The following is a 48,383-nucleotide window of genomic DNA, read 5'->3' on the forward strand; positions in this document are numbered from 1 at the left end:
GTCTCTCGCGTGTATTTGTTCCTCCGGCCCCACAACTCCCACCCCCACCCCGGGGGGCCCGGGGGCGTGGGGCCCGCGGCCCCACCGGTCGTTCGTGCGGCGTCCGTCAGCAGCCGAGCAGGCGGCTGCCGAGGTAGCCCTGGATCTGGTCCAGGGAGACGCGCTCCTGCTTCATGGTGTCGCGCTCGCGCACGGTCACCGCGTTGTCGTCCAGGGTGTCGAAGTCGACGGTGACGCAGAACGGCGTACCGATCTCGTCCTGGCGGCGGTAGCGGCGGCCGATGGCGCCCGCGTCGTCGAACTCGATGTTCCAGTTCTTGCGCAGGTCGGCGGCCAGGCCCTTGGCCTTCGGCGACAGCTGCGCGTTGCGGGACAGCGGCAGGACGGCGACCTTGATCGGGGACAGGCGCGGGTCGAGGCGCATCACGGTGCGCTTCTCCATGACGCCCTTGGCGTTGGGGGCCTCGTCCTCGTTGTAGGCGTCGAGCATGAAGGCGAGCATGGCGCGGTTCACACCGGCCGCCGGCTCGATGACGAACGGGGTGTAGCGCTCACCGGCCTCCTGGTCGAAGAAGGTGAGGTCCTGGCCGGAGGCCGCGGAGTGCGCCTTGAGGTCGTAGTCGGTGCGGTTGGCGACGCCCTCGAGCTCGGAGAACTCGCTGCCACCGAAGTTGAAGCGGTACTCGATGTCGGCGGTGCGCTTCGAGTAGTGGGACAGCTTCTCCTTCGGGTGCTCGTACCAGCGGATGTTCTCCTCACGGATGCCGAGGTCGCGGTACCAGTTCCACCGCTCCTGCATCCAGTACTCCTGCCACTGCTCGTCCTCGCCGGGCTTGACGAAGAACTCCATCTCCATCTGCTCGAACTCGCGGGTGCGGAAGATGAAGTTGCCCGGCGTGATCTCGTTGCGGAAGGACTTGCCCATCTGCGCGATGCCGAAGGGCGGCTTCTTGCGCGAGGTGACCTGGACCTGGGCGAACTGCGTGAAGATGCCCTGCGCGGTCTCGGGGCGCAGGTACGCCTTGGAGCCGGTGTCCTGGGTCGGGCCGAGGTGGGTCTCCAGCATGCCGGAGAACTGCTTGGGCTCGGTGAACTGGCCCTTCACACCACAGTTGGGGCAGTTGATGTCGGCCAGGCCGTTCTCGGGGAGGCGGCCGTGCTTGGCCTCGTACGCCTCTTCGAGGTGGTCGGCGCGGTGGCGCTTGTGGCAGGAGGTGCACTCGGTCAGCGGGTCCGAGAAAGTGGCGACGTGGCCGGAGGCCACCCAGACCTCGGGGGCCAGGATCACGGACGAGTCGAGACCGACGACGTCCTCACGCCCGGTGACCATCGCCTTCCACCACTGGCGCTTGATGTTCTCCTTGAGCTCGACACCGAGCGGGCCGTAGTCCCAGGCAGCCCTGGAGCCGCCGTAGATCTCACTGCACGGGAAAACGAAGCCACGGCGCTTGCTCAGGCTGACGATGGTTTCGATCTTGTCGGCGGCCACGGTGCTCTCTTCATTACGAGGACGAACGGCGAAGTCTTTAGGTTACCGGCGCCCGCACCCCCGCTTTCAAATCGGTTCCCCTTCCACGCCCGCCCGCCCGGCCCTCCCACCTGGGTTTTTGACAATCGTTTCCATCTTTGATGAAAATGGATGTCATGAACGTACGACGCCTCATACCCGCCGCCGCCCTCGCCGGCGCCGTCGCCCTCGGCGCCACGGCCCTGACCTCCTGCTCCGGAGCGGGTGCCGCCGGCGGCGAGGACGGCAAACTCGGCGTGACGGCGTCGTTCTACCCCCTCCAGTTCGTCGCCGAGCAGATCGGCAAGGAGCACGTGAAGGTCGACGGCCTGACCAAGCCGGGGGTCGAACCGCACGATCTGGAGATCACTCCCAAGCAGACCGCGCAGCTCGGCGAGGCCGACGTGGTCCTCTACCTCAAGAACCTGCAGCCCGCCGTCGACAAGGCCGTCGCCCAGTCCGGCGTGAAGAACATCGTCGACGCAGCCACCCTCACCGAGCTGGAGGCCCACGGCGCCTCCGACCACGACCACGCCGCCGAGGAGGCCCACGCCGAGGGCGAGGGCCACGACCACAGCCAGGGCGAGGGCGGCACCGACCCCCACGTCTGGCTCGACCCGGTCAAGTACGCGGAGATCGTCAAGGGCGTCGGCGCGGCCCTGGAGAAGGCCGACCCCGGCCACGCGGCGGACTACAAGAAGAACACCGACGAACTGGTCGGCAAGCTGGCGGCGTTGGACACCGAGTTCAAGGACGGCCTGAAGAACACGGCCTCCAGGACCTTCATCACCACCCACTCCGCCTTCGGATACCTCGCCGAGCGCTACGGCCTCGACCAGGAGGGCATCTCCGGCGTCGACCCCGAGTCCGAGCCGAGCCCGGCCCGGATGAAGGATCTTCAGGCGGTCGCGAAGAAGGACAATGTCACCACCGTGTTCTTCGAGACGCTGGCCAGCGACAAGACGGCCAAGACCCTCGCCACGGACACCGGCCTGAAGACCGACGTCCTCGACCCGCTCGAGGGCATCACCGACACGTCCCAGGGCGCCGACTACTTCGAGGTCATGCGGTCCAACCTGAAGAACCTCCAGAAGGCACTCGGAGCCAAGTGATTACAGCAGCAACGGAGGCGCGAGCCATGCAGTCCCCGCCCCGACCGGCCGACGACCGGCCCGTCATATCCCTGCGCGGGGCCAAGGCCTCGCTCGGCTCGCGCCCCGTGCTGCGCGGAATCGACCTCACCGTCCGGCGCGGCGAGGTCGTCGCCCTGCTCGGAGCCAACGGCTCCGGCAAGTCCACGGCCGTCCGCGCCGTGGTCGGCCAGGTCCCGCTGAGCGACGGCTCCCTCAGCCTCTTCGGCACCGACTTCAAGCGCTTCCGCGACTGGTCGCGCGTCGGGTACGTCCCGCAGCGCACCACCGCCGCCGGCGGCGTCCCGGCCACCGTCCGCGAGGTCGTCTCCTCCGGCCGGCTCGCCCGCTCCCGCTTCGGGCTCCTACGCAAGGCCGACAAGGCCGCCATAGAGCACGCCCTGGCCCTGGTCGGCATGGACTCGCACGCCGACGTCTCGGTGGACGCCCTCTCGGGCGGCCAGCACCAGCGCGTCCTCATAGCCCGGGCGCTCGCCGTCGAACCCGAACTGCTGATCATGGACGAGCCGATGGCGGGCGTGGACCTCGCCAACCAGGAGGTCCTGGCGAGCGCCCTGCGCGCGCAGGTCGCCGCCGGCTCCACCGTCCTGCTCGTCCTGCACGAGCTGGGCCCGCTGGAGCCCCTGATCGACCGCGCCGTCGTGCTGCGCGACGGCTGCGTCGTCCACGACGGCCCGCCGCCGGAGGCCGTGGGCCAGCACGCCCTGCCGGGTCACGACCACGTACACCCCCACGCGGCGCACGACGCCGAGCCCCTGCGGACGGGACTGCTGAGCTGATGGACATTCTCGACTACGCCTTCATGCAGCGAGCGCTGATCGCGGCCGCCCTGGTCGGCATCACGGCCCCCGCCATCGGCACGTACCTCGTCCAGCGCCGCCAGGCGCTCATGGGCGACGGCCTCGGCCACGTCGCCATGACCGGTGTCGCTCTCGGTTTCGTCCTCCAGACCAGCCCGGTCTGGATGGCGACCCTCGTCGCCGTCGTCGGCGCCGTCGGCATGGAGCTGATCCGCGCCCGCGGCAGGACCAGCGGGGACGTCGCCCTCGCCATGCTCTTCTACGGAGGCCTGGCCGGCGGTGTGATGATCATCAACCTCGGCGGCGGCCAGACGGCCAGCCTCCTGGGCTCCATGTTCGGCTCGATCACCACGGTCGCCACCGAGGACGTCACCGCGATGGCGATCCTCGCCGCGTTCGTCCTCGCCGTCGCGGTCGGTCTGCGCAGGCAGCTCTTCGCCGTCTGCCAGGACGAGGAGTTCGCCCGGGTCACCGGGCTGCCCGTACGCGCCCTGAACCTGCTGATCGCGGTCACCGCCGCGGTCACCGTCACCGTCGCCATGCGCATCGTCGGCCTGCTGCTGGTCAGCGCGATGCTGGTGATCCCGGTCGCCGCCGCCCAGCGGCTCACCCGCAGCTTCGCCACCACCCTGGGCCTGGCCATGGCCATCAGCGTCACCGTCTCCCTGACCGGCACGGCGGCCACCTACTACATCAACGTGCCCTCGGGCGCGACGATCGTGCTGCTCGCGATCGGCGTCTTCGTGGTGCTGACCGCCCTCTCCGCTCCCCTGGCCCGCCGCCGGGCCAAAGCCGCCCCGGCGGTCGAAGAGGTCTGCACGCGCGACGATGTGAAGGTCTAGCGGGCTGGCACAATGGCCGCAGGCCTATACGAGGAGGAACCGGTGGCGACTGCGCCTGGCGAGATGAATACCGCGCCAGTACGAGGACGATCCACCCGCCAGCGGGCCGCAGTGGCTGCGGCGCTGGACGAGGTGGACGAGTTCCGCAGCGCCCAGGAACTCCACGACATGCTCAAGCACCGTGGTGACTCCGTGGGCCTGACCACCGTCTACCGCACCCTTCAGTCCCTCGCGGACGCCGGAGAGGTCGACGTCCTGCGCACCAGCGACGGCGAGTCCGTGTACCGCCGCTGCTCCACCGGCGATCACCACCACCACCTGGTCTGCCGCAAGTGCGGCAAGGCCGTCGAGGTGGAGGGTCCGGCCGTGGAGAAGTGGGCGGAGTCCATCGCGGCCGAGCACGGCTACGTGAACGTCGCCCACACGGTGGAGATCTTCGGCACCTGCGCCGACTGCGCGGCCGCCCTCTAGATCCGGTTCAGGTTCCGGTCCAGGATCGCCCGGATCCGGTCCGCGTCCGCAGGGTCGGCGAGGCCCCGCTTCGGCAGCACCATCACCGTGAGCGCCTGCCTGTCGGCCGAGAACACCGCGAAGTGGGCCGGCGTCTCCGCGTAGTGCGCCAGCGCGGTCCACCGGTGGTGCGTGGAGGTCCCCGACCCGGTGACCGCCACCCCGTCGCCGTCGACGACCGCCCGGCAGTCGCCCGCCGCGTCGAGCACGCCCCGGTGCGCCCGGGCCATGATCCGGTGCCCGGAGAACACGAAGACCCAGCTGAAGACGACGAGCGCGAGCAGCCCGGCCGACACGGGCTCCGGCCCGCCGTCCTGCCAGATCAGCGCCGCGGCGAGCACCGGGCCCAGCAGGCCGAGGAGGAACCACGGCCGTCGCTGGCGACGCCCGGCCGGGGTCCGGTTGCGCAACCTCAGCGCCTCGGCCATGTCCACCACCGTCGGCCGGTAGCGGAGCTCGATCGCCTGCCCGCCCCCTGCCGCCTCGTGTATCCGGTACAGCTGATCCCCACCCGTATCGTCCATGGGCAGGGATCCTAGGCCGGAGCCCGTCAGCCCGCCGCGCCGGGTGCCTCCGGCTGGTTGGGGACGGCGCCGCCGAAGCGGCGGTCTCGCTGGGCGTACTCCAGGCACGCCGCCCAGAGGTTGCGCCGGTCGAAGTCCGGCCACAGCACGTCCTGGAAGACCATTTCGGCGTACGCGCTCTGCCAGATCAGGTAGTTGGAGGTGCGCTGCTCGCCGCTCGGGCGCAGGAACAGGTCCACGTCCGGCATGTCCGGGTAGTAGATGTACTTGGCGAAGGTCTTCTCGTTGACCTTCGACGGGTCGAGCCTGCCCGCCGCCACGTCCCGGGCGATGGCCTGCGCCGCGTCGGCGATCTCCGCGCGGCCGCCGTAGTTCACGCAGAAGTACAGGGTCATGGCGTCGTTGTCGACGGTCTGCTCCTGCGCCACCTGCAGCTCCTGGACGACCGACTTCCACATCTTCGGCATGCGGCCGACCCAGCGGATGCGGATGCCGAGCTCGTTCATCTCGTCGCGGCGCCGCCGGATGACGTCGCGGTTGAAGTTCATCAGGAAGCGGACCTCGTCGGGCGAGCGCTTCCAGTTCTCCGTCGAGAAGGCGTACAGGGACAGGTTCTTGACGCCCATCTCCAGGCAGCCCTTGAGCACGTCGAGCACGACGCCCTCGCCGACCTTGTGCCCTTCGGTGCGGGGCAGGCCGCGCTCCTTGGCCCAGCGGCCGTTGCCGTCCATGACGACGGCGACGTGGTTCGGGACCAGCTCGCCGGGGATCTTCGGCGGGACCGCACCGGAGGGGTGCGGCTCGGGAACCTTGTACTCCCGGCGAGAGCGTCCCAGAATCCCGCGTCGTGCCATGTGCCCAGCTCCTATTTCTCGACGTATCGCAGGGAGCGTAGCCCGCGCTCCAGATGCCAGTGCAAATAGGCGGAGACCAGCCCGCTGCCCTCCCGCACGTGACGCGCCTCACACGCGTCGGCATGCCCCCAGTCGCCCGTCAGCAGGGCGCTGAGCAGGGCGATGGCCTCCGACGAGGGTACGACGCTGCCGGGCACCCGGCAGTCCCCGCATATGACCCCGCCCGCGGCGACGGAGAAGTGCCGGTTGGGGCCGTGGATCCCGCACTTCGCGCAGTCCTCGAAGCTGGGTGCGTAGCCGTTGACGGCGAGCGAGCGCAGCAGGAAGGCGTCCAGGATGAGGTGCGGTTCGTGTTCGCCGCGCGAGAGCGTGCGCAGGGCTCCGACGAGCAGCAGGTACTGCTGTACGGAGGGCTCTCCCTCGTTCTCGGTGAACCGCTCGGCGGTCTCCAGCATGGCGGTGCCGGCGGTGTAGCGGGCGTAGTCGGTGACGATGCCGTTGCCGTACGGGGCGATGATCTCGGTCTGGGTGCAGAGCGGCAGGCTGCGGCCCACCAGTTCGCTGCCGCGGGCGAAGAACTGCACGTCGGCGTGGGAGAAAGGTTCCAGCCGGGCGCCGAACTTGGACTTGGTGCGCCGCACCCCGCGGGCGACCGCCCGTACCCGTCCGTGGCCCCGGGTCAGCAGCGTGATGATGCGGTCCGCCTCACCCAGCTTCTGGGTGCGCAGCACGATGCCGTCGTCGCGGAACAGACTCATGCGCCCATTGTCCCGTACGGGGACCCGCCCGGAGACAGCGACGACCCCTCGCCCGGACGTCGGTCCGGGCGAGGGGTCAGCACCCCTTGGGAGGATCAGGGAGCGGACGGGGACGGCGTGGGGTCGGCGTCGTCCGCCTTCTCGGCCGAGGCGGCGGGGGCGGCGGAGGCCGCGGCCTGGGCCGGTACCGCTGCAGGGACCTCGGGGGCCTCGGCGGCCGTGGCGTCGGAGCCGGGCGCGGTGTCGACCTCGGCCTCGGCGAGGGCCTGGGCTCCCGCCTCCGGGGCGTCGTGGGCGTTGTCCTCGGCCAGGCCGTTGAAGATGAGGTTGAGCACGATGGCGGCCGTGGCGCCGAGGGTGACACCGCTGTTGAGCAGCGAGGACAGGTCCGCGTCCATGTGCTTGGTGAAGAAGACCGGGACGGTCGCCGGGAGCAGGGCGAAGGCGAGGGAGACGCCGACGATCAGGGCGTTCTTCTCTTCCTTGAGGTCCACCTTGCCCAGGGTCTGGATGCCGGCCAGGGCGACCATGGCGAACATGACGGTCGCGGCGCCGCCGAGGACGCCGTGCGGTACGGCGGCGACGATCGCGGCGGCCTTGGGCAGCAGACCGAGGACGATCATGAAGACGCCCGCGGCGACGACCACGAAGCGGCTCTTCACCTTCGTCATCCGCACCAGGCCGACGTTCTCGGCGAAGGCCACGTACGGGAAGGAGTTGAGGACACCGCCGAGGGCGGTGGCGGCGCCGTCGGCACGCAGGGCGCGGGCCACGGTCTCGCTGTCGACCTCCTTGCCGACGATGTCGCCGACCGCGTAGGTGTCACCGGTCGTCTCCACCATGGTGATCAGCATGACGATGAGCATCAGGACGATCGGGAACCACTCGAACTTCGGGACGCCGAAGTGGAAGGGGGTAGTGACGCCGATCCAGTCGGACTTGCCCACGTCGCCGAACTTCGCGTCGCCGAGGAGGAAGGCGACCCCGGTGCCGACGACCAGGCCGAGGAGGATCGCGATGCTGGAGAGGAACGGCTTGCCGATCTTCATCAGGATGAGGATGAAGAGCATCGTGCCGCCGGCGTAGGCGAAGTTCTCGGGCTCGCCGAAGTCGGGGCTGCCGAGGCCGCCGGCGGCGTCGTTGAGGCCGACCGGGATCAGGACGATGCCCAGGACGGTGATCACCGTGCCGGTGACGACCGGCGGGAAGAGCCGCATCACCGTCCGGAACGCCTTGGCGGGCAGCCAGGCGAAGGCGAAGGTGGCGATGCCGGCGGTGATGACCGCGCCGTAGATGACCAGCAGGGCGGCCGTTCCGCCGCCCGCTCCGAGGCCGATGGCGATCATCGGTGACACGGCGGTGAAGGTCACGCCCTGGATCAGCGGCAGTCGCGCGCCGATCCGGCCGATGCCCCAGGCCTGGATGATCGACGCGATGCCGCAGGTGAAGAGGTCCGCGTTGATCAGGTAGACCAGCTGTTCAGGGCTCAGCTTGAGTGCGCTGCCCACGATGATCGGGACGATCACCGCGCCGGCGTAGAAGGCGAGTAGGTGCTGGAAGCCGTACAGCGCGAGCTTGGGGAGGGGGAGCACCTCGTCGACCGGGTGCGTGCTCTGCTTTCCGCCAGTGGAAAGCCGGGCGGCGACACGTGCCATCTCAGCCTTGCCCTTCAAGGTAGGTAAGTGAGAGGAGATCTGGTTATCCCTGGGCGAAGTGGGTCGTTATCCCGTTGGTTCGCCAGGGTTTTCAGTACGTTCACGTGGGTCGAAGTCCCGCTGTGCGGGGCGGCGGCTTCTCGGCGTGTGACCGGAATTGAACGCCTGTGGGAGGCCTCACAGATATCGTCGACTTCTACAAACTGTTGACCTCACCGGGCACCAGATCTGTAGATTTCTCCAGTGGTGGAGAATCCGGCGCAGGGGTATGAGCCGGGCCTTCCGAAGGAAGGTGATCCGGCTCTGCGAGTGCAAACCACACTGGCTGCGAGCTGCCACGACGCGCTTTGCGGCCCTTCGGTGGAGCAAAAGAGAAGGGCCCCTTCCGGCGCCCCTGAAGGCGGCCGGAACGGGCCCGGAGTCGTCGACTCCGCTGTTCACAAAGTGTTCACCAGGCGAGATTTCGGCCCCCACGAGGCCGGATCGTTACGTCCGACCGACTCGTTCCGGACGGTTCCGGGGCGGCTCCGGCTCCCTTCAGGGCGCGCGCACCGCCGACAGCAGCCGGGTCACCTCGTCCGCGCCGATCCGCAGCGCCGACCCCACGGTGGCCAGCACCTCGCGCTCGGCCGGGATGTACGGGCCGTCCGCGAGGGCGATCCGCGCGCCCTGGAGCAGGATCGACTCCCGGCCCGGGCCGGCCAGGTGCGGGGCGAGCGGCTCCAGGGCCTCGTGGAGCTCTATCGACAGCGCGGCCCCGCAGCACTCCGGGATGTCGTACAGCCCGAGCCGGCCCTCGTCCGTGGACAGCGCCTCCACGAGGGACTCCAGCTGCTCCTCGGTGCAGTCCTGGAAGCCCGCGGCCCGTACGGCGCACACGGCCGCCTCCAGCGCGCTGCGCGAGGCGGTCCCGCCGGCCGTGAGCACGGCCAGCGCCACGGTGTGCACGGCGTCGCGCAGGAGCGCGGTGAACCGGGTGGTGGTGAGGTGGTCCAGGACGCCGGTGCCGAAGCGCGCGCGGCAGCCCTGGCACTCGACCACGGGCCCCGCCTGCCCGCGCGGCAGCAGCGGCACCCCGAGGACGGTGAACCGGCGGCGGCCGGTGCGCCTGCGGTAGTTGCGGTCCCCACCGCAGTCCGGGCAGAAGAACTCCCCGTCACCCACGGTGCTCCAGGTGGTACGGATGCCCCAGACCGTCAGCTTCCGGCCGTCCCCACCCCGAACTGGCAGCACGTCGCACCTCCGTGGTCGTCCGGCAGCATCGCCGGGTTGGCGTGATGTTAGCCACATCGGTGAGGATGCGTCAGTCGTGCGACAAGACAACATGTCCCCCGCCCGGGAGTTGGCCGATCTGCACCCCCGGTTCCGCTCAGGGGCTGCCGCATGAACGAGCAGTCGTGTCTGGTGACGGGGCCGCGAGCGGCATCGGCCGGGCCACCGCCGTGCTGATGGCACCCTCCGGTGCCAGGTGACCGGGGCCGATATCAACGGCCCCGGGGTCGAGGCGCCGCGTACGGATCTGGCCGCCGAGGGCCACACGATCACCGCGGTGCGCGGTGACGTCTCCGATCCGGACGACAACCGGACGATGGCCGCCGCCGCCGTGGAGCCTACGGGGCGCCTCGACGTCGCCGTGGCGAACGCCGGGGTACTCCCTCTTTCGGACGTACGGGAGACCACCGCGCGGGCCTGGGACCACGTCATGGCCATCGGGCCTGTGGACGGCGGCTACCTGGCCCGCTGACGCGCCCCGCGGCCCGGGGGACGACGGAGCCCCGTTCCTCCGGCCGGAGGAGCGGGGCTCACGTACGAGTGGTCAGCGCCCCGCGCGGTTGACGGCGGAGATGACCGCCTTCAGGGAGGCGCGGGTGGTGTTGGCGTCGATGCCGATGCCCCACAGGACACGGCCGTCGATCGCGCACTCGATGTAGGAGGCGGCCACGGCGGACGCGCCCTCGCTCATGGTGTGCTCGGTGTAGTCCAGCAGGCGGGCGTCGACGCCGATGCCGGCCAGCGCGTCGAAGAAGGCCGAGATCGGACCGTTGCCGGTGCCGTTCAGGACCGTCTCCACGCCGTCCACGACCGCCTCGACGGTCAGCGTGTCCGTGCCGTCCTTGTCGGTGGCCGTCGAGCCGGAGCGCAGCTGGATGCGGCCCCACGGGTTCTCCGGGTTGGGCAGGTACTCGTCGCAGAACACGTCCCAGATCGCCTTGGGCGTGACCTCGCCGCCCTCGGCGTCCGTCTTGGCCTGGATGATCCGGGAGAACTCGATCTGCATGCGGCGCGGCAGGTCCAGCTTGTGGTCGTTCTTCAGGACGTACGCGATGCCGCCCTTGCCGGACTGCGAGTTGACCCGGATGACCGCCTCGTAGGAGCGACCGACGTCCTTGGGGTCGATGGGCAGGTAGGGGACCGCCCACTCGATGTCGTCGACGGTCTTGCCCTGGGCGGCCGCGTCGGCCTCCATGGCGTCGAAGCCCTTCTTGATGGCGTCCTGGTGGGAGCCGGAGAAGGCGGTGTAGACCAGGTCGCCCGCGTAGGGGTGGCGCGGGTGGACCGGCATCTGGTTGCAGTACTCGCTGGTGCGGCGGATCTCGTCGATCTGCGAAAAGTCGATCTGCGGGTCGATGCCCTGGGAGAACAGGTTCATGCCCAGCGTGATCAGGTCGACGTTGCCGGTGCGCTCACCCTGCCCGAACAGGCAGCCCTCGATGCGGTCGGCGCCGGCCATCAGGGCCAGCTCGGCGGCGGCGACGGCGGTGCCGCGGTCGTTGTGCGGGTGGACCGAGATGCAGATGTGCTCGCGACGGGTCAGGTTGCGGGCCATCCACTCGAAGCGGTCCGCGTGGGTGGACGGCGTCGAACGCTCCACGGTGGCGGGCAGGTTCAGGATGATCTCGCGGCCCTCGGCCGGCTGCCAGACGTCACAGACGGCCTCGCAGACCTCCAGGGCGAAATCCAGCTCGGTGTCGGTGAAGATCTCCGGACTGTACTGGTAGCCGAAGGTGGTCTCCGGGCCCAGCAGCTTCTCCGCGTACTCCATGACCAGGCGGGTGCCGTCGACGGCGATCTGCTTGATCTGCTCCTTGGAGCCGCGGAAGACGACCCGGCGGAAGGTCGGCGCGGTCGCGTTGTACAGGTGCACGGTGGCGCGCTTGGCGCCGACCAGGGACTCGACGGTCCGCTCGATCAGGTCCTCGCGGGCCTGGGTCAGTACGGAGATGGTCACGTCGTCCGGGATCGCGCCCTCTTCGATGATGGAGCGCACGAAGGCGAAGTCGGTCTCGCCGGAGGACGGGAAGCCGACCTCGATCTCCTTGTAGCCCATGCGCACCAGCAGGTCGAACATCTCGCGCTTGCGGGCCGGGGTCATCGGGTCGATCAGCGACTGGTTGCCGTCCCGCAGGTCGGTGGACAGCCAGCGGGGGGCCTTGGTGACGCGGGCATCGGGCCAGGTGCGGTCCGGGATGTCCACCTGCTCGTACGAGCCGTACTTGTGGATCGGCATCCCGGAGGGCTTCTGGGAGTGGGTCGCGTTCGTGATGGGCGTGGGGCGACCGACAAAAGGCTGCTGGCTCATGGCGTTGGGCTCCTCGCGTGTCCGCGGTAGTTCGCTGGGACGGCCGACGGCGGTCGTAAAAACCGCAACACCAAACTCCGCGGGGAGGGGGCCGGCCTACGACTACAGACCCTCGCCGCGGCAGCTAAGGAGAAGCAGCCCGAAACGCATGATGGGCCGAGCCTAGCCGAGCTGCGCCGTAACGCGAGGACCTGTTTCAGTATGCAAGACCCGAGCGTCCGATTTGCACCAAATGTGAGCCAAGCCTCGTTCGCTGGGTTCAGGTCGGGGCGATCCCCCGAAAAACCCCTCGGAGCGGCCGTGCGATCACACCAGGCACGTTTCTGCAGCGGGGGACGTGACACAACCGAATGAATCATGGTTGCACCTAGTGACACCGAGGTGACACGGTGCCACATTGCCGGGCATGGATGCCTCCCACACTCAGCGCTTCCCCGTCTTCTGCACGGTCGTGCCGCCGCACCTCCTCGACAAGGCCGCACTGTCCGGCAACACCCGGCGCGCCGACCTCGCCCAGCGCACCCTCGAACGCGACTCCCTGCTGCGCACCCGGCGCCGCGTCACCGCCGTGCGCGGGATCGTGCCCACGCTCGCCGCGCCCGCCGGCGACGACCCTCAGCGGACGATCTTCGACGCCCAGCACCGCACGCAGCTCCCCGGGACGAAGGTCCGCGAGGAGGGCGACCCGCTGAGCAAGGACGCAACCGTGAACCGCGCCTACGCGGGACTCGGGGCGACGTACGAGCTGTTCCTGAAGGGCTTCGGGCGCCGCTCGATCGACGATTCCGGACTCCCGCTGGAAGCCAGCGTCCACTACGGCGAGGACTACAACAACGCCTTCTGGGACGGCCGGCAGATGGTCTTCGGCGACGGGGACGGGGACCTCTTCCTCGATTTCACCGTGTCGGTGGACGTCATCGGGCACGAGTTGACGCACGGCGTCACCCAGTACACGGCGAACCTGCGCTACCGCGGCCAGTCGGGCGCCCTGAACGAGTCCATGTCGGACGTCTTCGGCTCCCTGATCAAGCAGTACTCGCTGGAGCAGACGGCCGAGGAGGCCGACTGGCTGATCGGCGCCGGCCTGCTCGGCCCCGACGTGACCGGGGTCGCGTTGCGCTCGATGAAGGCGCCGGGCACGGCGTACGACGACGACGAGCTCGGCAAGGACCCGCAGCCGGCCACCATGGACGACTACGTGAACACCCACAGCGACAACGGCGGCGTCCACATCAACTCGGGCATCCCCAACCACGCCTTCTACATCGCGGCGACCGAGCTCGGCGGCAAGGCCTGGGAGCGGGCCGGACAGATCTGGTACGACACCCTGACCGGCGGGGACCTCACCCCGAAGGCGGACTTCGCGGACTTCGCCCGGCTCTCGACGGCGGCCGCCGCCACCCGGTACGGGGACGGCGGGGCGGAGCACCAGGCCCTTCAGAAGGCGTGGTCGGCCGTGGGCGTCCCGCTGGCGGGGTAGAGGGCTCCCATGCGGATTCAGGTGGTGAGGACGGGCGGCTTCGCGGGAATCGAGCGCCGGGCCGAGGTGGACACCTCGGGCCTGGCGGACGAGGAGGAATGGAAGGCCCTGGCCCAGCTCGCCCTGCGGCCCGGTCCGCCGGGCGACCCGGCGGACCGGGTGCGGGACGGCTTCTCGTACCGGATCACGGTGGACGGGCGGACGGTCTCCTGCGCCGAGCCGCGCCTGTCGGAGGCCCAGCGGGCGCTGATCTCACGGGTCCTGAAAGAAGGTGCCTGAGGGACGCCCTTGCGCTTGGATGACCGGATGACCAATCACATGATCGATCCGATGCTGTCCGAGCTGGAGCGGTACTACGACGCGGTGCCGCGGGTGGGCGGGGCCCGGGCCGAGGACTTCGGGCCGCTGACCCTGTTCGTCCAGGAGGGCTCGGGCTGGCCGTTCTACGCGCGGCCCGCGCTCGGCGGCTCCGACGCGAGCGCCGCCGACGTGCAGCGGGTGCTCGCCCGCCAGCGCGAACTCGGCGTGCCCGAGGCCTTCGAGTGGGTCGCCGAGACCAGCCCCGCGCTGCGCCCCGCCGTGGAGGCGGCGGGGCTCCATGTCCACGCGCACCCGCTGATGGTGCTGGAGGCCGGCGAAGAGCTGCCCCCGCATCCGGAGGTGCGGCTGCTCGACGCCGAGGACCCCCTGCTGGCCGCCGCGGTGGCGGTCCCTGGGCTGGCCTTCGCCGCCCCGGGGACCGCCGTGGGCAAGGCCGGCCCGGCAGAGCTGGCGGCTGCGGCGGCGGACCCGGCGGTGGAGCCGCACCGGGCGAACGTCTCGGCGAAGCTCGCCGCGGGCACCTCGGGGATGGCCGCGGCGGTGCGGGACGGCGTGGTCCTGTGCTCGGGCATGTTCAACCCGGTCGGCGACGTCGCCGAGGTGGTGGGCGTCGGCACCCTCCCGTCGGCCCGCCGCCAGGGCCTGGCCCTCGGGGTCACCGCGGCCCTCGTCGCGCAGGCCCGCGAGCGGGGCGCCCGTACGGTCTTCCTCTCGGCCGGCGACGAGGACGTGGCCCGGATCTATGCCCGCGCCGGCTTCCGCCGGGTGGCCACGGCCCTGATTGCCGAGCCGCCGGCGGAGCCCGCGGCGTGAGCGACCGGTTCCGGCTGCCGCGGGGGCGGCCGGCACCGTTCTGACCGCACGGCCCTGTTTGCCGGGTTGGCAACAAGGTTTGCCAGTCGGGGTGGGGCGGGCGCAGCATCGGTGGCACGAGACGCCGAGCGGAAGAGGCCCCCATGTCGAAGCACGACCACCACGCGCACCAGCACGCGCACGCGAACACGCCGGAGAACGAGAACGGCCCGGTCGCCGGCGGCGAGGAGTTCTGGGACGAGCGCTACAGCGAGAGCGCCCGCATCTGGAGCGGCAATCCGAACGCCCTCCTGGTCCGTGAGACCCAGGACCTCGCCCCCGGCCGGGCCCTCGACCTCGGCTGCGGAGAGGGCGCCGACACCGTCTGGCTGGCCCGCCGCGGGTGGCGGGTCACCGCCACCGACATCTCGAAGGTGGCTCTCGCCCGCGCGGCCGAGCACGCCGACGAGGCCGGGGTCGCCGACCTCGTCGACTGGCAGCGGCACGACTTCGCGCAGTCCTTCCCCGAGGGGGAGTTCGACCTCGTCTCGGCGTGCTTCCTGCACAGCTACGGCGAGTTCCCGCGCGAGCGGATCCTGCGCAGGGCCGCCGCCGCGGTGGCCCCCGGCGGGACCCTCCTCGTGGTGGGCCATGCGGGAGGGCCGTCGTGGAACCCGGACGTCCACGCGGACATGCACTTCCCGACCCCGGAGGAGGTCCTCGCGCAGCTGGAGCTGCCGGAGGGCGGCTGGGAGGTCCTGACCGCGGCGGAGCACGTCCAGCCCATGACCGACCCCGAGGGCCGGCCCGGGACCCGCCCCGACAACGTGCTGACGGTCCGGCGCCTTGCCTAAGGGCTGTCCGTAATCCCCGGTGGATCAGCGCGCGGCGTTCAGATGCGGTGCATCGCAAGGCGGAGGAGCGTGCCGATACTGGGCGTATCGGGCGTTCCGACAACGCGGCGAGGTGCCGTGGCTGTCGTCGTGCGCCCGCCGGGGATCACGGGACAGCCCTTAGGGGGCGCCTTGTCGATCAGGCCGTATCACGCGAGCCCGGCATGATCGGCGAGGCACCCGCTGGAGCGTGTCCGCCGGTCAGAAGCCGAGCTTGCGGAGCTGCTTGGGGTCCCGCTGCCAGTCCTTGGCGACCTTCACGTGGAGGTCGAGGAAGACGGGGGTCCCGAGCAGCGCCTCAATGTGCTTGCGCGACTTCATCCCGACCTCCTTCAGGCGGGAGCCCTTCGGGCCGATGATGATGCCTTTCTGGCTCGGCCGCTCGATGTAGACGTTGGCGTGGATGTCGAGCAGCGGGCGGTCCGCCGGGCGGTTCTCGCGCGGGATCATCTCCTCGACGACGACCGCGATGGAGTGCGGGAGCTCGTCGCGCACGCCTTCCAGCGCGGCCTCGCGGATCAGCTCCGCGACCATGACCATCTCGGGCTCGTCGGTGAGGTCGCCCTCCGGGTACAGCGGCGGGCTCTCCGGCAGCAGCGGCGCGATCAGGTCGGCCAGCAGCTGGACCTGGCTGTCGCCGACCGCCGAGACGGGGACGATCTCGGCCCACTCGAAGCCCAGCTCCTCGGCGAGCTGGTGGACGGCGATGAGCTGCTCGCCCACCACCTTGGACTCGACCAGGTCGGTCTTGGTGATGATGGCGATCTTGGGGGTCTTCTTGATCCCCGCGAGTTCCTTGGCGATGAACTTGTCGCCGGGGCCCAGCTTCTGGTCGGCCGGCAGGCAGAAGCCGATGACGTCGACCTCGGCCCAGGTGGTGCGCACGATGTCGTTGAGGCGCTCGCCGAGCAGGGTGCGCGGCTTGTGCAGGCCGGGCGTGTCGACGAGGACGAGCTGGGCGTCGGGGCGGTGCACGATGCCGCGGACGGTGTGGCGGGTGGTCTGCGGCCGGTTGGAGGTGATCGCGACCTTGGTGCCCACGAGTGCGTTGGTGAGGGTCGACTTGCCGGCGTTGGGACGGCCGACGAAGCAGGCGAAGCCCGCACGGTGCGGGGCGGTGGACTCGGGGGAACGATCGCTCATACGGGCCATTCTCCCCGATGCGGCTCCCAGCGCCGACCAGACCAGTGCGACGACGGCCGGCACGGGCGCGAGCGGCGGGTGCACGGCGTGGGCCGCACGGCCCTGAGCTGTGGTTCCGTCGGCCCGCGCATGCACCGTGACCTGTGCCCATTCCGTGTCGGGCGGGCCGCCCCAACGGGTTGCGAGGCGCACTTCCTGACCCGGCAGCAGTTCGGCGGCAGCCCGGTGAGCCCGCGGCCGAGCAGCCGGCGGCCGAGCGCCGGAGGCGGTGAGGCCGGCGCGGGGCCGGAGGGTGGCGTTGCCGGTGTTGTGGAGGGTGTACGAGATCTCCGCGGCGGCGCCGTTTCGGCCCGCCCCCCGCGCCTCGATCGCCGGCGAGGCTGAACATGTCACGACAGGGTCAGCGTCAGGACCGCCGTGTAGGCGCCCGGCGGGGTGTACGGCGGGACGTGCAGGGCAACCGTCGCGTCGATGGTGAAGGTACCGCCGACCAGCGGGCCGTCCGGGGTGGAGGCCAGGAGCGCGCCCTCCGGGCCGACGACGCCCGCGCTGCCCGGCGTACAGGTACTCCGGCTGCCCGGGGCCGCCACGCAGGACGGGGTCCAGGACAGGGACGCGCCCGGGATGCGCATCCCACCCGGTCCGGTGAAGACGGTGGCCTTGCCGGTCAGGGACCAGCCTGCCGGGCCGCCGCGGGCGTCGGTGACGGTCACGGTGCCGATCCGGCCGGGGGCGGCTCCCCCGTCGCCGTACGGGACCGTGCCGAGGGTGATGTCCCGGCCCGCCTGGGTCATGCCGAGCGCGCCCGGTTCGACGGTGGCGGTGACCTTCTGGCTGGCGGACGCCGGCGGGGCGGCGTCGACGACCGTGTACGCGGCCGGGCCGGAGCCCCGCCGCGCGGACCAGGCCGCCCCCTCGTACGCGACGACGGCGGTGGTCGTCCGGTCCGTGACCGGCAACTCCACGACGGCCGTTCCCAGGTCGTCGGCGGTGGCGCTCACCCGGTCGGCGGTCTGGGCGGCGCCGGCCCGCCCTGCGACGGTCACGGCCGCGCCCGGGGGGAATCCGGCGGCGGTGACCCCGACCCCGGCACCGGGCCTTCCGTGGGCGGCGGCGAGGAACACGCTGCGCAGGTTGGCCGTGGGCAGTTCGGTGGCGGTGAGGCGGGCGGAGACGGGGGCCGCGGACGGGTCGGAGGCGGGGCCGGCGGCGGTGCAGGTGGTGTCGAGGTCCGCCGGGTGGCCGGTGTGCAGGGTGTAGGGGCCCGGGGCCAGGGTGATCTCGCCGGGCGCGGTGACGGTGAAGGTGCCGGTCATGGTCACGGCGGGCAGGGGCGCGCCGGCCGGGACGGGGTCGTTGCGCTTGGCGCCGACGACGGTGACCTCGCCGCTCTGGGCGCCCGCCAGCAGGATCCGGCCGGTCGGGGTGAGCACGTCGGCGGGGAGTTCGCCGCCGGCCCCGCCGGCCGGGTTCCGGGCCGGGGTCCTGACCACCTGGTAGGTCACGGTGACGGTGTCGCCGACGCGGGGTGCCGGGTCGTCCACGGTGATCCGGGCGGTGGTCGGCCCGTCGGCGGGCGGGAGTCCGGCCTCCTGGGGCGCCAGGCACTGCGTGGGGAACTCCACCTGTCCAGGGGGCGTCTCCCCCTCGGCCGCGGCGGGTGCGCCGAGTGTGCCTGCGGCCGTGGCCGCGAGTGCGGCCACGGCGACCGCCGCCGGCCATCTACGGTTCCGCGCCCGTGTTCGCACTGCCCGCCCCCTGGTTTTCTCGCGCCGAGCCCCGCGCAGGGGGCCATTCACGAGCGGGCGGCGGGAGAAGTCAATGCGGGGGCCCGGCATCAACTGATGGCCCATCAGGGGATGACAGCGTGGCACCGCCGCCCCCGGTGGCCCGGAACGTACGCCGGTGGGCCGTCCGGCTCACCCCCGGGGCCGCCTGCACGTGCTTGCGCAGCGGCTGCGGCGGCGCCCCCTGGGGCGAGGCCGGCAGGGTGGCGCCGCAGGAACGGAAAACGGCCCAGGCGGGGCTGGATGGGCGGCTACGACCCGGCGGGGGTCGTGGACCTCAGGGTGCCGTCCGGAGCCGCCAGGAGGACCGGGGTGTCCGGGCCGCCGAGGTCGCGGACGGCCGCGCGGTCGGCCTCCGCCGGAGCCTCGGCCGCGCTCACGACGGCCGCGGCCTCCAGGGAGCGAGCACCGCTGGCCACGGCCATCGCGACCGCGGTCTGCAGCGCGCTCAGCTTCAGGGAGTCGAGCTCCACCGTCCCGGCGACGTACGTCCGTCCCGTCTCGTCCCGTACCGCCGCCCCCTCGGGCACCCCGTTGCGGGCCCGGGCGCTGCGCGCCAGCGTGATGATCTTGCTGTCCTCGGGGTCGATCCCGGTGCTCTCCGTCATGGTCGAAAGCATAGGGAGCGCCGCTGCCCGGCCGTGCAACGACCCCGCCGCGGACCCGGATCAGGGCCGGTCGAGCTTCAGGCGCTCCACGCGCGGCAGCCCCGCGACCACCAGGTCGTACGAGTCCTCGACGAGCTCGCGCAGCATCGCGTCGGGGATCCCGCCCACGGTCACCGTGTTCCAGTGCCGCTTGTTCATGTGGTAGCCCGGCGCGATCGCCTCGTGCTCCTCGCGCAGCCGCACCGCCTGCTCCGGTTCGCACTTGAGGTTGATCTTCAGCGGCTCGGCGTCCAGCGCGCTGAGTGCGAACATCTTGCCCTTCACCTTGAACACCGAGGTCTCGGGCGTGAAGGGGAACTCCTCCACCGCCGCGTTGAAGCCCAGCAGGAACTCCCGCAGCTGCGCCGGGGTCATTCCCCCTCCTCCCCCGCGGCACCCGCCGCGGCCACCGGTTCGACCAGTACGGTCACGATCTTGTTCCGCCGGCCCGCCGGCGATTCGGCCGTCAGCCGCAGCGGCCGCCCGTCGGGCAGGTCGACCATCGCCGAGGCTCCCGCGATCGGTACCCGCCCCAGCGCCTTCGCCAGCAGCCCGCCGACCGTCTCGACGTCCTCGTCGTCGAACGCCTCGACCTTGAAGAGCTCGCCGAGGTCGGTGATGTCCAGGCGCGCCGTGACCCGGTAGCGGTCCTGGCCCAGGTCCTCGACCGGCGGGAGCTCCCGGTCGTACTCGTCCGTGATCTCGCCGACGATCTCCTCGAGGATGTCCTCGATGGTGACGATGCCGGCCGTGCCGCCGTACTCGTCGATCACGACGGCCACGTGGTTGCGCACCTGCTGCATCTCGCGCAGCAGGTCGCCCGCGTTCTTGGTGTCCGGCACGAAGACGGCCGGCCGCATCGCCGTCGACACCAGGTCGGCCTCGGCCTCACGGCTGATGTGCGTCTTGCGGACCAGGTCCTTCAGGTAGACGATCCCGACGATGTCGTCCTCGTTCTCCCCGGTGACCGGGATGCGCGAGAAGCCCGACCGCAGGGCGAGCGTGGTTGCCTGACGAACCGTCTTGTAGCGCTCGATGCAGACCAGGTCGGTGCGCGGCACCATCACCTCGCGCACGAGCGTGTCGCCCAGTTCGAAGACCTGGTGCACCATCCGGCGCTCGTCGTCCTCGATGAGCGATTCCTTCTCGGCGAGGTCGACCATCGCCCGCAGCTCGGCCTCGGAGGCGAAGGGTCCCTTGCGGAAGCCCTTGCCGGGCGTGAGCGCGTTGCCGACGAGGATCAGCAGCTGCGGGACCGGTCCCATGATCCTGGCGAGCGGTACGAGGACGTACGCGGCCGCCGTCGCCGTGTTCAGCGGGTGCTGGCGGCCGATCGTACGCGGGGAGACGCCCACGGCGACGAAGGAGACCAGCACCATCACGGCGATGGCCGCGAGCAGGGCGGTCCAGTTCTCGCCGAACTCGTCGAGGCACACGTAGGTGACGAGCACCCCGGCCGCCATCTCGCAGGTGACGCGGACCAGCAGCGCCACGTTGAGGTAGCGGGTGGGGTCACCGGCCACCTGGGCGAGCTTCTCGCTGCCGCGCCTGCCCTCCCGTACGGCCTGTTCGGCACGGAAGATCGAGATGCGGGCGATGCCGGACTCCGCGCACGCCGCGAACCAGGCCACGACCACCAGCAGCACCGCGCCGGTGATCAGTTGCGGGGCGCTCACGAGACGGTGGGAGCCGGGGACGGGCCGGTCAGCCCGCGCTCACTGCGCCAGCCGTCCACGATGGCCGCCTGGAGGCCGAACATCTCGGCCTTCTCGTCCGGCTCCTCGTGGTCGTAGCCGAGCAGGTGCAGCACCCCGTGGACGGTCAGGAGCTGGAGCTCCTCGTCCATGGAGTGCTGCGTCGGGGCTTCCTCACCCTGCTTCTTCGCGACCTCGGGGCAGAGCACGATGTCACCGAGGAGCCCCTGCGGGGGCTCCTCTTCGTCCTTGGTCGGCGGACGGAGCTCGTCCATCGGGAAGGACATGACGTCGGTCGGGCCCGGCAGGTCCATCCACTGGATGTGGAGCTGCTCCATCGCGTCCTCGTCTATGACGATGACGGAGAGCTCCGAGAGCGGGTGGATCCGCATCCGGGTGAGCGCGTAGCGGGCGATGTCGAGGATCGCCTGCTCGTCGACCTCGGTTCCGGACTCGTTGTTGACGTCGATCGACATGGTGCGCTGGGGTCTACTTCCGCTGGTAGCCGGTGGCGGCCTGCTGGCCGTCGTCGTACTTCTCGTACGCGTCGACGATACGGCCGACCAGCTTGTGCCGGACGACATCCTCGGACGTGAGCCTGGAGAAGTGGATGTCCGGTACCCCGTCGAGGATTTCCTGGACCTGGCGCAGACCGCTCCTGGCCCCGCCGGGAAGGTCGATCTGGGTGATGTCACCGGTGATCACGATCTTCGAGTCGAAGCCGAGCCGGGTCAGGAACATCTTCATCTGCTCGGTGGTCGTGTTCTGGGCCTCGTCGAGGACCACGAACGCGTCGTTGAGGGTGCGTCCGCGCATGTAGGCCAGCGGCGCGACCTCGATCGTGCCCGCCGCCATCAGCCGCGGAATGGAGTCGGGGTCGAGCATGTCGTGCAGCGCGTCGTAGAGCGGGCGCAGGTACGGGTCGATCTTGTCGAAGAGGGTGCCCGGCAGGAAGCCGAGCCGCTCCCCCGCCTCGACGGCGGGCCTGGTCAGGATGATCCGGCTGACCTGCTTGGACTGCAGGGCCTGGACCGCCTTGGCCATGGCGAGGTAGGTCTTTCCGGTACCGGCGGGGCCGATGCCGAAGACGATCGTGTTCTTGTCGATCGCGTCGACGTACCGCTTCTGGTTGAGGGTCTTGGGCCGGATGGTGCGGCCGCGGCTGGAGAGGATGTTCTGGGTGAGTACCTCGGCGGGCGTCTCGGGCCCGTCGCCGTTGCCGTTCGAGCTCGCCCTGAGCATGGCGATCGAGCGTTCCACTGCGTCCTCCGTCATCGGCTGCCCGGTGCGGAGCACCAGCATCATCTCGTCGAACAGTCGCTGGATCAGGGCGACTTCCGCCGCTTCTCCGATCGCGCTGACCTGATTGCCCCGAACATGGATGTCGGCCTTCGGGAAGGCCTTCTCGATCACGCGCAACAGGGCGTCGCCCGAGCCGAGCACCGTCACCATGGGGTGCGTCGCCGGTACGGTGAAGTGCGCTCGCGCCTGCCCCGGCGCGGGGATGTGGGCTGTCGGTGTCTGAGTCATGGGCCGGCACTGTGGCCTGCGCATACCTCCCGCTGAGGGGCCGCGCCGATCGACGACCTCCGGAGTACCAAGCGTACGTCGCCGCCGCTGCTTCCCCGAGAGGTTTTACCCGCCGCCCGCGCCACCGGCCGCGCCGCCGCCCGGCTCCGCGCTCCCCCGGCTACGCGGAGTGCCGGAAGCCGATGGTCGGCACGGCTCTGCGCCGGGCGGCCGGGGTGGCGGCCGACGGGATCAGGTCGTCCAGGAAGCCGTAGCGGCCGCGCAGCGCGTGCGGGGCGGCCCGCCACCAGTGGGCGACCTCCGGCCAGCCGGGGGCCGACAGGGAGCCTCCGAACTCCTGGACCGACAGGGCGGCGGTCAGCCCGGCGAAGGCCAGCCGGTCCGCCAGCGGCCAGCCCGCCAGGGTCCCGGTGACGAAGCCCGCCACGTACACGTCCCCCGCCCCCGTGGGGTCCAGGGCGTCGACGGCGATGCCGGGGACGTGCGCGGTCTCCCCGGTGCGCCCGTCCACCGCGTACGAGCCCTCGGGGCCCATGGTCACCACCGCGATCGGCACCTTCTCGGCCAGTGCGCGGGCCGCCGCCCGGGGGCATTCGGTGCGCGTGTACCGCATCGCCTCGCCGGCGTTCGGCAAGAAGGCCTCGCAGTGCTCCAGGTCTGCCAGGGCCCCCAGGTCCCAACGCCCGCTCTCGTCCCAGCCCACGTCCGCGAAGACCCGCGAGCCGCGCCGGGCTGCCTCGCCGATCCACTCCTCGCCGCGGCCGGGCCCCAGCGAGGCCACGGCGGCGCGGGCCCGCGGCGGGCACTGCGGGACGGGCCCGGGGCCCGCCGGCGGAGGGGCCTCGTGGCCGTGGGAGACCATCGTGCGCTCCCCCTCGTACGCCATCGAGACCGTGACCGGGCTGTGCCAGCCCGGGATGATCCGCGACATGGACAGGTCGATGCCCTCGCCCTGCTCCAGAGCGTCCCAGCAGTACTCGCCGTAGTGGTCGTCCCCGAAGGCCGCGGCGAGCGAGGTGCGCAGGCCGAGCCGGGCCAGGGCGGTGGCCATGTTGGCGACGCCGCCGGGGCTGGAGCCCATGCCGCGCGCCCAGGACTCCGTACCGCGCACGGGCGCCGAGTCGAGGCCGGTGAAGATGATGTCGAGGAAGACCGTTCCGGTCAGGAAGACGTCGCAGCCCGGCTCCTCCGGGTCGCGCAGCGGACCGAGCGGGTCCAGGGCTGCGGTGCGGCTGTCGAGGTCCCCACTGGCCACGGTGGTCTCCCCTGCTGATCTCGAAGGGTCGTTTCTCGGTGAAAGCTGCCAGGTCTTCCCGCCCGGGCGCGATCAAAACCCAGTGTGGCGCAGGTCACCTCGAACATGCCCTCCGAACCGATCATCGACAACCCGCGGGGGCGGCCCGGGGGCGGCGCGCTCCCCCTGGCCGCCCGCGTCAGCCCCGCTTCGGCAGCGGCACCCGCATCAGGTCCGCGGCCACGGTGAGTTCCCCTTCGAAGCCCGCCGCCCGCGCCTGGCGTTCGAACTCGGTCGGATCGGTGTAGCGCTGCGAGAAGTGCGTCAGCACGAGGTGGCGCACCCCCGCGTCCCGCGCCGCCCGCGCCGCCTGGCCGGCGGTGAGGTGCCCGTGGTCGGTGGCCAGCCGTTCGTCCTCGTCGAGGAAGGTCGACTCGATCACCAGCATGTCGCAGCCGTCGGCGAGCTCGTCCACGCCGGGGCAGAGCCGGGTGTCCATGACGAAGGCGAAGCGCTGGCCGGGCCTGGGCTCGCTGACGTCCTCCAGCGTGACCCCCCCGAGCCGCCCCTCCCGCTGGATCCGGCCCACGTCGGGTCCCTTGATCCCGTGCCGGGCGAGCTGTTCGGGCACCATCCGGCGCCCGTCGGGCTCGGTGATCCGGTAGCCGAAGGACTCCACCGGGTGCGAGAGCCGCCGGGTCTCCAGGACGTATGAGGCCCCGCGCGCCACCGGCCCGTCCTCGGACACCGGCTCTTCGAGCAGCGGCACGGTCTCCCGGTAGGCCGTGGCGTACCGCAGCCGGTCGAAGAACTTCTGCCCCGACGCAGGGTAGTGCGCGGCGACGGGGTGCGGGACCTGGTCGAGGTTGATCCGCTGGATCACCCCGGCGAGGCCAAGGCTGTGGTCACCGTGGAAGTGGGTGACGCAGATCCTGTTGATGTCGTGCGCGGCCACCCCGGCACGCAGCATCTGGCGCTGCGTGCCCTCGCCCGGGTCGAAGAGGATGCCCTCGCCGTCCCAGCGCAGCAGGTAGCCGTTGTGGTTGCGGTGGCGGGTGGGCACCTGGCTGGCGGTGCCCAGCACCACGAACTCCCTGACGGACACGTGCTACCCCGGGGGCCACTGGAGGCCGCGGCCGCCCAGAACGTGCGCGTGGGCGTGCCAGACGGTCTGCCCGGCGCCGGAGCCCGTGTTGAAGACGATCCGGTAACCGTGGTCGTCGATCTTCTCGTCGGCGGCGACCCGTGCGGCCTCACGCAGTATGTCGGCGGCGACGCCCGGCTCGGCGGCCGCGAGGGAGGCCGCGTCGGGGTAGTGCACCTTGGGGATGACGAGCACGTGCGTGGGCGCTTGCGGGTTGATGTCCCGGAAGGCGACGGTGGTCTCGGTCTCCCGGACCACCGTCGCCGGGACGGCACCCTCGACGATCTTGCAGAACAGGCAGTCGGCCTGCGGTTCCCCGGCCATTGCTCACCCTCCCGTGATGTTGATCGGTGCGGGCATCGTATCCAGCCGCGCGCCCGCGGCGGGCGTGCATTTCGGCCGGTCAGGCCCAGCGTCCGGTACGGGCCAGCAGGACCGCCGTGGCCGCGGTGCCGGCGGTGGAGGTCCGCAGGACGGAACGGCCCAGACGGTAGGGGTGCGCGCCGGCCGCGGCGAAGACCTCCAGCTCCTCCGGGGAGACCCCGCCTTCCGGGCCGACCACGAGGACGACGGAACCGGAGGCGGGCAGCTCGGCCGTGGCCAGGGCCTGCGACGGGGTGTCGCGGTCCTCGTGCAGGACCATCGCCAGGTCGGCGCCGGCCAGCAGCGCCGCGACCTGCTTGGTGGACATGGCCTCGGCCACCTCCGGGAAGCGGACCCGGCGGGACTGCTTGCCCGCCTCCCGGGCCGTGGCCCGCCACTTGGCGAGGGACTTGGCGCCGCGGTCGCCGCGCCACTGCGTGATGCAGCGCGAGGCCTGCCAGGGCACGATCGCGTCCACGCCGGTCTCGGTCATGGTCTCGACGGCCAGCTCGCCCCGGTCCCCCTTGGGCAGGGCCTGGACCACGGTGATGCGGACCGCGGGCTCCTCCTCCCGCCCGGCCGAGGCGACCGCGACGACGAGCCGGTCCTTGCCCTCGGCCGCCTTGACGACCGCCTCCGCCCAGCCGCCCCGGCCGTCCGTCAGGACGACCCGCTCGCCCGGGTTCAGCCGTTTCACGGACACGGCATGCCGGCCCTCCGGGCCGTCCAGGACGAACTCCGCCCCCGCGGGGACCTCTGCGACCACGAACACCGGGGCCGTCATGACGCACTCCTCATCTGCATGTCCTTCAACGTGCTCTGTGCCTCGGCCAGTTCCGCCGCCAGCACCTCCACCAGCTGCGCCGCCGGCAGCGCCCGTGCGAGCCGGTGCCCCTGGCCCGCCCACAGGGCCATGCCCTGCGGATCGCCGGCCGCGGCGGCCGCCTTGCGCAGCCCCGAGGTCAGGTGGTGGACCTGGGGGTAGGCGGCCGGGGCGTAGGGGCCGTGCTCCCGCACGAAGCGGTTGACCAGCCCCCGCGCCGGCCTCCCGGAGAAGGCCCGGGTCAGCTCCGTCCGCACGAAGAGCGGATCGGTCAGCGCCTTCTTGTGCACGGGGTCCGCACCCGACTCCGGACAGACCAGGAAGGCCGTCCCGAGCTGCGCCGCCGCCGCGCCGGCCGCCAGCAGTGCGGCGATCTGCGCGCCGCGCATGACGCCGCCCGCCGCGATGATCGGCAGGGCCACGGCCTCCCGTACCTGCGCCACCAGCGCGAGCAGTCCCACGGCAGCGGTGCCGTCGATCTGCGGGTCGTCGCGGTGGGTGCCCTGGTGGCCGCCGGCCTCGACGCCCTGGACGCAGACGGCGTCGGCCCCCGCCTGCTGGGCGCTGCGGGCCTCCTCCACGGAGGTCACCGTGACGACGGTGTACGTACCGGCCTTGCGCAGGGCGGCGAGGGCCGCGGAGTCCGGACAGCCGAAGGTGAACGACACGACCGGGACCGGGTCTTCGAGGAGGATGGCGAGCTTGGCGTCGTAGCCGTCGTCGCTGGTGCCGATGATGTCCTCCTCGGTGAGCGAGATCTCGTACCAGCTGGCCTCGCCGGCCAGCTGCCCGCGGTACGCCTCCACCGCGGCCGGGTCGACGTACCCCATCTGCGGCATCAAGAGGTTGACGCCGAAGTGGCGCCGGGTGAGCGCGCGCACCTGCTTGATCTCCTGGTACATCCCGTCCGCGGTCTTGTAGCCCCCGGCCAGGAACCCCAGCCCGCCCGCCTCGCACACGGCGGCGACGAGCGGCGGGCAGGAGGCGCCGCCCGCCATGGGGGCCTGCACGATCGGGTGGGAGGAGAGACCGTTCGCCGCGGTGGACATGGACTGCATCGTGCCACGTCCGGCCCATGGGGCCGAATCACCGCATTCGCCTGGCATAGTCCCCTTCCCGGCGGGCCCGCGGCCGGCTGCGGGGCACGCGAAGAGCCCGGCCGGGGGATCCCCCCTGCCGGGCTCGAAGCGGTGCACGCCCTTCGGTCAGCGACCGTTGAACGCGTCCTTCAGACGGCTGAACAGGCCCTGCTGGCCCGGCGCGAACTGGCCCATGGGCCGCTCCTCGCCGCGCAGCTTCGCCAGCTGGCGCAGCAGCTCCTCCTGCTGGGCGTCCAGCTTGCCCGGGGTGGTGACCTCGACGTGGACGATCAGGTCACCGCGCCCGCCGCCGCGCAGGTGCGTGACGCCGCGCCCGTGCAGCGGGATCGCCTGGCCGGACCCGGTGCCGGGCCGGATGTCGATCTCCTCCAGGCCGTCGAGCGTCTCCAGCGGGCATTTGGTGCCCAGCGCGGCCGCCGTCATGGGGATGGTGACCGTGCAGTGCAGGTCGTCCCCGCGCCGCTGGAAGGTCGGGTGCGCCAGCTCGTGGATCTCCACGTACAGGTCGCCGGCGGGACCGCCGCCGGGGCCGACCTCGCCCTCGCCCGCGAGCTGGATCCGGGTGCCGTTCTCGACACCGGCCGGAATCTTGACCGTGAGGCTGCGGCGGGAGCGGACCCGGCCGTCGCCCGCGCACTCGTGGCACGGGGTCGGGACGACGGTGCCGAAGCCCTGGCACTGCGGGCAGGGCCGCGAGGTCATGACCTGGCCCAGGAAGGACCGGGTGACCTGCGAGACCTCACCGCGGCCGCGGCACATGTCACACGTCTGCGCCGAGGTGCCGGGGGCGGCGCCCTCGCCGGAGCAGGTGGTGCAGACGACGGCCGTGTCGACCTGGATGTCCTTGGTCGTCCCGAAGGCCGCCTCGTCCAGCTCCAGGTCCAGGCGGATCATGGCGTCCTGGCCGCGGCGGGTCCGCGAGCGCGGACCGCGCTGCGAGGCCTGGCCGAAGAAGGCGTCCATGATGTCGGAGAAGTTGCCGAAGCCGCCCGCTCCGAAGCCGCCGGCCCCACCGCCGCCGCCCGAGGAGGACAGCGGGTCGCCCCCGAGGTCGTAGACCTGCTTCTTCTGCGGGTCCGAGAGCACCTCGTAGGCCGCGTTGATCTCCTTGAAGCGCTCCTGCGTCTTCGGGTCCGGATTCACGTCCGGGTGAAGTTCACGCGCGAGGCGCCGGAAGGCCTTCTTGATCTCGTCCTGCGATGCGTCGCGGCGTACGCCGAGAACGGCGTAGTAGTCGGTGGCCACTTACGACTCCGCCAGGATCTGTCCGACGTAACGTGCCACTGCGCGTACCGCTCCCATCGTTCCGGGGTAGTCCATGCGGGTCGGTCCGACCACGCCGAGTTTGGCGACCGTTTCGCCGCCCGAACCGTAACCGACCGAGACGACCGACGTGGAGTTGAGCCCCTCGTAGGCGTTCTCGTGCCCGATCCTTACGGCCATTCCCGACTCATTGGCCTCGCCGAGCAGCTTGAGGAGCACGACCTGCTCCTCCAGCGCCTCCAGCACCGGCCTGATCGTCAGGGGGAAATCGTGTCCGAAGCGGGTGAGATTGGCGGTACCGCCGATCATCAGCCGCTCCTCCGCCTCCTCGACCAGGGTTTCGAGGAGGGTCGACAGCACGGTGGAGACCGTGCCGCGGTCGTCGGCCTCGAAGGATTCCGGGAGGTCCTGGACGAGCGGGGGGACGTCGGTGAAGCGCCGGCCGACGACCCTGCTGTTGAGCCGGGCCCGCAGGTCGGCGAGCGAGGCCTCGCTGAAGGGGCTCGGGCAGTCGACGAGCCGCTGCTCGACGCGTCCGGTGTCCGTGATCAGTACGAGCATCAGACGCGCGGGGGCGAGCGAGAGCAGCTCCACGTGCCGGACGGTCGACCGGGTCAGGCTCGGGTACTGGACGACCGCGACCTGCCGGGTGAGCTGCGCGAGCAGCCGCACCGTACGGCCCACGACGTCGTCGAGGTCGACGGCTCCGTCGAGGAAGTTCTGGATGGCCCGGCGCTCGGGCGTCGACAACGGCTTGACCCCCGCCAGCTTGTCGACGAAGAGGCGGTAGCCCTTGTCGGTGGGGATCCGGCCGGCGCTGGTGTGGGGCTGGGCGATGTAGCCCTCTTCCTCCAGCACCGCCATGTCGTTGCGCACGGTGGCGGGCGAGACGCCGAGCCGGTGCCGCTCGGTGAGCGCCTTGGAGCCGACCGGCTCCTCCGTCCCGACGTAGTCCTGGACGATGGCGCGCAGCACTTCGAGTCTGCGTTCGCTGAGCATGCGCACACCTCCAGCGTGATCCGTTGCCGTGTTCTGCCGAGTTCTGGCGTTCGTTGGCACTCTGTCCGTTCGAGTGCCAAGAATCCCCCGCTCAGTGTACGGCCGGGTACGGAGACCCTGGCAAGGGAGGCCCGCCAGGGTAGCGTCGCGGCATGGACGTGCGATGGGAAGAGGCGGGCTGGGAACGGCTCACCGGACGGGCCGGCCGCCGGCGTCTGCCGGTGTGGGACTGCACGGTGGGACTGGTGGTGGGGGACGAGTCCGTCCTCCTGATCGACCCCGGTTCGAGCGTGCGCGAGGGCGCGCGGGTGCGGGCGGAGGCCGAGCGGCTGACGGGCCGGAGCGTGACCCATATCGCATTCACGCACGGTCATTTCGACCACGTGCTGGGAGCGTCCGCCTTCGCGGGGGTCGAGGTCTTCGGGGCGGTCGGACTGGACGCGCTGCTCGCGTCGGGCCGCGAGGAGCTGCGCGGGGACGCGGTGCGGCACGGGCTCGCGGAGGAGGAGGCTGCCGAGGCGGTGGACCAGCTGGTGCTGCCCGCCCATCCGGTCTCGGGCGAGTGGACGCTGGAGCTGGGCGGGGTGCAGGTGCTGCTGGCCAACGTGGGGCCCGGGCACACCGGGCACGACCTGGCCGTCTTCGTCCCGGGCGAGCGCGAGACGGTGTTCTGCGGGGACCTGGTGGAGGAGTCGGGCGAGCCGTCGGCCGGCCCGGACGCGGTGCCGCGGCAGTGGCCCGCCGCCCTGGACCGGCTGCTGTCGCTGGGCGGTGAGGACGCGCTGTACGTGCCGGGTCACGGAGCGGTGGTCACCGCTGGGTTCGTGCGTGCGCAACGCGCCACACTGGCGGCCCGTTCGGGCGTGTCGTTGCCGGGAGGCGCGCGGCTCTCCTAGTGTCGGCCGGATGCGCGAGTACTCCCCCGACCTGACCCCGCAGTGGAAGCGACCCAGGGCCGTGCCGGAGGTCGCCGCGGAACCGGACCTGGTGGTCGAGGTGGCGGGTACGGACTTCTGCGGCGCGGTGGTGGCCTGCGAGGCGGGCACGGTGACCCTGGAGGACCGCTTCGGCAAGCGCCGGGTGTTCCCGATGGAGCCGCGGGGCTTCCTGCTGGACGGCGCGGTGGTCACCCTGGTCCGCCCGCCCCGGGGCGCGTCGGCTCCGGCCCGTACGGCGTCGGGGTCGATCGCCGTCCCCGGCGCCCGGGCACGGGTGGCCCGTGCGGGCCGGATCTACGTCGAGGGCCGGCACGACGCCGAGCTGGTGGAGCGGGTCTGGGGCGACGACCTGCGCATCGAGGGCGTGGTGGTCGAGTACCTGGAGGGCGTCGACGACCTCCCGGCGGTGGTGGCGCAGTTCGGTCCGGCGCCCGACGCCCGGCTGGGGGTGCTGGTGGACCACCTGGTGCCGGGCTCGAAGGAGTCCCGTATCGCCGCCTCGGTGACCTCGCCGGACGTCCTGGTGGTGGGCCACCCCTACGTGGACGTCTGGCAGGCGGTGAAGCCGTCCGCGCTGGGCATCCCGGCGTGGCCGGTGGTCCCGCGCGGCCAGGACTGGAAGACGGGCGTCTGCAGGGCACTGGGCTGGCCGGAGAACACCGGGGCCGCCTGGCAGCACATCCTGTCCCGGGTGGGCTCCTACAAGGACCTGGAGCCGACCCTGCTGGGCCGCGTGGAAGAACTGATCGACTTCGTCACGGCCGGCGGCGACGCCTGACGGCGGCGCCTGGTCAGTCGACCAGGTCCCGGACCACGGCGTCGGCCAGCAGCCGCCCGCGCAGGGTCAGGACGGCCCGCCCCGCCTCGTACGGTCCGGACTCCAGGAGACCGTCCGCGAGGGCCCTGCGGGAGGACGCGAGGCCGGCCGGGGCGAGCAGGGACAGCGGGACGCCGTCCACGAGGCGCAGCTCCAGCAGGATCCGCTCCACGCGGCGGTCCTCCTCCGACAGCAGCTCGCGCCCCGCTCCCGGGGAGCGGCCCTCCGCGAGGGCGGCGGCGTAGGCACCGGGGTGCTTGACGTTCCACCAGCGCACGCCGCCCACGTGCGAGTGCGCGCCCGGCCCGGCGCCCCACCAGTCGGCGCCGCGCCAGTACAGCTCGTTGTGCAGGCAGCGGCCGGCCTCCGAGGTGGCCCAGTTCGACACCTCGTACCAGGAGTAGCCGGCCTCGGCCATGACCTCGTCGGCGATCAGGTAGCGGTCGGCGTGGACGTCGTCGTCGGTCATGGGGACCTCGCCGCGGCGGATCCGGCGGGCCAGCTGCGTGCCCTCCTCGACGATCAGCGCGTAGGCGCTGACGTGGTCCGGGCCGGCCCCGAGGGCGGCGGAGAGGGAGTCCCGCCAGTCCTGGTCGCTCTCGCCGGGCGTGCCGTAGATCAGGTCGAGGTTGACGTGCTCGAAGCCCGCCGCGCGCGCCTCGGCGACGCACGCCTCGGGGCGCCCGGGCGTGTGGGTGCGGTCCAGGACCTTCAGGACGTGCTGCTTGGCGCTCTGCATGCCGAAGGAGATCCGGTTGAAGCCCCCGGCGCGCAGCTCGGCCAGGTACGCCGGGTCGACGGACTCCGGATTGGCCTCCGTGGTGATCTCGGCGCCGTCGGCCAGGCCGAACTCGTCCCGGATCGCCGCGAGCATCCGCACGAGGTCGGCGGCGGGCAGCAGCGTCGGCGTGCCGCCGCCGACGAAGACCGTGCGGACGGGCCGCGGGTCGCCGCCGAGGACCTTCCGTGCGAGGCGGACCTCGTCGATCAGGGTGTCGGCGTAGTTCTCGCGGGAGGCGAGGACGCCTCCGGTGCCCCGCAGCTCGGTGGCCGTGTAGGTGTTGAAGTCGCAGTACCCGCAGCGCGTGGCGCAGTACGGGACGTGCAGGTAGAACCCGAGCGGCCGCTCCCCCGCGCCCGCGAGGGCATGCGACGGCAGTGAGCCGTCTTCGGGCATGGGTTCACCGTCGGGGAGTGCGGAAGGCATGCCCCCATCATCCCGCACCCGGCACGTGGTCGGCCCCGCCGGGCACCACTGCGGCCCCGCCGGCGTTCCGGGCGCGGGGTCCGGGGCGGAGCCCCGGGGAGCGGACCCGCAGGGGAAGCACGGACCCGCAGCCCCGGCCCCATCCCCGGGCCCGCCGGGGAGCAGCGGGGCCGCGGGGCGGGCCACCGCCCGGCCCCGCCGGGCCCGCGGCAGGCGCTACGCCTCGCGCGACCCCTCGTACATCTCCTCGATCAGGTGCTTGAACTCACGCTCGACCACCGGCCGCTTCAGCTTCAGGCTGGGCGTGAGGTCGCCGTGCTCGACGTCCAGGTCGCGCGGCAGGATCCGGAACTTCTTGACCGTCTGCCACCGCTGGAGGCCCTCGTTCAGGGTCTGGACGTAGGTCTCGATCAGCCGGTTGGTCTCGGGCGCCGCCAGGACCTCCTTGTACGTCCGGCCCTCCAGCCCGTTCTCGGCCGCCCAGACCAGGATCGACGGCTCGTCGAGCGCGATCAGGGCGGTGCAGAAGTTCCGGTCGGCGCCGTGCACGACGATGGTCGACACGTACGGGCAGATCGCCTTGAACTGGCCCTCGATCTCGGCCGGGGCGACGTACTTGCCGCCCGAGGTCTTGATCAGGTCCTTCTTGCGGTCGGTGATGCGCAGGTAGCCGTCGGCCGACAGCTCTCCGATGTCGCCCGTGTGCAGCCAGCCGTCCGACTCCAGGACCTCGGCGGTCTTGTCCGGCTGCCTGTGGTAGCCCTGCATGATGCCGGGGCCGCGCAGCAGGACCTCGCCGTCGTCGGCGATGCGGACCTCGGTGCCGGGGAGCGGCTTGCCGACCGTGCCGGTGCGGTAGGCCTCGCCCGGGTTGACGAAGGAGGCCGCGCTGGACTCGGTCAGGCCGTAGCCCTCCAGGATGTGGACGCCCGCACCGGAGAAGAAGAAGCCGATCTCGGGGGCAAGGGCGGAGGCACCGGAGACCGCGGCGCGCAGCTTGCCGCCGAAGGCGTCGCGGAGCTTGGAGTAGACGAGCGCGTCGGCGACCTTGTGCTTGGTGGTGAGTGCGAAGGGGGCGGTCGCGCGCCCGGTGCGGCGGAAGTTGTCCTGCGTGACCTTGGCGTACTCGCGGGCGACGCCGACCGACCACTGGAAGATCTTGTACTTGGCGCCGCCGCCGGCCCGGGCCTTGGCGGCCACGCCGTTGTAGACCTTCTCGAAGATGCGCGGAACGGCTGCCATGTAGGTCGGCTGGACCACCGGCAGATTCTCGATGATCTTGTCGATGCGGCCGTCGACCGCGGTGACGTGCCCGGCCTCGATCTGCCCGGAGGTCAGCACCTTGCCGAAGACGTGGGCCAGCGGCAGCCACAGGTACTGGACGTCGTCCTTGCCGATCAGCCCGGTGGCGACCATGGCCTTGGCCATGTACGACCAGTTGTCGTGCGGCAGCCGGACGCCCTTGGGCCGGCCGGTGGTGCCGGAGGTGTAGATGAGGGTGGCGAGCTGCTCGGGGGTGATGGACGCGATGCGCTCCTCGACGGCCCCGGGGTGCTTGGCGAGGTACTCGCCGCCCTTGGCCTCCAGGTCGGCCAGCGAGAGCACCCAGCCCTCCGGGTCGCCCTCGGCGGCGACCGCGTCGGCGGCCTCCAGCACCACGACGTGGCGCAGCCCCGGCAGGTCGGCGCGGCGCTCGCGCGCCTTCGCCAGCTGCGCGGCGTCCTCGGCGATGAGGACCCGGCTCTCGGAGTCCGCGAGGATGAACGCCGACTCGTCCGCGTTGGTGCTGGGATAGATCGTGGTGACCGCGCCGCCGGCGCACATCACGCCGAGGTCGGAGAGGATCCACTCGACGCGGGTGTTGGAGGCGAGCGCGACGCGTTCCTCCGTTTCGAGGCCGAGGGAGATCAGGCCGGCCGCGATGGCGAAGACCCGCTCGGCCGCCTGGCTCCAGCTCAGCGACTTCCAGTCGTCTGTGGCGCCCTTGCCGCCGGCCGCGGGCACCGGGTACCGGTAGGCCTCCGCGTTCGGCGTCGCTGCGACGCGCTCAAGGAAGAGCACCGCCACGGTGGGCGGGCGGTTCTCGAGATAGGTCTGTGTGTCGCTCACGACATCCTCCGGACCGAACCACGCGGGCAGTGCGTGGGCGTGGGGCGCTGGGGGCGCTTGGGACTGGCGGGTTTGCAGCCGTTGACTTTTTAAACTGGCGAGTAACCATCGAGCAGTGATCAGACTAGAGCGCGTCCGGCGTGCGCGTAAGAGTTGGCGAGCGGCCGCTTCATAACGAAACGGGCCCCCGCGCGCTGCGCGGGGGCCCGTGTACGCCGGGTGACGGAGAGGTGGCTACTTCTTCTTGGCGCCGGACTCGTCACTGGAGAGGACGGCGATGAAGGCCTCCTGCGGGACCTCCACGGAGCCGACCATCTTCATCCGCTTCTTGCCTTCCTTCTGCTTCTCCAGCAGCTTCCGCTTACGGGAGATGTCACCGCCGTAGCACTTGGCGAGGACGTCCTTGCGGATGGCGCGGATGGTCTCGCGGGCGATGACGCGGGAGCCGATGGCGGCCTGGACCGGCACCTCGAAGGCCTGCCGCGGGATGAGCTCGCGCAGCTTGGCGACGAGGCGCACACCGTAGGCGTAGGCGGCGTCCTTGTGGCAGACGGCGGAGAAGGCGTCGACCTTGTCGCCGTGCAGCAGGATGTCCACCTTGACCAGGCTGGAGGCCTGCTCGCCGGTGGGCTCGTAGTCGAGGGAGGCGTAGCCGCGCGTCTTGGACTTCAGCTGGTCGAAGAAGTCGAAGACGATCTCGGCGAGCGGGAGGGTGTAGCGGATCTCGACGCGGTCCTCGGAGAGGTAGTCCATGCCCAGGAGGGTGCCGCGGCGCTGCTGGCACAGCTCCATGATCGCGCCGATGAACTCGGTCGGGGCGAGCACGGTGGCCCGGACGACCGGCTCGAAGACGTCATTGATCTTGCCTTCGGGGAACTCGCTCGGGTTGGTGACGGTGACTTCCTTGCCGTCCTCCAGGACCACCCGGTAGACCACGTTGGGCGCGGTCGCGATCAGGTCGAGGCCGAACTCGCGCTCCAGGCGCTCGCGGACCACATCCAGGTGGAGCAGGCCGAGGAAGCCGACGCGGAAGCCGAAGCCGAGCGCCGCGGAGGTCTCGGGCTCGTAGACCAGCGCGGCGTCGTTGAGCTGGAGCTTGTCCAGGGCCTCGCGCAGGTCCGGGTAGTCGGAGCCGTCGAGCGGGTAGAGGCCCGAGAAGACCATCGGCTTCGGGTCCTTGTAGCCGCCGAGGGCCTCGGTCGCGCCGTTGTGCAGGCTGGTGATGGTGTCACCGACCTTGGACTGACGGACGTCCTTCACGCCGGTGATGATGTAGCCCACCTCGCCGACGCCGATGCCGTCGGCCGGGGTCATCTCCGGGGAGGAGACGCCGATCTCCAGCAGCTCGTGGGTGGCGCCGGTGGACATCATCTTGATGCGCTCGCGCTTGTTGAGCTGGCCGTCGACCACACGGACGTACGTGACCACGCCGCGGTACGAGTCGTAGACCGAGTCGAAGATCATCGCGCGGGCGGGGGCGTCCTTGACGCCGACCGGGGCCGGGACGGTGGCGACGACCTTGTCCAGCAGCGCTTCCACGCCCATACCGGTCTTGGCCGAGACGCGCAGCACGTCGTCGGGGTCGCAGCCCACCAGGTTCGCGAGCTCCTCGGCGAACTTCTCCGGCTGGGCGGCCGGCAGGTCGATCTTGTTGAGGACGGGGACGATCGCGAGGTCGTTCTCCATCGCCAGGTACAGGTTGGCGAGGGTCTGCGCCTCGATTCCCTGGGCGGCGTCCACCAGCAGGACCGTGCCCTCGCACGCGGCGAGCGAGCGCGAGACCTCGTAGGTGAAGTCGACGTGCCCGGGGGTGTCGATCATGTTGAGGATGTGGGTGCTGCCCTGGCCCTCGCCCGTGGTGGGCGCCCAGGGCAGCCGCACCGCCTGGGACTTGATCGTGATGCCGCGCTCACGCTCGATGTCCATGCGGTCGAGGTACTGGGCGCGCATCTGCCGCTGGTCGACGACACCGGTGAGCTGGAGCATCCGGTCGGCAAGGGTCGACTTGCCGTGGTCGATGTGCGCGATGATGCAGAAATTGCGGATCAGCGCCGGGTCGGTACGGCTCGGCTCGGGCACGTGGCTGGGGATCGCGGGCACGCAGTGTCCTGATTCTCGGGTCGCAGTCGGAAGCGTTTTCGGAGCGTCGGTCGGAGCGGACAGTCCGGCTCCGGTCGCTCTCGGCGGCGCGATGTCGGTCCATACGCAGGCTCCCATGGTCCCATGGACGGGGCAGTGCGCTCGGTTTGGGCCGCCCTGAGCGCGCCTGGTAGCCTGGGCAGCTGTGTCTCGTATGCCCTCTCAGCTGTCGGGACACAATCCGAAGATCAAACTCTGAACCTGAAAAGGCTCTTTCGTGGCGAACATCAAGTCCCAGATCAAGCGGAACAAGACCAACGAGAAGGCCCGCCTTCGCAACAAGTCGGTCAAGTCCGAGCTGCGCACCTTCATCCGCAAGGCCAACGAGGCCATCCTCGCCGGCGACGCGGAGAAGGCCACCGCTGCGGCCCGCCTGGCTTCCAAGAAGCTGGACAAGGCCGTCTCGAAGGGCGTCATCCACAAGAACGCCGCCGCCAACAAGAAGTCGGCGCTGGCCTCCAAGGTTGCCGCCATCTGAGTTCCGCACTCGATGTGATCGCCGGAAGGGACCCAGTGGGCCCTCTCTCCCGCTCCTGACCGGCACCCCGCTCCGCACACGAAGCGTTCGCCACGCGGGTGCGGAGCAACACCAGCAGTGACCGAAGGCTCCGGCCGTCCCCCTTCCCCAGGGTGACGACCGGGGCCTTCGCGCTGCTCCGGGGGCGGGCGGCCGCGGACGGCTCCGTTCCGTCAGCGGCGCTGGGGGCGGGCCGCGCGGGCCACCGCGACGACGGCCTTCTCCAGGGCGTACTCGGGGTCGTCGCCCCCGCCCTTGACTCCCGCGTCGGCGGCGGCGACGGCGCGCAGCGCGTCCGCGACGCCGTCCGCCGACCAGCCCCGCATCTGCTGGCGGACCCGGTCGATCTTCCACGGCGGCATGCCGAGGTCACGGGCGAGGTCCCCGGGCCGGGCCCCGCGCGGGGCGGAGGCGAGCTTGCCGATCGCGCGGACCGCCTGCGCCAGCGCGCTGGTGATCAGGACCGGGGCCACGCCCGTCGCCAGGGACCAGCGCAGGGCTTCCAGGGCCTCGGCCGCACGCCCCTCGACCGCCCGGTCGGCGACGGTGAAGCTGGAGGCCTCGGCCCGGCCGGTGTAGTAGCGGCCGACGACGGCCTCGTCGATGGTCCCCTCGACGTCCGCGCACAGCTGCGCCGCGGCGCTCGCCAGCTCCCGCAGGTCGCTGCCGATCGCGTCGACCAGGGTCTGGCACGCCTCCGGGGTCGCCGAACGTCCCAGCGTGCGGAACTCTCCCCGGACGAAGGCGAGCCGGTCCGCCGCCTTCGTCATCTTCGGGCAGGCGATCTCCCGGGCGCCCGCCTTGCGCGCCGCGTCCAGCAGGCCCTTGCCCTTGACCCCGCCCGCGTGGAGGAGGACCAGCGCGATCTCCTCGTAGGGCCCGGCGAGGTAGGCCTTGACCTCCTTCACCGTGTCGGCGGACAGGTCCTGCGCGTTGCGCACGACCAGCACCTTGCGCTCGGAGAAGAGCGAGGGGCTCACCAGCTCGGCCAGCGTGCCCGGCTGGAGCTGGTCGGAGGTGAGGTCGCGGACGTCGGTGTCGGTGTCGGCGGCACGGGCGGCCGACACCACCTCCCGCACGACGCGGTCGAGCAGCAGCTCCTCCTGCCCCACCGCGAGGGTGATCGGGGCAAGCGGATCGTCGGTGGAGTTCTTCCTGGTGGCCATCGCCTCCAGCATCCCATGCCGCAGTGACAGCCCCCCGCGCCCCGACCCCCTCCACCGCGTATTCCACAATGGCCCGGTGAACGTGCGACATGTACTCGTCCTGCCCGACCGCGACGCCGCCGAGGAGGTGGCCCAGGAGGCCGTCGACCGCTTCGGCCTCCCGGAGGAACCGCAGTTGGTCCGCGACGCGCTGGCCGGCGAGGACGACGCCGAGGACGCCCAGTGGCTGGTGGTCGTCGAGGACCCGCGCGAACGGCTCGACGCCACCGCCCTGGACGGCCTCGCCGCCGAGTACGAAGGCTGGCTGGAGGCTCCCTGAGCCCCGCCGGGGTCAGGCCTTGTGCACGATCTGGACGTCCAGTGTCACGTCCACGCTCGAACCGATCGCCGCGATCCCGTGCGCCAGCATCGACTGCCAGTTGAGGGTGAAGTCCTCGCGGTGCAGTTCGGCGGTGGCCCGGCAGGCCGCCCGCACCTCGCCCTCCATGCCCGTACCGAGACCCAGGTACTGGGTGTCCAGGGTCACGGACCGGCTCACCCCGTGGAGGGTCAGGGCACCCGCCACGGCCCAGCGGCTGCCGGTGCGGTGGATGAACCGTTCGCTGTAGAACTCCACCGTGGGGTGGCGGACCGCGTCCAGGAAGTCCCCCGACCGCAGGTGGTCGTCGCGCCGCCGGGCCCCGGTGTCGATGCTCGCCGCGTCGATGATCACGTGCATGGAGGAGTCCTCCATGCGCTCGGCTATCCGCACCGCCCCGGCGAACGTGTTGAACCGTCCGTTGATCCGGGCGAGGCCGATGTGCCGGGCCGTGAAGCCGATGGACGAGTGCGACGGGTCGAGCTCCCAGTGGCCCGGCTGCGGCAGGATCGGCGGCTCCACCGCGTCGAGGATTATCTCCCCCGTACCTGGCTGGGCCGGGTCTCCCACGAGCGTGACGCCGTGGAACGGCGTGTACCCCTCGGCGGTGACGGAGAGCCGGTACTCCCCCTCCGGCACGGCGGCCGTGAAGCCGCCGAACGGGTCGGTCTCGCCGCTGACGATCCGGCGGCCGATCGGATCCGTCACCTCGAACGCGGCCTGCCGGATGGGCCGGTGGACCGTGTCGAGGACCCGGCAGCTGAGCAGACGAGCCGTCGGCGGCAGCGTCAGTGTCGCGGATGTGTGCGGGCTGGAACTTCCGGCCGACTCCATCCCCCGTCGGCGACCGAACATGACGTGTGCACCCCCGTGCTGTGTGGACTTGGACCGTTCTGGCGAAGACGCATTCGATCATGCTGTCGGGTTGTGGGCAAACAGAGCGGTCACGTCCGGTATGCCCGCGTCGCATACGCCGCCTCCTGGCTGGAAACGCACGCAGCCGAACGCCGGTTCCACCGACGGCGACCGAACCGTCGGTGTCGGTGCGCAGCACCGTCGCCCCCACGGCCCGCAGGCGGGCGAGCGTGCCCGGCGCGGGGTGCCCGTAACGGTTGCCGGCCCCGACCGGCACGATCGCGAGCCGGGGCCGGATCCGCTCGTGCAGCCCGGGATCCTGGTGGGCGGAGCCGTGGTGGGCGACCTTGAGGACGTCCACCGGGCCCAGCTGCGGATGCTCCCTCAGGAGGGCCTGCTGCGCCTCCGGTTCGAGGTCGCCGAGCAGCAGCAGGGTGAGCCCCGCGCCGCGCACCAGCAGGACGACGCTCGCGTCGTTGGGCCCTTCGAAGGGGGACCCGGTCGGCGGCGGCCACAGCACCTGCCATTCGAACGGGCCGGCCCGGCGCCGCTCCCCCTGCACCGCCGGCACGACCGGCACCCCGGCGGCCGCTGCCGTCCGGCGGACGAACTGGGCCTGCCCGGGCGGCTCTTCCAGCGCGGTGGCCTGGATCACCCCCACGGACCGGCCCCGCAGAACGCCTGCCAGGCCTCCCACGTGGTCTGCGTGAAAGTGCGTCAGCAGGAGCATCGGCACCCGGCGCACCCCCAGCTCGCGCAGGCACGCGTCCACCGGCCCGGGGTCCGCGCCGGCGTCCACCACTACCGCCTCCCCCGGGCCGACGGCGAGAACCGCCGCGTCCCCCTGCCCCACGGCGCACTGGACGTAACTCCAGTCGGGCGGAGGCCAGCCGGTGAGCGTACGGGTGAGCTGCGGCGGCCGCAGTACCGCGAGGAGCAGCAGCACCGCCAGCGCGGAGCACAGCAACCGCCGCCGCCCCCAGCGGGCGCCCACCACGACGGCCGCCAGGGTAGCGGCGGCCAGCAGGAGGCCGCCGGTCAGCCCGCCCGGCCAGGGCAGCTCCGCACCCGGGAACCTCGCCCCGGCCCGCGCCACGGCGGCGATCCACCCCGCGGGCACCCCGGCGCACCGGGCGAGCACCTCGGCGGCGGGCATCCACAGCGGGGCCGCCGCCAGCGCGGCGAAACCGAGCACGGTCGCCGGACCGGCCGCCAGCTCGGCCAGCAGATTGCACGGCACCGCCACCAGGCTGACCCGGGCCGCGAGCACCGCGACCACGGGCGCGCACACCGCCTGGGCGGCAGCGGCTGCGCCCACCGCCTCGGCGAGCCGGGGCCCCATCCCGCGCCGTTGCAGGGCCCCGCTCCACCGGGGAGCGAGGGTCAGCAGCGCCCCCGTGGCCAGGACCGAGAGCAGGAAGCCGTAACTGCGGGCCAGCCACGGGTCGTAGAGCACCAGCAGCAGCACCGCGGACCCCAGGGCGGGGATCAGGGACCTGCGCCGGCCGGTGGCGATGGCCAGCAGGGTGACCGCCCCGCAGGCCGCGGCCCGCAACACGCTCGGCTCCGGCCGGCACACCACCACGAACGCCAGTGTCAGGGCCGTCCCGCACAGGGCCGTCGTCCGCAGGGAGAGCCCGAGGCGGGGTGCCAGCCCACGCCGCTCGGCCTGCTGCGCGCGGCCCGGGGGGCCGATCAGCAGGAACAGCACCACGGTCAGGTTCGACCCGGAGACGGCCAGCAGATGGAGCAGATCAGTGGCCCGGAAGGCCTCGTGCAGGTCGGGCGGAACCCTGGAGGTGTCCCCGACGACCAGTCCCGGCAGCAGGGCCCGCGCATCCGGTGCGAGCCCGTCGGTGGCCTCGCGCAGTCCGGACCGCAGCCGTCCCGCGAGCCGCTGGGCGGTGTCCGGGCCGCCGGTCACCTCCGGCGGTGTGTCACCGGCCGGGCGGAGCAGTGCCACGGCCCGCTCCCCGCCCTGCGCGGGGGCCAGCCGGGCGACCACCGCCACCCGCGTGGAGGGCAGGAGCCGGGCCCATCCCGCGTGCCCGGCCAGCACCCGCACCGGGGTCTCGACCCGGGTGCTCGCCCCGTCGGGCCCGGTCACCCGGGTCACCATCGCGTCCAGCACCACCACCGGCGGGCCGCTCCCGCTCCGCGCGGTCCTGGGATCGGAGCCGACGGTCAGCTCGGCGTGTACCCGGGCGTGCCGGCTCGCCAGCCCGGCGACCGGCCCGGCCCGCGCCTCGGCCAGCTGGAGCCCCGCGACGCCCGCTCCGGCGGCTGCGGACAGCAGGGCCGTCGCCACGGCCGGGGCGACCCTCCACAGCGCCCCTGGGCGCCTTGCCTGCAGCAGCATCAGCAGACCCGCGGCGGCCACGGCCAGACCCACGCCGAGGGCGGTCCGCCCGACGGGTGCGCCGAGTGCGAGGGCGGCCGCCGCCCAGGCGGCCACGGCGGGCACCGCGAGACGCAGATCCGTCGGGCCCGCCCCCTCCGGGCGGTTCACGGCCGCACCAGCGTGCGCAGGTCGGCGAAGCGCCGCTCGCCGATGCCGTTGACCTGGCGGAGCTCCTCCACGGAACGGAAGCCGCCGCGGGCGGTGCGGAAGTCGACGATGTGCTGAGCGAGGACCGGCCCCACCCCCGGCAGACCGTCCAGCTGCTCGACGGTGGCCGAACCCAGGCTGAGCGGCCCGGCGGGCGGCCCGCCCGCGGCGCCTCCGGGCGGCGGCTGGGCCGTCGCGTTCACGCCCACCAGCACCTGTTCGCCGTCCACCAGCACTCGGGCCCGGTTCAGTCCGGTGGTGTCCGTGCCCGGCCGCACTCCCCCGGCGGCGGCCAGCGCGTCCTCGACCCGGGAACCGGCGGGCAGCCGCCGGACCCCCGGATCCCGGACCTTGCCGCCGACGTCGACGACGATCCGCGCGGGCCCCGCGCCGCCGCCTGCGGAGGCCGGTGCCCCTGCGGACGCGGTGGCCCCCGCCGGCACCACCGCGGGGGCGGCCAGTGCGGGGGCGGTCACCTCCCGCGGCCGGGCCGACCAGTACTGCTGCCCGGCGAAGCCGACGGCGGCGACCAGCACCACCCCTACCGCGGCCACCGTGCGCGGCTCCACCGCGCACCGGGCCTGCAGCCACACCGGCAGCCGCTCCCGCACCGCCAGCCTCCGCGCGGTACCGGTGGGCAGGGCGTCCGCCTCCCCGGGCGGTGCCGCAGGCTCGTCCGCGGCCTGCGGCGGCGCCTGCGGCGGGCCGGCGCCGCCGAACAGGGCCTCGGCCCTCCGCCGGACCGCGTCCGTGCCCCGATCCCGATCCCGATCCTGTCCCGGGCCGGGGCCGGGGCCGGGACCGGGGTCGGGACCGGGGTCGGGGCCGGGGTCGGCATACGGATCGGGATCGGTGTGGGGATCGGGATGCGGAAGATGTGCGGGAGCGGCACGGAGGCCGTGTCGGCGCCTGTCGCGGCGGCCACGGCCGTGCCGGAGGCGGCCGTCGGAAAGACGGGAACGGCCCGGGCCGCTGGTGGCGCCCGACGGATACGGAGTACGCGTTCGAAGAGTCATGTCACGACCGTAGGGGCAGATCCCGACAGCCGTTCTGAGGCTTCAATTCCGGTGGACGGCAGCCCCGTTGTGGATAACCGCGCCACTCGTTCCGGTGATCAGCGGGGCGAGACCACCGCCGCCAGCAGCCCCGGCCCGGTGTGCGCCCCGATCACCGCTCCGACCTCGCTGACGTGCAGCTCGACCAGGCCGGGAATCCGCTCGCGGAGCCGCTGGGCGAGCTTCTCGGCCCGCTCCGGCGCCGCCAGGTGATGCACCGCCACGTCCACGTCGGCGGAGCCGGCGCGCTCGACGGCCAGCTCCTCCAGGCGGGCGATGGCCTTGGAGGCCGTACGCACCTTCTCCAGCATCTCGATCCGCCCGCCGTCCAGGGTCAGCAGCGGCTTCACCGCCAGGGCCGAGCCGAGCAGTGCCTGCGCGGCCCCGATCCGGCCGCCGCGGCGCAGGTAGTCCAGGGTGTCGACGTAGAAGTACGCGGCCATGTCCGCCGCTCGCTTCTCGGCGGCCGCCACGGCCTCGTCCACGGAGCCGCCCGCTTCGGCGACCTCGGCCGCGGCGAGCGCGCAGAACCCGAGGGCCATGGCGACCATGCCGGTGTCCACGACGCGCACGGGCACGGGGGCGGTCCTGGCGGCCACCACGGCGGCGTCGTAGGTCCCGGAGAACTCGGCGGACAGGTGCAGGCTGACGACGCCGCTCGCCCCGGCGTCGGCGGCCGCCTGGTAGGCCCGCACGAACTCCTCCGGGCTGGGGCGGGAGGTGGTGACCGAGCGGCGCTTCTGCAGGGCCAGGGCCAGGCTGCGCGCCGAGATCTCGGTGCCCTCCTCCAGCGCCTCTCCGCCGAGCACCACGGTAAGGGGGACGGCGGTGATTCCGTGCCGCGCCATGGCCGGTCGGGGCAGGTAGGCCGTGGAATCGGTGACGATGGCGACATGGCGGGACATGAGGCGGAGGTTACCGCTCGTAGGGGCGGTACGGCAGCCGGGGCCCCGGACGGGTCGGGGGCGGGGTTGCGTCGGCTTCCGCCGGGGGTGGGTCGGGCCGAGCCTACGGGTCGTGCGGCGGGGGTGGCGTCGGGGGCCCTGCGGAGCTGCCCACCCCGCCCCTTCTCGAAACTCGTGCGGCTCCGCCCCGAGACCCCGCTGCCGGGGCCCTGCCCCGGACACCCCGCCGGACACCCTAGGGGTTGGGCCCCTCGGACCCCGGAGCACCAGCCCCCGGACAGCCGCCGCCCGGGCTCGCCCCGGCGCCCCGTCGGCCGAGGCCCGGTCGCAGGCCTCGCTCAGCCGGCGCTCTCCGGGCGGGGGGTCTTCTGCCACGGGTACTGCATCGTCGGCGTGGGCGGGTTCAATGCCGCCGGCGGAGGTGTGGTTGCCGGCCTCGGGGCCTGGGTGGACCGGGTGGTCTGAGTGGCCTGGGCGGACTGGGCGGCGTCCCATTCGGCGGCTGCCGCCGCCAGGTCGTCCACCGGTTCGCGGGACCAGTCGCGCAGCGCGCCCGATTCCATCTCGATCTGGTCCGACAGCAGGGACAGGTCGTCCTCCGCGAAGCGCCGGGCCCGGTCGCGGGCGGCCCACCGCAGCGAGTCCGCCGCCTGGATGATCTTGGCCGCGCGCTCCCGCAGATCCGGCAGGAGCTCGGCGGTGCGCCGCCGGTCGGGCTCCTGCTCCAAGCGCTTCAGTTCCCCGTCGAGCTCGTGCCCGTGCGCACTCAGCCGCTCGAACAGCCCGAGGGACTCGCGCAGCGAGGCGTCCGCCTGGACCCCCTCGGCCAGTGCCTGCTGGGTGGCGCGCATCGACGTCCGCAGGTCCAGCCGCACCTGCGCGAGCGCTCCCACCACTCCGACCTGGCCGAAACTCTTGGCCCGCAGGGTGGTGTCCTCCACCGTGCGCCGGGCCTGCACGACGGTGCGCTCCACACCCCGCTTGGCCGCGCCCACCGCCTTGACCGTGAGATACGCGCCGAGGCCGACGACGGCCAGCAACATCAACGCGAAGATGATCAACGCGGCCTCCATGACGGCCCCTTTCCCCAGGCGTCGGCTATCCCCTCCACCGTAAACGCCACGGGCAGGCCAGGGGTTCCCATCGAACCCCCAACCTGCCCGTACGGGATCCCCCCTATGCGGGGGTGCGCCCTCAGATGACGATGTTCACCAGCTTCGGCGCGCGCACGATCACCTTGCGGATCTCCGCGCCGCCCAGCGCCGCCACGACACCGGCGTCGTTCACGGCCAGCTGCTCCAGCTCGGCGTCCGTGATCGACGGCGACACCTCCAGCCGCGCCTTGACCTTGCCCTTGACCTGCACCACGCAGGTGACGCTCTCGTCCACGACGTACGCCGGGTCCGCGACCGGGAAGTCCTGGTGGACCACGGACTCGCTGTGGCCCAGACGGTGCCACAGCTCCTCCGCGATGTGCGGGGCCAGCGGGGCGACCAGCAGGACCAGCCGCTCGGCGACCGAGCGCTCCAGCGGGCGGCCCGCCTTCGTCAGGGCGTTGTTCAGCTCGGTGATCTTGGCGATGGCGGTGTTGAACCGCAGCCCCGCCATGTCCGCGCCGGCCCCGTCGATCGCCTTGTGCAGGGCGCGCAGCGTGTCCTCGCCGGGCTCGGCGTCGACGACCGTCACCGCGCCGGTCTCCTCGTCCACGATGTTGCGCCACAGGCGCTGCAGCAGGCGGTACTGGCCGACCACGGCTCGCGTGTCCCACGGACGCGAGACGTCCAGCGGGCCCATCGCCATCTCGTACAGGCGCAGCGTGTCGGCGCCGTACTCCTCGCAGATCTCGTCCGGCGTGACGGCGTTCTTCAGGGACTTGCCCATCTTGCCGTGCTCGCGCTTGACCTGCTTGCCCTCGTAGAAGTACGCGCCGTCGCGCTCCTCGACCTCGGCCGCCGGGACGTACACACCGCGCTCGTCGGTGTAGGCGTACGCCTGGATCATGCCCTGGTTGAAGAGCTTGTGGAACGGCTCCGCCGACGACACGTGGCCCAGGTCGAACAGCACCTTCGACCAGAAGCGGGCGTACAGCAGGTGCAGCACCGCGTGCTCGGCGCCGCCCACGTACAGGTCGACACCGCCGTGCGGGGCGCCCTCGCGCGGACCCATCCAGTACTGCTCGATCTCCGGGTCGACCAGCGCGGAGGCGTTGTTCGGGTCCAGGTAGCGCAGCTCGTACCAGCAGGAACCGGCCCAGTTGGGCATGGTGTTGGTCTCGCGCCGGTAGGACTTCACGCCGTCGCCCAGGTCCAGCTCGACGTTGACCCAGTCGGCCTTGCGCGACAGCGGGGTCTCCGGCTGGGAGTCCGCGTCGTCCGGCTCGAAGGTGCGCGGCGAGTAGTCCTCGACCTCCGGCAGCTCCAGCGGCAGCATCGACTCGGGCAGGGAGTGCGCGACGCCGTCCTCGTCGTAGACGATCGGGAAGGGCTCGCCCCAGTACCGCTGGCGGCTGAACAGCCAGTCGCGCAGGCGGAAGTTGACCGTGCCCTCGCCGATGCCGCGCTCGGCCAGCCATTCGGTGATCGCGGCCTTCGCCTCGACGACGCCCAAGCCGTCCAGCGAGATGCCCTCGCCGGTGGAGTTGACCAGCTTCGCGTCGTACGAGGCGAAGGCGTCGTCCCACTCGGCCGGGTCGGTGCCGCGGCCGTCGGAGGGCTGCACGACGCAGCGCATCGGCAGCTCGAAGGCGCGCGCGAACTCGAAGTCCCGGCTGTCGTGCGCCGGAACGGCCATGATCGCGCCGGTGCCGTAGCCCATCAGGACGTAGTCGGCGATGAAGACCGGGACCTTGTCACCGCTCACCGGGTTGATCGCGTACTCACCGGTGAAGACACCGGTCTTGTCCTTGGCCTCGGCCTGGCGCTCGACGTCCGACTTCGAGGCGGCCTGCTTGCGGTAGGCGGTGACGGCCTCGGCCGGGGTGGCGTGCCCGCCCGTCCACACGTCGTGGGTGCCCTCGGGCCAGGCGGCCGGGATGAACTTCTCCACCAGCGGGTGCTCGGGCGCCAGCACAATGTAAGTGGCGCCGAACAGCGTGTCCGGGCGGGTGGTGAAGACGGTGATGGCCTCGTCGCCCAGGGCGAAGTCGACGCGCGCGCCCTCGCTGCGGCCGATCCAGTTGCGCTGCTGCAGCTTGATCGCCTCGGGCCAGTCCAGCGCGTCCAGGTCGTCCAGCAGCCGGTCGGCGTACGCGGTGATCCGCATGTTCCACTGGCTCAGCTTGGACTTGAAGACCGGGAAGTTGCCGCGCTCGGAGCGACCGTCGGCGGTGACCTCCTCGTTGGCCAGTACGGTGCCCAGCCCGGGGCACCAGTTGACGGGCGCGTCCGAGGAGTACGCCAGCCGGTGGCCGTTCAGTACGTCGGCCCGCTCCCCGGCGGTCAGCGCGGCCCAGGGGCGGCCGCCCGGGACCTCGCGGGAGCCGTCCTCGAAGGCGGCGACCAGCTCGGCGATCGGCCGGGCCTTCTTCGCGTCCGCGTCGTACCAGGAGTTGTAGATCTGCAGGAAGATCCACTGGGTCCACTTGTAGTAGTCCGGGTCGATGGTGGCGAACGACCGGCGCTTGTCGTGGCCCAGGCCCAGCCGGCGCAGCTGGAGCTTCATGTTCTCGATGTTCGCCTCGGTCGACACGCGCGGGTGCGTGCCGGTCTGCACGGCGTACTGCTCGGCCGGCAGGCCGAAGGCGTCGAATCCCAGGGTGTGCAGGACGTTGTGGCCGGTCATCCGCTGGTGGCGGGCGTAGACGTCGGTGGCGATGTACCCGAGCGGGTGACCGACGTGCAGGCCCGCACCGGACGGGTACGGGAACATGTCCATGATGAACTTCTTGGGCCGCGCGACGACCGCGGGGTCCCCGGCCAGGTCACCGGTCGGGTTCGGGGCCTCGTACGTGCCCTGCGCGTCCCATACGTCCTGCCAGCGTGCCTCGATGTCGGCGGCCATGGCAGCCGTGTAGCGGTGCGCCTCGGCCGCCTCGGGGGCCGGGGTGTTCGTCTCGCTCATGATTTCTGAAGCTCCATCGATCGTCTCTGCCGTCTCTGCCTGCCCAAACGAAAAAACCCCTCGCACAGGAGGGGACGCCGCGCCGATGCCGACCACCGTTTCGAAGGTGTCGGTACTGATCAGCGCGGCTCGGTAAGCAGGAGGCGTACGGCACGCATGGCGTCAGGGTACCGCAGCGGCCCCCGCCGACGCTCGGCCGTTCCACCCGGTGACACAACGAGAAGCGGGCCACCCGATCCGGGTGGCCCGCTTCTTCACTGTGGAGCTAAGGAGAATTGAACTCCTGACCTCCTGCATGCCATGCAGGCGCTCTACC

The 48,383-nt window shown here is 71.9% G+C and carries 43 protein-coding genes and 1 pseudogene; 13 read left to right on the forward strand and 31 right to left on the reverse strand.

Translation table 11 applies throughout. The features are described from left to right. Positions 1-106: 106 nt before the first annotated feature. Positions 107-1,489 carry a glycine--tRNA ligase gene (locus AB0F82_RS34345; RefSeq protein ID WP_362634774.1) on the reverse strand — a complete coding sequence of 461 codons (1,383 nt, stop codon included), beginning with the start codon at positions 1,487-1,489 and terminating at the stop codon, positions 107-109. A 155-nt stretch (positions 1,490-1,644) separates the two neighbouring features. On the opposite strand from AB0F82_RS34345, the gene AB0F82_RS34350 reads away from it, so the two are divergent. From AB0F82_RS34350 to AB0F82_RS34365, 4 genes are read left to right on the forward strand one after another with little or no spacing between them, the layout of a single operon-like run. Beyond that, positions 1,645-2,619 carry a metal ABC transporter substrate-binding protein gene (locus AB0F82_RS34350; RefSeq protein WP_362634777.1) on the forward strand — a complete coding sequence of 325 codons (975 nt, stop codon included), beginning with the start codon at positions 1,645-1,647 and terminating at the stop codon, positions 2,617-2,619. 26 nt (positions 2,620-2,645) lie between these two features. Then, complete coding sequence (locus AB0F82_RS34355) at positions 2,646-3,437, forward strand: metal ABC transporter ATP-binding protein (RefSeq protein WP_356815210.1); 792 nt, start codon at positions 2,646-2,648, stop codon at positions 3,435-3,437. Beyond that, a complete protein-coding gene (locus AB0F82_RS34360; RefSeq protein WP_356815202.1) occupies positions 3,437-4,300 on the forward strand; it encodes a metal ABC transporter permease in 864 nt (287 codons plus the stop codon). Before AB0F82_RS34355 ends, AB0F82_RS34360 begins: the two co-directional genes overlap by 1 nt. A 42-nt stretch (positions 4,301-4,342) precedes the next feature. Beyond that, complete coding sequence (locus tag AB0F82_RS34365) at positions 4,343-4,771, forward strand: Fur family transcriptional regulator (RefSeq protein WP_030649766.1); 429 nt, start codon at positions 4,343-4,345, stop codon at positions 4,769-4,771. On the opposite strand, the gene AB0F82_RS34370 is transcribed toward AB0F82_RS34365, so the two are convergent. From AB0F82_RS34370 to AB0F82_RS34390, 5 genes are all read right to left on the reverse strand, one after another. Then, on the reverse strand, positions 4,768-5,334 hold the full coding sequence (locus AB0F82_RS34370; RefSeq protein WP_362634781.1) for a YcxB family protein: 567 nt from the start codon (positions 5,332-5,334) through the stop codon (positions 4,768-4,770). The genes AB0F82_RS34365 and AB0F82_RS34370 overlap by 4 nt on opposite strands. 26 nt (positions 5,335-5,360) lie before the next feature. Beyond that, positions 5,361-6,188, reverse strand: a complete 828-nt coding sequence (locus tag AB0F82_RS34375; protein ID WP_362634783.1) for an isoprenyl transferase — start codon at positions 6,186-6,188, stop codon at positions 5,361-5,363. 11 nt (positions 6,189-6,199) lie between these two features. Continuing rightward, entirely contained in the window at positions 6,200-6,946 is a 747-nt protein-coding gene (gene recO, locus AB0F82_RS34380) for a DNA repair protein RecO (protein WP_030649778.1), read from the reverse strand. 95 nt (positions 6,947-7,041) lie between these two features. Further along, the gene (locus AB0F82_RS34385) at positions 7,042-8,601 is read right to left on the reverse strand and encodes a nucleobase:cation symporter-2 family protein (protein WP_362634786.1); all 1,560 of its coding nucleotides are present in this window, start codon (positions 8,599-8,601) and stop codon (positions 7,042-7,044) included. A 537-nt stretch (positions 8,602-9,138) separates the two neighbouring features. Next, complete coding sequence (locus AB0F82_RS34390) at positions 9,139-9,834, reverse strand: TerB family tellurite resistance protein (RefSeq protein ID WP_362634789.1); 696 nt, start codon at positions 9,832-9,834, stop codon at positions 9,139-9,141. 235 nt (positions 9,835-10,069) lie between these two features. Here AB0F82_RS34390 and AB0F82_RS34395 point away from each other — a divergent pair, with 235 nt between their 5' ends. Then, complete coding sequence (locus AB0F82_RS34395; RefSeq protein WP_362634792.1) at positions 10,070-10,345, forward strand: SDR family NAD(P)-dependent oxidoreductase; 276 nt, start codon at positions 10,070-10,072, stop codon at positions 10,343-10,345. A 72-nt stretch (positions 10,346-10,417) separates the two neighbouring features. On the opposite strand, the gene leuA is transcribed toward AB0F82_RS34395, so the two are convergent. Continuing rightward, positions 10,418-12,181: a 2-isopropylmalate synthase gene (leuA, locus tag AB0F82_RS34400; RefSeq protein ID WP_356815197.1), complete on the reverse strand. Its 1,764-nt coding sequence runs from the start codon at positions 12,179-12,181 to the stop codon at positions 10,418-10,420. A 406-nt stretch (positions 12,182-12,587) separates the two neighbouring features. Between leuA and AB0F82_RS34405 the strand changes: the two genes are divergently transcribed. From AB0F82_RS34405 to AB0F82_RS34420, 4 genes are all read left to right on the forward strand, one after another. Next, positions 12,588-13,661: a M4 family metallopeptidase gene (locus tag AB0F82_RS34405; RefSeq protein ID WP_362634794.1), complete on the forward strand. Its 1,074-nt coding sequence runs from the start codon at positions 12,588-12,590 to the stop codon at positions 13,659-13,661. Between the two features lie 9 nt (positions 13,662-13,670). Further along, positions 13,671-13,940 (forward strand): protealysin inhibitor emfourin, encoded by a 270-nt coding sequence (locus tag AB0F82_RS34410; RefSeq protein WP_356815195.1) that lies wholly within the window; start codon positions 13,671-13,673, stop codon positions 13,938-13,940. A 27-nt stretch (positions 13,941-13,967) separates the two neighbouring features. Beyond that, positions 13,968-14,795 carry a GNAT family N-acetyltransferase gene (locus AB0F82_RS34415; RefSeq protein WP_362634796.1) on the forward strand — a complete coding sequence of 276 codons (828 nt, stop codon included), beginning with the start codon at positions 13,968-13,970 and terminating at the stop codon, positions 14,793-14,795. Between the two features lie 143 nt (positions 14,796-14,938). Further along, entirely contained in the window at positions 14,939-15,628 is a 690-nt protein-coding gene (locus AB0F82_RS34420; RefSeq protein WP_356813317.1) for an SAM-dependent methyltransferase, read from the forward strand. A 240-nt stretch (positions 15,629-15,868) separates the two neighbouring features. Here the strand turns inward: AB0F82_RS34420 and era are convergent, their stop codons facing one another. From era to hrcA, 14 genes are all read right to left on the reverse strand, one after another. Further along, positions 15,869-16,819, reverse strand: a complete 951-nt coding sequence (era, locus tag AB0F82_RS34425; RefSeq protein WP_031145754.1) for a GTPase Era — start codon at positions 16,817-16,819, stop codon at positions 15,869-15,871. Between the two features lie 380 nt (positions 16,820-17,199). Next, positions 17,200-18,513, reverse strand: coding sequence for a beta-xylosidase (locus tag AB0F82_RS34430; RefSeq protein ID WP_362634798.1), 1,314 nt, complete (start codon positions 18,511-18,513; stop codon positions 17,200-17,202). Between the two features lie 335 nt (positions 18,514-18,848). Beyond that, complete coding sequence (locus AB0F82_RS34435; RefSeq protein ID WP_356813315.1) at positions 18,849-19,205, reverse strand: cytidine deaminase; 357 nt, start codon at positions 19,203-19,205, stop codon at positions 18,849-18,851. Between the two features lie 60 nt (positions 19,206-19,265). Continuing rightward, positions 19,266-19,619, reverse strand: a complete 354-nt coding sequence (locus AB0F82_RS34440; protein ID WP_362634802.1) for an MmcQ/YjbR family DNA-binding protein — start codon at positions 19,617-19,619, stop codon at positions 19,266-19,268. Continuing rightward, the gene (locus tag AB0F82_RS34445) at positions 19,616-20,920 is read right to left on the reverse strand and encodes a hemolysin family protein (RefSeq protein ID WP_356813313.1); all 1,305 of its coding nucleotides are present in this window, start codon (positions 20,918-20,920) and stop codon (positions 19,616-19,618) included. Before AB0F82_RS34445 ends, AB0F82_RS34440 begins: the two co-directional genes overlap by 4 nt. After that, positions 20,917-21,414 (reverse strand): rRNA maturation RNase YbeY, encoded by a 498-nt coding sequence (gene ybeY / locus AB0F82_RS34450; RefSeq protein ID WP_356813312.1) that lies wholly within the window; start codon positions 21,412-21,414, stop codon positions 20,917-20,919. The genes AB0F82_RS34445 and ybeY overlap by 4 nt, the downstream gene beginning before the upstream one ends. Before the next feature lie 13 nt (positions 21,415-21,427). Beyond that, positions 21,428-22,468, reverse strand: a complete 1,041-nt coding sequence (locus AB0F82_RS34455; protein WP_356813311.1) for a PhoH family protein — start codon at positions 22,466-22,468, stop codon at positions 21,428-21,430. A 160-nt stretch (positions 22,469-22,628) separates the two neighbouring features. Next, on the reverse strand, positions 22,629-23,723 hold the full coding sequence (locus AB0F82_RS34460) for a carbohydrate kinase family protein (RefSeq protein WP_356813310.1): 1,095 nt from the start codon (positions 23,721-23,723) through the stop codon (positions 22,629-22,631). 178 nt (positions 23,724-23,901) lie between these two features. Then, entirely contained in the window at positions 23,902-24,807 is a 906-nt protein-coding gene (locus AB0F82_RS34465) for a ribonuclease Z (protein ID WP_362634806.1), read from the reverse strand. A 3-nt stretch (positions 24,808-24,810) separates the two neighbouring features. Then, positions 24,811-25,170, reverse strand: a complete 360-nt coding sequence (locus tag AB0F82_RS34470) for a histidine triad nucleotide-binding protein (RefSeq protein WP_362634808.1) — start codon at positions 25,168-25,170, stop codon at positions 24,811-24,813. 79 nt (positions 25,171-25,249) lie between these two features. After that, on the reverse strand, positions 25,250-25,993 hold the full coding sequence (locus AB0F82_RS34475) for a 16S rRNA (uracil(1498)-N(3))-methyltransferase (protein ID WP_362634811.1): 744 nt from the start codon (positions 25,991-25,993) through the stop codon (positions 25,250-25,252). After that, complete coding sequence (locus AB0F82_RS34480) at positions 25,990-27,081, reverse strand: nitronate monooxygenase (protein ID WP_362634813.1); 1,092 nt, start codon at positions 27,079-27,081, stop codon at positions 25,990-25,992. The genes AB0F82_RS34475 and AB0F82_RS34480 overlap by 4 nt, the downstream gene beginning before the upstream one ends. A gap of 156 nt (positions 27,082-27,237) precedes the next feature. Beyond that, on the reverse strand, positions 27,238-28,377 hold the full coding sequence (gene dnaJ, locus AB0F82_RS34485; RefSeq protein ID WP_030649843.1) for a molecular chaperone DnaJ: 1,140 nt from the start codon (positions 28,375-28,377) through the stop codon (positions 27,238-27,240). Then, complete coding sequence (hrcA, locus tag AB0F82_RS34490; protein ID WP_030649845.1) at positions 28,378-29,394, reverse strand: heat-inducible transcriptional repressor HrcA; 1,017 nt, start codon at positions 29,392-29,394, stop codon at positions 28,378-28,380. A gap of 152 nt (positions 29,395-29,546) precedes the next feature. Here hrcA and AB0F82_RS34495 point away from each other — a divergent pair, with 152 nt between their 5' ends. Continuing rightward, positions 29,547-30,290 (forward strand): MBL fold metallo-hydrolase, encoded by a 744-nt coding sequence (locus AB0F82_RS34495; protein WP_356813306.1) that lies wholly within the window; start codon positions 29,547-29,549, stop codon positions 30,288-30,290. 10 nt (positions 30,291-30,300) lie between these two features. Further along, positions 30,301-31,110, forward strand: coding sequence for a DUF3097 domain-containing protein (locus AB0F82_RS34500; RefSeq protein WP_362634818.1), 810 nt, complete (start codon positions 30,301-30,303; stop codon positions 31,108-31,110). Positions 31,111-31,123: 13 nt separating this feature from the next. On the opposite strand, the gene hemW is transcribed toward AB0F82_RS34500, so the two are convergent. From hemW to lepA, 3 genes are all read right to left on the reverse strand, one after another. Then, the gene (gene hemW, locus AB0F82_RS34505; RefSeq protein WP_362634821.1) at positions 31,124-32,356 is read right to left on the reverse strand and encodes a radical SAM family heme chaperone HemW; all 1,233 of its coding nucleotides are present in this window, start codon (positions 32,354-32,356) and stop codon (positions 31,124-31,126) included. 216 nt (positions 32,357-32,572) lie between these two features. Beyond that, a complete protein-coding gene (locus AB0F82_RS34510) occupies positions 32,573-34,465 on the reverse strand; it encodes an AMP-dependent synthetase/ligase (protein ID WP_356813303.1) in 1,893 nt (630 codons plus the stop codon). A gap of 234 nt (positions 34,466-34,699) precedes the next feature. Further along, positions 34,700-36,565, reverse strand: a complete 1,866-nt coding sequence (lepA, locus tag AB0F82_RS34515; RefSeq protein WP_356813302.1) for a translation elongation factor 4 — start codon at positions 36,563-36,565, stop codon at positions 34,700-34,702. Between the two features lie 256 nt (positions 36,566-36,821). Here lepA and rpsT point away from each other — a divergent pair, with 256 nt between their 5' ends. Then, entirely contained in the window at positions 36,822-37,082 is a 261-nt protein-coding gene (rpsT, locus tag AB0F82_RS34520; RefSeq protein ID WP_030030523.1) for a 30S ribosomal protein S20, read from the forward strand. 212 nt (positions 37,083-37,294) lie between these two features. Here the strand turns inward: rpsT and holA are convergent, their stop codons facing one another. After that, on the reverse strand, positions 37,295-38,287 hold the full coding sequence (gene holA / locus AB0F82_RS34525; protein ID WP_362634825.1) for a DNA polymerase III subunit delta: 993 nt from the start codon (positions 38,285-38,287) through the stop codon (positions 37,295-37,297). Between the two features lie 76 nt (positions 38,288-38,363). Here holA and AB0F82_RS34530 point away from each other — a divergent pair, with 76 nt between their 5' ends. Continuing rightward, positions 38,364-38,606: a hypothetical protein gene (locus AB0F82_RS34530; protein ID WP_037924385.1), complete on the forward strand. Its 243-nt coding sequence runs from the start codon at positions 38,364-38,366 to the stop codon at positions 38,604-38,606. Between the two features lie 12 nt (positions 38,607-38,618). Here AB0F82_RS34530 and AB0F82_RS34535 read toward each other — a convergent pair whose 3' ends face one another. The 6 genes and pseudogenes from AB0F82_RS34535 to leuS form a co-directional block, all read right to left on the reverse strand. Continuing rightward, positions 38,619-39,500: a YceI family protein gene (locus tag AB0F82_RS34535; protein ID WP_436842241.1), complete on the reverse strand. Its 882-nt coding sequence runs from the start codon at positions 39,498-39,500 to the stop codon at positions 38,619-38,621. A 136-nt stretch (positions 39,501-39,636) separates the two neighbouring features. Further along, positions 39,637-42,009: pseudogene (locus AB0F82_RS34540) on the reverse strand (ComEC/Rec2 family competence protein); the annotation flags it as partial. Then, entirely contained in the window at positions 42,006-42,659 is a 654-nt protein-coding gene (locus tag AB0F82_RS38835) for a helix-hairpin-helix domain-containing protein (RefSeq protein ID WP_390076886.1), read from the reverse strand. The pseudogene AB0F82_RS34540 and the gene AB0F82_RS38835, both read right to left, overlap by 4 nt. Positions 42,660-43,162: 503 nt before the next feature. After that, positions 43,163-44,008 (reverse strand): DegV family protein, encoded by an 846-nt coding sequence (locus tag AB0F82_RS34550; RefSeq protein WP_356813299.1) that lies wholly within the window; start codon positions 44,006-44,008, stop codon positions 43,163-43,165. 338 nt (positions 44,009-44,346) lie between these two features. Next, entirely contained in the window at positions 44,347-45,081 is a 735-nt protein-coding gene (locus tag AB0F82_RS34555) for a hypothetical protein (protein ID WP_362634832.1), read from the reverse strand. Positions 45,082-45,202: 121 nt separating this feature from the next. Continuing rightward, complete coding sequence (gene leuS, locus AB0F82_RS34560) at positions 45,203-48,067, reverse strand: leucine--tRNA ligase (protein ID WP_362634835.1); 2,865 nt, start codon at positions 48,065-48,067, stop codon at positions 45,203-45,205. Positions 48,068-48,383: the final 316 nt, after the last annotated feature.

The organism is Streptomyces virginiae (assembly GCF_040638905.1).
Lineage (GTDB): Bacteria > Actinomycetota > Actinomycetes > Streptomycetales > Streptomycetaceae > Streptomyces > Streptomyces virginiae_B.

Bases quoted from the DNA above. Each gene is read 5' to 3' on its own strand.
- era (WP_031145754.1), bottom strand. From the start codon at position 16,819: ATGGCCCGTATGAGCGATCGTTCCCCCGAGTCCACCGCCCCGCACCGT.
- hrcA (WP_030649845.1), bottom strand. From the start codon at position 29,394: ATGCTCAGCGAACGCAGACTCGAAGTGCTGCGCGCCATCGTCCAGGAC.
- AB0F82_RS34475 (WP_362634811.1), bottom strand. From the start codon at position 25,993: ATGACGGCCCCGGTGTTCGTGGTCGCAGAGGTCCCCGCGGGGGCGGAG.
- AB0F82_RS34405 (WP_362634794.1), top strand. From the start codon at position 12,588: ATGGATGCCTCCCACACTCAGCGCTTCCCCGTCTTCTGCACGGTCGTG.
- AB0F82_RS34415 (WP_362634796.1), top strand. From the start codon at position 13,968: ATGACCAATCACATGATCGATCCGATGCTGTCCGAGCTGGAGCGGTAC.
- AB0F82_RS34360 (WP_356815202.1), top strand. From the start codon at position 3,437: ATGGACATTCTCGACTACGCCTTCATGCAGCGAGCGCTGATCGCGGCC.
- AB0F82_RS34550 (WP_356813299.1), bottom strand. From the start codon at position 44,008: ATGTCCCGCCATGTCGCCATCGTCACCGATTCCACGGCCTACCTGCCC.
- AB0F82_RS34470 (WP_362634808.1), bottom strand. From the start codon at position 25,170: ATGGCCGGGGAACCGCAGGCCGACTGCCTGTTCTGCAAGATCGTCGAG.
- AB0F82_RS34455 (WP_356813311.1), bottom strand. From the start codon at position 22,468: ATGACTCAGACACCGACAGCCCACATCCCCGCGCCGGGGCAGGCGCGA.
- ybeY (WP_356813312.1), bottom strand. From the start codon at position 21,414: ATGTCGATCGACGTCAACAACGAGTCCGGAACCGAGGTCGACGAGCAG.
- AB0F82_RS34495 (WP_356813306.1), top strand. From the start codon at position 29,547: ATGGACGTGCGATGGGAAGAGGCGGGCTGGGAACGGCTCACCGGACGG.
- leuA (WP_356815197.1), bottom strand. From the start codon at position 12,181: ATGAGCCAGCAGCCTTTTGTCGGTCGCCCCACGCCCATCACGAACGCG.
- AB0F82_RS34370 (WP_362634781.1), bottom strand. From the start codon at position 5,334: ATGGACGATACGGGTGGGGATCAGCTGTACCGGATACACGAGGCGGCA.
- AB0F82_RS34350 (WP_362634777.1), top strand. From the start codon at position 1,645: ATGAACGTACGACGCCTCATACCCGCCGCCGCCCTCGCCGGCGCCGTC.
- AB0F82_RS34535 (WP_436842241.1), bottom strand. From the start codon at position 39,500: ATGTTCGGTCGCCGACGGGGGATGGAGTCGGCCGGAAGTTCCAGCCCG.
- AB0F82_RS34555 (WP_362634832.1), bottom strand. From the start codon at position 45,081: ATGGAGGCCGCGTTGATCATCTTCGCGTTGATGTTGCTGGCCGTCGTC.
- recO (WP_030649778.1), bottom strand. From the start codon at position 6,946: ATGAGTCTGTTCCGCGACGACGGCATCGTGCTGCGCACCCAGAAGCTG.
- AB0F82_RS34375 (WP_362634783.1), bottom strand. From the start codon at position 6,188: ATGGCACGACGCGGGATTCTGGGACGCTCTCGCCGGGAGTACAAGGTT.
- AB0F82_RS34385 (WP_362634786.1), bottom strand. From the start codon at position 8,601: ATGGCACGTGTCGCCGCCCGGCTTTCCACTGGCGGAAAGCAGAGCACG.
- holA (WP_362634825.1), bottom strand. From the start codon at position 38,287: ATGGCCACCAGGAAGAACTCCACCGACGATCCGCTTGCCCCGATCACC.
- AB0F82_RS34355 (WP_356815210.1), top strand. From the start codon at position 2,646: ATGCAGTCCCCGCCCCGACCGGCCGACGACCGGCCCGTCATATCCCTG.
- leuS (WP_362634835.1), bottom strand. From the start codon at position 48,067: ATGAGCGAGACGAACACCCCGGCCCCCGAGGCGGCCGAGGCGCACCGC.
- AB0F82_RS34420 (WP_356813317.1), top strand. From the start codon at position 14,939: ATGTCGAAGCACGACCACCACGCGCACCAGCACGCGCACGCGAACACG.
- AB0F82_RS34410 (WP_356815195.1), top strand. From the start codon at position 13,671: ATGCGGATTCAGGTGGTGAGGACGGGCGGCTTCGCGGGAATCGAGCGC.
- AB0F82_RS34480 (WP_362634813.1), bottom strand. From the start codon at position 27,081: ATGTCCACCGCGGCGAACGGTCTCTCCTCCCACCCGATCGTGCAGGCC.
- hemW (WP_362634821.1), bottom strand. From the start codon at position 32,356: ATGCCTTCCGCACTCCCCGACGGTGAACCCATGCCCGAAGACGGCTCA.
- AB0F82_RS34440 (WP_362634802.1), bottom strand. From the start codon at position 19,619: ATGACCCCGGCGCAGCTGCGGGAGTTCCTGCTGGGCTTCAACGCGGCG.
- AB0F82_RS34435 (WP_356813315.1), bottom strand. From the start codon at position 19,205: ATGACGGAGAGCACCGGGATCGACCCCGAGGACAGCAAGATCATCACG.
- AB0F82_RS34500 (WP_362634818.1), top strand. From the start codon at position 30,301: ATGCGCGAGTACTCCCCCGACCTGACCCCGCAGTGGAAGCGACCCAGG.